Origin of the sequence: Chelativorans multitrophicus (genome assembly GCF_011317445.1) — a bacterium.
GTDB classification, from domain to species: Bacteria; Pseudomonadota; Alphaproteobacteria; order Rhizobiales; family Rhizobiaceae; genus Chelativorans; species Chelativorans multitrophicus.
The window spans coordinates 675926-731793 of sequence record NZ_JAAAPL010000003.1 but is presented as its reverse complement, the minus strand read 5'-3'; the positions used below and the strand labels follow the sequence as shown (position 1 = coordinate 731793).

Sequence of the window (55868 nt, the reverse complement as noted above, 5' to 3'; positions counted from 1 at the left end):
CTGCTTGAGATCACATGAAGTCGAAAAGTCGCATCTCGCACGGTTAGACGCCGGCGACACACTGCTTAAGCTATTCTCATAGCTAAATAAATGTGTTTTGCCGCGCGCGTTTCTCTCCTCCCGGCAACGGATTTGCCGAAAACCGGATCATGCCCAGCTTACCGGGCGATATCCGTCCAGTTCATTTTTCCCTCAACATCCACAAGACTTCGCACCATTGCCTCCCGCTACAGCGCCGTGCGTCCTTTAGGACGCACAAAGAACGCTGTAAATTATCGTCTACGCATCGGCATTCGGAGAACCGATTCCGATGTCACGCCGATGCGCTAGTCTTGGAACGGGTCCTTTACCAGGATCGCATCCTCCCGCTCCGGACTGGTCGACAAAATCGCGACCGGCGCGCCGATAAGCTCTTCGATATGGCGGACATACTTCACCGCCTGCGCAGGCAAATCATTCCATTTGCGGGCGCCGCGCGTCGTTTCCTTCCAGCCTTCCAGCGTCTCGTAGATCGGGTCGAGCCGCGCCTGCGCGCCTTGGCTCGCGGGAAGATAGTCGATCACCTGGCCGTCCAGCCTGTAGCCCGTGCAGACCTTTATCTCCTCCATCCCGTCGAGCACGTCGAGCTTGGTGAGGGCGATGCCGCTCATGCCGTTTGTCACCACGGACTGGCGCACCTGCACCGCATCGAACCAACCGCAGCGGCGTTTACGGCCGGTGACGGTCCCGAATTCATGTCCGCGGTTGCCCAGAAATTCACCGATCTCGTTGTCCTGCTCGGTCGGGAAGGGCCCTTCGCCCACGCGCGTCGTATAGGCTTTTGTAATGCCAAGCACATAGCCCACCGCACCGGGACCCAGACCGGACCCGGTGGCGGCCTGGCCAGCAACCGTGTTCGAGGAGGTCACGAACGGATAGGTGCCATGATCGATATCGAGCATCGTGCCTTGGGCACCCTCAAAGAGGATGCGGCTGCCGGCGCGGCGGGCATCCTCAAGTATTTTCCACACCCGGTCGACGAAGGGCAGGATCTTGTCGGCCACCGAGGTCAGCTCCTGCATGATGGCCTCGTGGGAGACTTCGGCGTGCCCCAGGCCGCGGCGAAGCGCATTGTGATGGGTCAGCAGCCGGTCCACCTTGAGCGATAGTGTCTCCGGGTCGGCAAGATCCATGACGCGGATGGCGCGCCGTCCTACCTTGTCTTCATAGGCCGGACCGATGCCGCGGCGGGTGGTCCCGATCTTGGTTCCCGAATTTGAGGCGGCATCCTCCCGGAACGCGTCGAGTTCCCTGTGCAGCGACAGTATGAGTGCCGTGTTTTCCGCGACCTTCAGGCTTTCCGGCGTCACAGAGATGCCCTGCCCTTTCAGCCTCTCTATTTCCGCCACGAAGGCATGGGGATCGAACACGACACCATTGCCGATGAGGGAGAGCTTGCCCGACCGCACCACTCCCGAGGGCAGCAGCGAAAGCTTGTAGCTCACCCCATCGATCACAAGCGTATGGCCAGCGTTGTGGCCACCCTGATAACGCACGACCACATCCGCGCGCTCGGAAAGCCAATCGACAATTTTTCCCTTGCCTTCGTCGCCCCACTGCGAGCCGACGACCACCACATTCGCCATAACGCTTCCTTCCTACGGGCCGGCAAACGCGCCAGCCTTACCAAGACCAGGGGTTCTATACCGCCATGCGGTCCTCGATGCGACCCCCTCTTTCACCACCCCTTAGACACGGTCGAATTTCATCTGCGGTGGTGCATCGGGCCGCGAGATGCTTTATCCCTGCGCGCAAGGAAAACAAGCCGGATCTGGAATGCTGAATTCAGCCTATCCTCTTCTATTGCTCACCACCCTTTTTTGGGGAGGAAACGCGGTCGCGGGAAAGCTGGCAATCGGCCATATCTCTCCCCTCGCACTCACGAGTTTGCGCTGGGTTGTCGCGCTTGCGATCCTTCTGCCCTTTGCCCTGAAACCGCTGCGCCGTGACTGGCCGGAAATCAAAAAGCATCTGCCCCTCCTCGGCATCCTCGGTGTTGTGGGGTTCACCTGCTTCAATGCCATCATGTACAGCGCACTCTTATGGACATCGGCGGTCAATGTCTCCATCGAGCAGGCAGCGATCCCGCTCGTAATTATCGTGGTGAACTTCCTTGTTTTCCGGGCGAAGACGACATGGCTGCAGCTTGCCGGCTTCCTGTTGTCCATCCTTGGAGTGGGGCTGACGGCGAGCCATGGAGACCTGGCGAGGCTTACCGCGCTCGATATCAATCTCGGCGACCTGCTGATGCTGATCGCGGTGCTCGCCTATGGGCTCTATACGGTCGCGTTGCGCTTCAAGCCCAAGATCCACTGGCTGAGCATGATCACGGTTCTGGTGGCGGCGGCGCTTGTCAGCTCTTTTCCGCTCCTGGCCTGGGAATATGCGTCTGACAATCTGGTGCTTCCGGACCTCACCGGGTGGGTGATCGTGATGTACGTGTCGCTGATGCCTTCAGTCCTGTCGCAGGTGTTCTATATCCGCGGCAATGAGCTCATCGGTGCGAACCGGGCCGGTCTGTTCGTCAATCTCGTGCCAATCTTCGGCACGCTTCTTTCGATTGTGATCCTGGGCGAGGAGTTCCACCTCTACCACGCCACCGCGCTAGCCCTCGTCATCTGCGGCATCTGGCTAGCCGAGTATAGCGGCCGCAAGAGCGAAGCGGCGCTCGCACGCGTGCGAGCGCCGGTGGATGGGTCTTGAGGGCTCAGTTGCCGACGTCGAACCGCAGCGGCTTGGCCGAAATAATAGAGCCGGTGGACTTGAGCTCTTCCAGTACGGGCTGCGGAAACGGGGCATCGAGATAAAGCAGCGCGATGGCATCGCCGCCGGGCCGATTCCGGCCGAGCTGGAAATTGGCGATGTTCACCCCGTGCTTGCCGCAGATTGTGCCGAGCTGGCCGATAATGCCAGGCGTGTCATTGTTCGTGGTGTAGAGCATGTGCTCGCCTACTTCCGCGTCAAGATTGATGCCCTTGATCTGGATGAACCTGGGCTTCCCGTCGGAAAACACCGTACCGGCGATGGAGCGCGTCCGCTCCGGTGTCTTTACCGTCAGCTTGATATAGCCGTCGAACACGCCCGACTTGTCGCGCTTCACCTCCGAGACGATGATGCCGCGCTCCTTTACCATGATGGGGGCGGAGACCATATTGACGTCATTCACCTGCGGGCGGATCAGGCCGGCAAGTGCGGCACTGATGAGGGCTCGGGTATTCATGGCGGCGGTTGAGCCGTCGAAAAGTATCTCCACGCCCGCGATCGGCTCGTCGGTCACTTGGCCCACGAACGCGCCCAGCACTTCGGCCAGCTTGATGAAAGGCTTAAGACGCGGCGCTTCCTCGGCGGTGATGGAAGGCATGTTGATCGCGTTGGTCACAGCGCCTTTGATGAGGTACTCCGACATCTGCTCGGCAATCTGCAGCGCCACATTTTCCTGCGCCTCGGTGGTAGAGGCGCCCAAATGCGGCGTGCAGACCACGTTGGGCAGGTTGAAGAGCGGGTTCTCGGTCGCCGGCTCGTTCTCGAAAACGTCGATGCCGGCGCCCGCCACCTTGCCGGATTTCAGCCCCTCGACCAGGTCGGCTTCGACAATGAGGCCGCCGCGCGCGCAATTGACGATGCGCACACCGTCTTTCATCTTGGCGATCGCAGCCGCATTGATGATGCCGCGCGTCTTTTCGGTCAGCGGAGTATGCAGGGTAATGAAATCGGCGCGGGCGAAGAGCTCGTTGAGCTCCACCTTCTCCACGCCCAGTTCCTCCGCTCTGTCTTCCGAAAGGAACGGATCGTAGGCAATCACATGCATCTTGAGGCCGATGGCGCGCATTGCGACCACCGAGCCGATATTGCCGCAGCCGATTACGCCCAGCGTTTTGCCGGTGATCTCCACCCCCATGAAGCGGTTTTTCTCCCACTTGCCCGCATGGGTGGAAGCATTGGCTTCGGGGATCTGCCGCGCCACGGCAAAGATCATGGCGACAGCGTGCTCAGCCGTGGTGATGGAATTGCCGAAAGGCGTGTTCATCACGATGATGCCTCGCCGCGACGCGGCGGGGATATCGACATTATCGACGCCGATACCCGCACGCCCGATCACCTTCAGATTTGTGGCGGCGGCGATCAGCTTTTCCGTCACCTTCGTGGCGGAACGAATGGCGAGGCCGTCATACTGGTCGATGACGGAAAGAAGCTTGTCCTTATCCTTGCCGAGGTCCGGCTGGTAATCCACCTCCACGCCGTGCTGACGGAAGATGTCGACCGCGGTCGGGGAAAGCTTGTCGGAAACGAGAACGCGAGGTGCCATATCCAGGCTCCTTGTTTGACGAATTGAGGAAAGGGGGGCCGCATGGCTGCGGCCGAAAGAACTCAGGCTGCCTGGAGCGCGGTTTTTTGCTCTTGAAAGGCCCAGTCGAGCCAAGGCATGAGCGCTTCGAGATCGGAAGTCTCCACCGTAGCGCCGGCCCAGATCCTGAGGCCCGAAGGCGCATCACGGTAATGGCCGATGTCGTAGGCGACGCCTTCGTTGTCGAGCCGGGAGACGATGCCCTTGGCGAATGCCGCCCGAGCCTCTTCGTCCAGCGCCGCAACCGCGGGGTCGACAATGCTGAGGCAGACCGATGTGTTGGATCGCGTGGCCGGATCTTCGCCGAGATGCGCAAGCCAGCCGCTCTCGTTCACGAAACGGTCGATGACGGCAAAATTGGCGTCGGCGCGGCCGATCAGTCCTTCAAGACCGCCCACCGACTTCGCCCATTCGAGCGCATCGAGATAGTCTTCCACGCAGAGCATGGAGGGCGTGTTGATGGTCTCGCCCTTGAAGATGCCCTCGATCAGCTTGCCGCCCTTGGTGAGGCGGAAAATCTTCGGCAGCGGCCAGGCCGGCACATAGGTTTCCAGCCGCTCCACCGCACGCGGGGATAGGATCAAAATGCCATGTGCGCCTTCACCGCCGAGCACTTTTTGCCAGGAGAAGGTGACGACGTCCAACTTGGAGAAATCGAGACGCTGGGCGAAGGCCGCCGAGGTGGCATCGCAGATGGTCAGCCCCTTGCGGTTGGCCGGGATAAAGTCCGCGTTTGGCACGCGCACGCCCGATGTCGTGCCGTTCCAGGTGAAGACCACGTCGCGATCGAAATCGACCTGGGAAAGATCGGGCAGCTTGCCGTAGTCGGCCTCGAGACGCCGCACGTCCTTGAGCTTGAGCTGCTTGACGACATCCGTCACCCAACCCGCCCCGAAGGATTCCCAGGCGAGCATATCGACACCGCGCTCGCCGAGCAGCGACCATAGCGCCATCTCGACGGCACCCGTGTCGGAGGCCGGAACGATGCCGATGCGGTAATCGGCGGGAACCTGCAGCACCTCACGGGTGAGTTCGATGGCGCGGGAGAGCTTTTCCTTGCCGATCTTGGCTCGATGAGAGCGGCCGAGGGCAGCGCCTTTCAGCGCCTCGGGCGTCCAGCCGGGGCGTTTTGCGCAGGGTCCTGAAGAAAAATTGGGATTTGCCGGACGCTGGTCCGGTTTCGCGAGCATGGTCATGTTGTTCCTATCCTTCCAGATAGCTCGCCCCTCGGTGGGGAGGGGTAGCCCGCTGCGGGCATTACCCGAAGCGGAGACAAAGCGCAAGCGGGGCATTCATGAAATCGCTCGTCTTGCCGCTACTTGCGATTCTGATCTGCGATCGCAATGTGCCGATGAAATGCACTGCCATGAATGGCGCAATTGAAAGCCCGGCCACGCGCCGGGCTTATTTTCTCTGTCTCCCGTTCATCGCAATGGAGCTTTGACAGGGCTACAAGACGACGCAAAGAGCCCATCGTGCCGAACGCCGCACCTTCCCTTTCGGAAGGGACGCTCGCTGCTACGTACCAGCGCGGACCGGCACGGCATGAGGATGCCTCAGAAGAATTTTTATTCTGCAATGCAGCTGAAATTGAAATCACATTCTTAAATCGACAGCTCTTGACTCACTATATGGGAAACAATTCCAGGCGCACTCCTGAGCTTCAGGGCGCCATCCGTTAAGTCGCTTGAAAGCAAGAGTTCCACCTCATGTCAACGCAGACTCAATCCTTCCCAAGACCGGCAAAACAAAAGCCGTTCTACCTGAATTTCGGCTTCCAGGTTTTGGCCGCAATGGTGCTCGGCATCGTGCTCGGCCTTATCGCACGGGAGCTCGGCAACAGCCCAGCCGGGGATCCAAACTGGCTCGCGCAGACGCTGCAGACGATCGGTTCGGTTTTCGTCCAGCTTCTTCGCGCGCTGGTTCCGCCGCTGATCTTCACCGCAATCGTGGCCTCCATCAGCAATCTGCGCCAGCTATCCAACGCCGCGGCGCTGGTGTGGCAGACCCTGCTTTGGTTCGCCATCACGGCCCTGATCGCGGTCGTGATCGGAATTGCCCTGGGTCTCGTTATCCAGCCCGGCGCGCGGGCGGTTATCGACCACGCGGCCGCGTCGGCGCCATCTACCACCGGTTCCTGGCTCGACTTTCTGAAGGGCCTGGTGCCCGCTAATATGTTCGGCCTGCAGGCATCGACAAAGATTGCGGAAGGCGCGGCCAGCACCTCACTCAGTTTCAATGTCCTCCAGCTCCTCGTTATTTCGATCGTGGTCGGGGTCGCGGCGTTGCGCGTGGGTCATGCGGCCGAGCCCTTCCTAGAGCTCAACCGCTCCCTGCTCGCAATCGTTCGCAAGGTCTTGTGGTGGGTGATTCGGCTGACTCCGATCGGCACGATTGGCCTGCTTGGCAATGCAGTCGCGCAGTATGGCTGGCAGACGTTGGGGCAGCTTGGCTGGTTCGCCGCCGCAATCTATATCGGCCTCGCCATCGTGCTGGTAGTGGTATACCCGATCCTGCTCTCCGCGAACGGGCTCAATCCGCTTCGTTACTTCGCGGGCGCCTGGCCGGCGATCCAGCTCGCCTTCGTCTCTCGCTCTTCGATTGGCACTCTTCCGGTAACGGAAGCTGTGACCGAACGCGAGCTCGGCGTCCCCCGCGAATATGCGGCTTTCGCCGTGCCGCTCGGCGCAACGACGAAGATGGACGGCTGCGCTGCCATCTACCCGGCCATCGCCGCGATCTTCATCGCGGAATTTTACCAGGTCCCGCTGGCGCTTCAGGATTATTTCCTCATCGCCTTCGTCTCCGTGATAGGCTCCGCGGCGACGGCAGGGCTCACGGGCGCGGTCGTCATGCTCACGCTGACCCTCTCCACGCTGGGCCTGCCGCTGCAGGGCGTCGGCCTGCTCCTCGCGATCGATCCGATCCTGGATATGGGCCGTACCGCAGTCAATGTCGCGGGCCAGGCGCTGGTGCCCACCATCGTTGCAAAGCGCGCCGGCATTCTTGACCAGACCCGCTACGACAATGCTGGGCGGATCGACATCCTGGGTGCGGAACCAACTCCGCGGCCTGCCTGAGCTTCGATCGAAATTAGCGAGAAAGAAGGGCCGGCATGCTTCCATGCCGGCCCTTTTCCATTTGGAACCGCGTGCCCGAACCGCTTACCAGAGATCGTATCTCAGGCCCATTTTCACCTGGTGGAAATCCACCCCCTCTTCCACGGTGCCACGGTCCACATCCACATATTTCGTGCCGGGCGAATTTAGATATTGGTAGCCGACATCGACCGACAGGTTATTCGTCATCTGGTAGCTCACGCCGGCATTGAGCGCGTAGGCAAACTCGTATTGACGGTCGATCGAGCTGAACGCGTCGGTGAAGAACGGATCGGAGCCTGAAATTTCGTGGCTCGTATAGAGGAGCCCGGCGCCGGCGCCCACATAGGGGGTCAGGCCCACAAAGGTGCCCAAGTCCAGATAGCCGTTGACCATGCCGCTCCAAACCCGGCGTTCCGCTGCGATGACGCCGTCGTCATAGTCGTCGCCCGCGATATAGGCGACATTGATGTCAGCCCGCAGGAGATCGGTGAAATGGTGCCCGACGCCGACGCTGCCGCCAATGCGGTTGTTATCGATATCATCGGCGAGAGTATCGACATCGTAGACGGACTTGTTGACGCTATAGCTGACATCGCCGCGCAGATACCAACCGGAGCCGACTTCGACCGGCACGAGCGGCGCCTCTTCGATGATCATAGGCGGGTCATAGTCGGCCGCGCGACCCGGCTCTGCCTGGGCGAACAGGATCGCAGCCGCGATCAAGGTAAGGCTGCAGGATTTCTGCATGGAATTTTCTCCGCAAATCGCGACGGAGTTTTAGATGCCCCCCGTCCTGCGGAGATTCTTAACCATCCGGGTTAAGCAGCAGTTAAGGATAACGGGAGGTTACCGATTTTCCTGTTGCAAAAATGAAACCGCCCGGTGCTAGACCGGGCGGCCAATTGTGCGAGGACGAAAAGCGGTTACTTATAGATCACCGGCTCTACCGGGGGCTCATAGGCCGGCTGATAGGCGATTGTCTGCGGCACCGCGCAATTCGCATTTGCGCCGCCGAAGGAGTAGCGCAGGCCGGCGCGTGCCTCATGGACGTTGAAGCCATCGTCGAAACCGGGGCCGACGCCCGAGCCGAACTCGAACATCCTGCCGCCCTGGATCCGGGTATAGCGGTAGCCGGCGTCGAGCTGCAGGTTCTGGGTCAGGCAGTATGAAGTGCCCGCCATAAGCGACCAGGCAAAGCGCCATTCCTTCCCGCCGTCATGGTAGAAATCATCATCGCCGATCGTATTGCGAAGCCTGTCCCACTTGATGCGGGCGCCGCCGATACCCGCACCCACATAGGGCGTGAAGCCGTAATAGGTGCCGAGATCGACATAGGCATTGGCCATCAGCAAAAGCGCGCTGTAGGACGACCGGTCCGTCGAGGTGCAGGGAACACCACCGCAGAACCCGGCCGTCGTGCCGCGGAAGTCCGAATCGAACCAGTAATCGGCGGTGAGATCGGTGCGGAAGTGGCGCGTGATCTGATAGCCGATACCACCGCCGAGCGACATGGCGCCATCGAGCTCGGTCGTTGTGAACTCGCTGGTTCCGGGAGGCGGACCGTAGGTGATGTATTCCGTTCCGCGCAGGTCCGACCAGCGATAGCCGATATCGCCGCGCAGATACCAGCCGCCGACCGAGACCGGCTGCTGCTCGATAACCGGCGGGGGCGGAAGCGGAGCCTCTGGCGGAACATAAAGGTCTGCACCGTTGGCGCTGGTTGCAAGCGCAAGGGCAACTGAGGCAAAAATCGGCCTGATCATTCTCGACATGTCACAAACACCCCCAAAAGCCGTCCCGTGCCCGGCTGGTTGAATCATGTCGAAAGCTGCAACAGAAAAGTTAAGCCTCGCTTAACCCTAATAAACTTTTGCCGCGCAATATGAGAAAGGGCGGCCGGCGGGACAAAGCCGCCGGCGGGGAATGTTTCTTTTGAAAGGCTTACGCCGCCGCCGTCCTGGCGTCGGCGATGGCATCGACGATGCTGTCCACCATCTTCCTGACCAGTTCCGGATCGTCACCCTCGGCCATGACGCGAATCAGCGGCTCGGTACCCGAGGGCCGAATCACGAGCCGTCCGGTATCGCCGAGTTGCGCCTGCGCATCCGCGATCGCGGCCTTGACGGAGGCGGCTTCAAGCGGCTTGCCGCCGCTGATGCGCACATTCTTCAAGACCTGCGGCACCGGCTCGAATTTCCGGCAGACCTCGCTCGCTGGCTTGTTCAGCCGCTTTATGTGGGCGAGCACCTGCAGAGCCGTGACAAGCCCGTCACCGGAGGTGGAAAAATCCGAGAGGACGACATGGCCCGACTGTTCGCCGCCGATATTGAGGCCATGCTCACGCATATGTTCAACCACATAACGGTCGCCGACCTTGGTGCGATGGAGCTCGAGCCCCCGGCCGCGAAGGAAGCGCTCAAGACCCAGGTTGGACATGACCGTGGCCACGATTCCACCGCCTATGAGCTTTTCGTTCTCGTGCCAGGATTCCGCGATGAGCGCCATGATCTGATCGCCATCGATGATCGTGCCATTTTCATCCACGATGACAACGCGGTCCGCATCGCCGTCAAGCGCAATGCCGATATCGGCGCGCACCTCGTGCACCTTCTTCGCAAGGCTCATCGGGTGGGTCGAACCGCATTCCTCGTTGACGTTGAAGCCATTGGGGTCGACGTAAATCGGCACCACCTCGGCTCCAAGCTCCCATAGGGCAGCCGGTGCCACTTTGTAGGCCGCACCATTGGCACAGTCGATAACCACACGCAGGCCCGAGAGCGACATGTCGCGCGGCAGCGTGCGCTTGGCAAATTCGATATAGCGGTCGTGAACCCCGTCGACGCGCTTGGCACGGCCAAGGCTTTCCGAATCCGCCAGCGCCAGTTCCACATCCCGGTCCAGCATCGCCTCGATGCGGTTCTCGATTTCATCCGAGAGCTTGTAGCCGTCCGGCCCGAAGAGCTTGATGCCGTTGTCGTGATAGGGGTTGTGCGAGGCGGAGATCATCACCCCGATATCGGCGCGCAGCGAGCGCACCAGCATGGCAACGGCGGGAGTGGGGATAGGACCAAGAAGGAACACGTCCATGCCCGCCGCGCAAAAACCCGCGACCATGGCATTTTCGATCATGTAGCCCGAAAGGCGCGTGTCCTTGCCCAGCACGACGCGGTGCCGGTGGCTGCCATTCTGAAAGGACAGCCCGGCAGCCATGCCAACGCGCATTGCCACCTCCGCGGTCATGGGAAAACGATTCGCCCGTCCCCGGATCCCATCCGTCCCGAAATACTGTTTCGACATATTGCTTTTCTTCATCCGTACCGATCTAGGATTTGCTCGCAAAGCAGCGCTCCTTCCCTCTCATGTCACGGCTTCGCGTGTACAAGCACTTTAAGTGGGAAAATATAACCAATCCATATGAACAGCCGCTTGTCCAGCTTGGTTAACGATTGGCTAATCCCAGTTCCCCGTATTCCGGCAAAGAGACACTTTCGTGGCGAGCAGGAGGGCAGAGCCCATTTCATCCTCGTCATGCGCGGCTCTCATCTGTCCGAACCTTGAAGCGGGGATATCGCCCTCGCTTGAAGAGGCGGCAAAAACCGTCCCCATAAAGGAAAAGCCGCGGAATTTCTTCCGCGGCGTCTCGATGTGCGATTTCTCGAATTAGCCTTGAGGCTGCGGCTCCAGGCCAGCGTCGGGTTCCTCGCCGCCCTTCTTGCCCTCTTTGCGCACACCGGCCTTGGGCACAGTGGAACCGCGTGAAGGAGGCGTGTCGTCGCCGAGGTCCCGCGCAGGCTTTTCGCCGCGGATGATCGCCTGGATCTCCTCGCCCGACAGCGTCTCGTATTCAAGCAGGCCTTCCGCAACGGCGATCCAGGCATCGCGCTTGGTCGTAAGGATCTCCCGCGCTTTCTCATGGGCCTCGTCGATCAGCCGGCGCACCTCGTCGTCGATCTTCTGCTGCGTCTCCTCCGACATGTTCTGCTGGCGCGTGACGGAATGGCCAAGGAAGACCTCTTCCTGGTTCTCGCCATAAGCCACCTGGCCAAGCTTGTCGGAGAAGCCCCAGCGCGTGACCATGGCGCGCGCCAGCTTGGTGGCCTGCTCGATATCGGAAGCGGCACCTGAAGTGATGTTCTCCTTGCCGAATTTCAGCTCCTCGGCGACACGCCCGCCCATCATGATCGCCAGGCGGGAGATCATGTATTTGTAGCTCATGGAATAGCGGTCGCCCTCGGGCAGCTGCATGACCATGCCGAGCGCGCGGCCACGCGGGATGATAGTGGCCTTGTGGACAGGGTCGGAAGCGGGCACGTTGAGCGCCACCACGGCATGGCCCGCCTCGTGAAAGGCGGTCAGCTCCTTCTCTTCCTGGGTCATTGCGTGCGAGCGGCGCTCCGCACCCATCATGACCTTGTCCTTGGCGTCCTCGAATTCAGCCATCGTGACGAGGCGCTTGTTGCGGCGCGCGGCCATCAGCGCGGCCTCGTTGACCAGATTGGCGAGGTCGGCGCCGGAGAAGCCGGGGGTGCCGCGCGCAATGGTCTTCAGATCGACATTGGGAGCCAGCGGCACATTCCGCACATGCACCTTGAGGATCTTTTCGCGGCCCACGATGTCCGGATTGGGCACGACCACCTGACGGTCGAAACGGCCCGGACGCAAGAGCGCGGGGTCAAGCACGTCCGGCCGGTTGGTGGCCGCGATCAGGATGATGCCTTCATTGGCTTCGAACCCGTCCATCTCCACCAGCAACTGGTTCAGCGTCTGCTCGCGCTCGTCATTGCCGCCGCCCAGGCCCGCGCCGCGGTGACGGCCGACCGCATCGATCTCATCGATGAAGATGATGCAGGGCGCGTTCTTCTTCGCCTGATCGAACATGTCGCGCACACGGCTTGCGCCCACGCCGACGAACATCTCGACGAAATCCGAACCGGAAATGGTAAAGAACGGCACATTCGCCTCGCCCGCGACGGATCGCGCGAGCAGCGTCTTGCCAGTGCCGGGAGGGCCGACGAGCAGCACGCCGCGCGGAATCTTGCCGCCGAGGCGCTGGAATTTCTGCGGATCGCGCAGGAACTCGACGATCTCCTCTAGATCCTGCTTGGCTTCATCCACACCGGCTACATCCTGGAAGGTGACGCGCCCATGCGCCTCGGTCAGAAGCTTGGCCTTGGACTTGCCGAAGCCCATTGCGCGGCCGGACCCCGACTGCATCTGCCGCATGAAGAAAATCCAGACCGCCAGGATCAGGATCATCGGCAGCCAGGAGATGAAATAGCCGAGGATGGAGTTGGAACCGTCAGACTCGGGGCGGGCCGTGATCGTCACATTGTGTTCTTCAAGCCGCTGGACGAGACTGGGATCGCCGGGAGAATAGGTCTGAAACGGCGTGCGGTTGTCCGTATAAGTGCCGGAGATCCGACTGCCGGTGATGGTGACGCTTTCAACGCGACCCTGTGAGACCTCTTCGAGAAATTGAGAGTAGGCAATGTCCCGAGTGGCCCCACGCTGCTGCGGCGCCTGAAACAGGTTGAACAGCGCAATGAGCAAGACCGCGATGATCGCCCATAGCGCGAAATTTCTATAATTTGGATTCATGTTCGTTCCGTGAGTGCGCCGAGGCCGGCATCGTCTTCCCTAACATAGGGAGCAAGCGCAGCGTTGCCAAGCATTCCGGCAATATGAAAGGCAAATCCGAGCAGCATGGTTTATCCCATCTGTTCTTTATGGCCATCGAATGGCAGGATCGGCGGCACAGAACCGTTCAAGAGTTCCAGAAGAGCGGACGCGGGAGCAAGGTCGAAAGAGGGCAGAAGCCTTGCCCAGGGTTGGGCCAGGCGCTGGAGCACAAGCCCCTCCATATCGCTTGCAAGCCCAAGGCAAAGATCACCCCGCCAGATGGCCGGCTCAGCCGCAAGTGCCGACCGTAGAAGGCCGGCTGGCGCTTCCGCTTCCGCAACATCGCGGGCAGCCGCGTTTGCCGGGCCGAAAGCAGCAACGCACGCGCCTTTCAATTGGCCTGCCGGAACCAGACGGTAGCGCCCGTCCCAGATCTGCTCGCCGGAAAGGGAAGTCTCCGGCAGGTTGCGCCTTTCGCGATGGAGATACAGCCAATCCCGCTTTCTCGTAACGACGGCGCGGGAAAGACTGACGCGGCACCGCTCATCCTCAAGGGCGCGGCGCAGGAGCGCCGCCGAGCGCGCTTCGTCGGCCAGATGAGGGCTGCCGCCGGCCACGGCAAGCACGATGCGAAGCGCATAGAGCCCGCCTTTTTCTTCCGAAGCGGCCGCGAGCGCGAAACGAAGGAGGCCGGGAGCGACACGCGTCGCGGCGCTCCCGATGAGATCTGCGGCGGCCCGCCCTTGCTCCTGCCGAAGGCGCTGCGCATTTTCCGCCTCCGCCAGAAGGGCCTGGGTACGGTCTTCGTCCAGGCAGGCGCGCACCCGAGCCCGCTCGAAACGCGGATCCCGGTTGCTCGGGTCCTCGAACCAGCTGATGCCGCGCTCACCGAGATATGTCCTGAGCGCCGCGCGACGCGTGTGAAGCAGCGGCCGCGTGAACCAGACGTCCCCTTCAAAGAGCGTGGCGGGCGCAATCCCCGCCGCGCCGCGCCCGCCGCCCCGCGAAAGCCGCATAGCCAGCGTTTCCGCCTGGTCGTCGGCGGTGTGTGCCGTGAAAACGAGATCCGTTCCCGCTTCGCGCGCAGCGCGCGCAAGCAGGGCCAATCGCGCCTCCCGCGCCGCGGCGGAAATGCCGGCTTTGGGCTTTGCTTCTTCCCATCTAAGCGTGCGGTGAGCGATGCCCCGCGCAGCGGCGAGTTCGCCGACAGCTCGCGCTTCCGTTGCCGAGTCGGGCCTGAGCCCATGATCGACGGTCACCGCCAGGAGCGATGGTCCCGAAGGCTGCCGTTCCAGAAAATCTTGAAGGAGAAAGAGAAGGGCGAGTGAATCGCCGCCGCCCGAAACCGCCGCAACAACCGTTTTGCGTCCGGCGAAGCGGATGTCAGAAAAGAGCGCGCCCGGTTCCGGCGAGGCCGTGTCGCTCAGCAACCCGCAAGCGCCTGTTCCTGCTTCACGCGCTCCTTGAGCGCGGAGGAGACGTCCGGGTAACGATGGCCGATCTCGGTATAGGTCGCGCATGCCACGTCGCGCTGTTGCATGGCCGCGAGCGAAACGCCCAGCTTCAGGAGCATCTCCGGCGACTTGCTGGCATTCGGGAACTGGCGGTTCGCGTTGAGGAACACCTCGGCCGCCTCGCGGTACCGGTCCTGGCCGAGCATTGCTTCCCCCAGCCAGAAATTCGCGTCCGCCGCGTGCTCGCCTTCGGGGAACATATCGAGATACTGCCGGAAGCCGGCTTCGGCCGTCTTGTAATCGCCCGAAAGGATGAACTGGTAGGAACTCTGATATATCTCTTCGGGATTATTGGAATGCGGCAGCGCTGCAACCACGGCGTTATCAGTGCCGCCCGTCGGCGTTCCCCGCAGGAGGTCGACCGGCTGGCCCGCCCCGCTGGTGATAACATTACCGTTCTGGTCGAAGGTGATGGTGCCAAGCGTGGAGGGAGGGGCGCCGCGCTCCGGCCCGCCCCCTCCTTGCTGGCCGGCAACCTGGGGGTTCTGGGAGGGAGCCTGTGCTTCCGCCGGCGGCAAGGACAGCGTGCCTGCGGCGGCAGTCTGCTGGCTTGCCTCGGCGGGCGGCGTCAAGCGCTCGCTCCTCTGCTCCGGGCGGCCGCCCTGGTTGGTGCCTGCGCCACCCTCCAGCTCCTGGAAGCGGAACTCGGTGTCTTCCTGCATGCGGCGCATCTGGTCTTGCATCTGCAGGATCTGGAAGTTGAGCTCTTCGACCATGCCGTTGAGCTTGCGGATCTCTTCCTCAAGCGTCATCAGCCTGGGGTCGGCGGCCTGGGCCTGGACGACTGGAGCGCCGCCGGCCGGGCGGGTGGGCTTTTGCACCCATGGCAATTGGAAAGCCGCGGCCGGCCCGGCGGACGTCGCGACAAAGAAGATGAGCGCGGCAAGGCCACGCAGACGGTTTCGGGACAGCATTCCTATCTCGCTTCTCGACCAAGAAAAGGACAGGGAGTTAACCCTGCGGCATCCCCTTATCAGGTCGCGAGACTTCGGCCAAATTTTGTTTCGCGGGCGAATAGCGAAAAGGGATCAGAAAGGCGGGCCTTTCTGCAACACGTCCCTATTCGCTATTCACTGCTATTGGCTTTTGATCAGCTGCCGGCGCCGTTCAGCACCGTCACTGCGCGCCGGTTCTGCGACCAGCAGGAGATGTCGTCGCAAACGGCGACCGGACGCTCCTTGCCATAGGAGATCGTTTGGATGCGGTTTGCGGCCACGCCGCGGGAGACCAGGAAGTCGCGCGCGGCGGCGGCGCGGCGGGCGCCGAGCGCCAGATTGTATTCGCGCGTGCCGCGTTCGTCGGCATGGCCCTCGACGGTGACCGAATAGGAGGGGTACTGGTTGAGCCATTGTGCCTGGCGGGCCAGCGTGGCCTGGGCGTCCGCGCGGATCACCGAGGAATCGGTGTCGAAGAAGATGCGATCGCCGATGGCAACCGTAAACTCCTGCTTCGAGCCGGGGGTGGCGGTTCCGGCCACGCCGCCGGCGCCGAGACCGAGATCGGCCGCCGAATTGGGGACCTGCTTGTTGGAGCGGCATCCGGCGACGGCAAGCGCGGCTACCAGGGCGATGGCGACAGGGTTTCTCGTCAGAGCTGCGATACGGCGCATGCCGTCACTCTCCTTGGCATTAGAAGGGATTTCTTGAACACCTAGTAACCATGGCTCAGTTAAAGGGCGCTCAAGAAACAGGGTTAATTTTTCCTTGCCGCTCGGCAGACTCACCAAGCATGTGACCTGACCGTACCGGCAAATACGGCTGAAAGGCGGCAGCGCTCTAGTTCAGTAGCGGAGACCACGCGGGATCGGAGGCGAAATTCGGCGTCGGGATGAGTTGCTCGTTACGGCCCGTAAGGTCGATCGAATAGAGCTTCGGCCCCGCCGCCCCGGCATCCTGCCGGAAGAACATGATGACCCGACCGTTCGGGGACCAGGTCGGCCCTTCGATCTGGAAACCGGTGGACAGAATGCGTTCCCCGGATCCATCCGTGCGCATGATGCCGATCTGGAACTGGCCGCCGGACTGTTTGGTGAACGCGATCAGATCGCCTCGCGGAGACCACACGGGTTCTGAATAGGTGCCGTCGCCGAAGGAGATGCGCTGCGGGTTGGAACCATCAGCATTCATCACATAGATTTGCGCCCGCCCGCCACGATCGGAGGTGAAGACCACCTTGTTGCCATCGGGCGAATAGGATGGGGAGGTGTCGATGGCATTGGTATCCGTGAGCCGCGCGGTGGTCCGCGTCTTCAGATCCATGGTATAGATGTTTGAATTGCCGTCCGTACGAAGCAGGCTCATGATGATCTTGTCGCCGACCGGATTGAAGCGCGACGCGAAGCTCATTGTCGGGAAATTGTTTCCCACAAGCTCGCGCTGGCCGGTTTCGATTTGCAGCAGATAGACCTGAGGCTGCCCCCCTTCGAAGGACACATAGGTGATTTCCTGCCGCTGAGGCGAGAAGCTCGGCTTCAGCACGATGGAGCGGCCATCGGTCAGCGCCCTGTAATTGGCCCCGTCCTGATCCATAATGGCCAACCGTTTCACGCGGTTTTCCTTCGACCCGGACTCGTCCACGAAAACGATGCGGCTGTCGAAATAGCCCTTCTCGCCGGTGAACTGCTCATAGATCGTATCGGCAATGATATGCGCGACGCGGCGCCAATCCGCCGGCTTGGCAAAGAACTGCTCGCCCACGAGCTGCTGTCCGGCGAAGGTGTCCCAAAGGCGGAACTCGGCCTTGAGCCTGCCGCCTGGCTCCTCGGTCACGCGGCCCGTGACGATCGCCTGCGCATTGATGACCTTCCAATCCTCGAAACGCGGAGCCACGTCCGGATTGGAAATCTTCTCGATGAAGGCGCCGCGGTCTATGGGCGCGAAAAGGCCGGAACGCTTAAGATCGGCGGCGATCACGGCGGATATCTCGGCGCCCCGCCCTCCAGCGGACAGGAAGTCCGTGATGGCGATCGGCACCGGCTCGACGACGCCGCGATTGACATCGATTTCCACAAGCGCGCGCGCCGGCACGACAGCCATTGCTACGAGCCCCATGACAAGGCTTGTAATCGCGACGGCCGTTTTGAAAAAGTTCCGCATCAGCTCATGCCTCTTGATGGAGAGATCCTGTGGATCAGAACATATCGGTTGGGTCGAAATGGACGATGACATCGGCCCAGGCGCTATATTTTTCGGATGGCAGGTTATAGGGCGCGCACTGCAGGACCGCGCGCCGCGCAGACTCGGCAGCCGCGCGGGCAACCCCTGAGCCACCGCCCTCGATGATTTCCGGGCGGCCTTCGACGGCGCCGCTCGGGTCCAGCTTGAACTTGACGGAGACGCGAAGATTCTCCGCATCGAGCGCACCGGCAGGCACGTTCCAGCAGCGCTCGATCTGCGCCCTAAGCGCATCCATTTCGCTTTGCGACAGCTTGTCGCCGCTGGTGGCCTGACTGGCGCCGAGAGCAGCCTGCTCGGTAGAGCGCTTTGCCCCGCCACCCGAGGCCTTTTCCTTGTTGAGAAGCGCGGCCACCTGGTCCAGAACCTGGTCGTCTTTCGTCGCGCGGCTCGCCTGCTTCTGTTCGGCAGCAGGCTTTTCAGCCTCCTTGCGTTCAGGCGCCTTTGCGATCTGCGGCTTGGGCGGCTGCGGCCGGGCCTGCGGCACAGGAGCGGCAGGCGGCAGCTTAACGCTTTCGCCTTCCGCGTTTTCCGCGACAAGCGGCTCAGGTGCAGGATTTGGCTTTACTTCCTGACGGGGCTGCGGTTCTGGCTCGCGCTCAGGCGTCGGCACAGGCACTTCCTCTGCCTTGGCTTCCTGCGGTGTTTCGACCGGCTTTTCCACCGGCTTTGGCTGCGGCTTCGGCGAGGGAGGCGGTTCGGAAGCCTGCTCCACGGGCCGCGGCTTTGCTTCCGGCGTAGGCGGCGGCTTCAGATCCGTATCGGCTTCGCCCACCTTCTGCGCATTTTCCACCGGATCCTGCCGCTGGGTAGGCTTCGGTGTGGGCCGCGTGGCAACCGGCGCCTCTTTCTCGCCCTGCTGGACCTGAGAGATGTCGCCAACGGGAACGATATCGACGGGGAAGGCCTCGACATCGGCAACCTCGAAGGCGCGCGGAGCCTGCAACGAGACAATCCCGAAGCCGATGAGCACCGCGTGCAAGGTGACCGATGTGGCAAGGCCAGCCCTCATAAGGTCAGTTATCCTGTTCCTGCAATGTGACCAGTCCGAGATTGCGGAAACCGGCGGCTGAAACGCGCGCCATCACGCGCATGACCGTGCCATAATCCGCGTTACGGTCGCCACGTACATAAATTCGCTCTTCATAGCCTGCCTGAGCGATAGCCTGCAGCTTCGGCACCACCTCTTCGAGCGGTATTTCCGTTTCCTGCAGATAGATCAGGCCTTCGCTGTTGACGGAGACGGTGATCGGCTGTGTTTCCGAGTTCAGCGCCCTTGCCTGGGTTTCGGGCAGATCGATCGGAACGCCTACGGTCAAGAGAGGCGCCGCCACCATGAAGATGATGAGCAGCACCAGCATCACGTCCACGAAAGGCGTGACATTGATCTCGGACATAGGCGCATGACGGCGGCCTTTGCGCCGGCGCCCATTTGCGCCCCTAGCCGAAGCGACCGACATCCCCATCAGGCATACTCCTCCACCGCCCGGGCTTTGGGGGCGACTTTCTCATCGATTTGTCGCGAGAGTATGGCCGAGAACTCGTCCGCGAAGCCTTCCATCCGCGAGGCGATGTTGCCGGCATCCGCCGTGAGCTTGTTGTATGCGATGACAGCCGGGATGGCCGCGAGAAGGCCGATGGCCGTGGCGAGAAGCGCCTCGGCGATACCGGGGGCCACGACAGCGAGATTGGTCGATTTCGAGCCAGCGATCGCCTGGAAAGACGTCATGATGCCCACCACAGTGCCGAACAGGCCGATGAAGGGAGCCGAGGCGCCGACCGAAGCAAGGAACCCCAGCTTGCTCTCCAGCCGTTCCATTTCGCGGGTGAGCGCCAGATCCATCGCCTTGTCGATACGGGTCTGGAGCCCGAGGGGCGAACGCGCGCCTTTCTCGAAGCTCTTTTTCCATTCGCGCATCGCGGCAACGAAAATCGAGCCCATGCCGCTGGTCTTGCGATCGGACAGTGAACGATAAAGTTCTTCGAGCGATTGGCCCGACCAGAAGACCTGCTCGAAACGGTTGAGTGCCACCCGCATCCGCGCGAAGCTCAACCACTTGTCGATGATGATGGCCCAACTCCAAATAGAGGCGCCAAGCAGGCCGATCATTACGAGCTTGACCACCCATCCGGCCTGCCAAAACAGTGCCCAGATGGAGAGATCCCCACCAGGCGCGGCGAGCTCAATACTTTCCATACCCTACCGTCCTCTAAAAATCGGGCAGCTTCGATGCGGGTCCATCCCGTTGCGAATGCGTGTCTTCGCACCGTTGCCGCAACGCCCCCCGAAAGGCTCTGATCGCGCCTTTTTTCGACAAATTTTGGTCAAAGGAAGGCGTTCGGGCCCAGGTGGCGCGTTTCATGATATGAAGATGTATGGTTAACGCAGTATTACCAATCCGCTTATAACTTTGCGATTAATGCCGTCGGCGTTCAGTCCGGCCGCCGCAGAAAGGCCGCGATCCATTCTTTTGGAAACCGCCGGGGTCTGCCGCCTTCGCCAATAACTGCCGCCTCCACCCGCGCCTCAACCAGAAGGACATCATCCCGCTTCAGACGCTGGCGCATATAAATGCGCGCGCCTGATATATCTTCAATATACGTTTCTATACTGATGATGTCGTCGATTCGCGCCGGCTGCCGGAAATCGATTTCCATGCGCCGCACAACCCATGACAGCCTTTCGCCATGCTTGCCATCGGCAAGCTCTGTGTGGTGCACACCGGAAAGGCGCAGAAAATCCGAGCGGCCCCGTTCCAGGAATTCAAGATACCGCGCGTGATATACCACACCGGTGAAGTCGGTATCCGCGAAATAGACACGCGCCATCAGGCGATGGCCGCTCTCGGTAAGCTCGCCGCTGATGCCGGAAGTGAGGGTGCTGTCGTTTTCGATCATAGCGTACAAGCGAATAGCGAACAGGGAGCAGTGAATGGAAAGATCTGCTGGTCTGATCGCCTTACCAGATCTCTACTCGCTGCTCCCTTTCGCGAAATTCACTCCTCCTCGAATAAATTGATCTGCGACTGCGCAAGCTCCTTCGGCGGGTTCAGCCCGAGATGCCTCCAGGCCTTGGCCGCAAGCACCCGGCCGCGCGGTGTGCGCTGAATGAAGCCCTGCTGGATGAGATAGGGCTCGATAATGTCTTCGATGGCGTCGCGCGGCTCGGAAAGCGCAGCCGCGATTGTCTCGATCCCCACAGGGCCGCCACCGAAATTCTCCACGATCATATGGAGATAGCGCCGGTCAAGCTGATCAAGGCCGAGCGCATCCACCTCAAGCCTTGAAAGCGCCGCGTCGGCGATCTGCCGCGTCACGTTTTCCGCGCCCGCCACATAGGCGAAATCGCGCACCCGGCGCAGAAGGCGGCCGGCGATTCGGGGCGTTCCTCGGGCGCGGCGTGCGATCTCCTCCGCGCCGTCTTCGGCAAGCGGCATGCCCATAATGCGTGCGCCTCGCGTGACGATCGCCTGCAATTCGTCGACCGTGTAGAATTCGAGCCTGATCGGGATGCCGAACCGGTCACGCAGCGGCGTGGTCAAGAGCCCAAGGCGGGTGGTCGCGGCAACGAGCGTGAATTTGGCAAGGTCGATCTTGACCGAGCGCGCCGCGGGGCCCTCGCCTATGATGAGATCGAGCTGGTAGTCCTCCATCGCGGGATAGAGGATTTCTTCCACGGCAGGATTGAGCCGGTGGATCTCGTCGATGAAGAGCACGTCGCGCTCCTCAAGATTGGTGAGAAGCGCCGCAAGGTCACCTGCCTTGGCGATAACCGGGCCGGAGGTGGACCGGAAATTGACGCCGAGCTCTCGCGCCATGATCTGGGCAAGCGTGGTCTTGCCGAGGCCCGGTGGGCCGACGAACAGCACGTGATCCAGCGCTTCGCCCCGCGAGCGCGCCGCCTCAATAAACACTTTGAGATTGGCGCGTGCCGTCTTCTGGCCGACAAATTCGTCCAGCGACTGCGGACGCATCGTCGTGTCGATATCCTCGCCGCGCTGGACAGCAGAAACGATGCGGTCCGGCTCGCTCATGACAAAAGCTCCATGCCGGGAATGCGGGAGGCGGCGCGGCACGTCAGCCGCGGCCTCCTCCGGCGCGCCCAGGGTCTCCCGATTTCCTTCACGAACTCGATCCTATCGCCTGGATTGTAGCGATCGCACACCTCCTTGAGGATCGTGACTTGCCCCTCGGACGTGATGGTTGCCCGGATACCCATGGCCTTACCTTTTTTGGTCTCCTTACCCGACTGACGTAAGGAGCACTCCACTTCGATTGCCGCGCCCTACCGCGCCAGTTCCTTCAAACCCAGGCGGATCAGCGTGCCCGTATCCGCGCCTTCGCCCGCGGATTTGAGCGCGGCGGCGACGGCATTCGCCGCGATATCGCGCGAATAGCCGAGATTGGCCAGTGCGGACACGGCGTCCGAGACGGGCGCCGGGGCGACACCCTCGCCGAGGTCCTGCTTGAGCCCGATTGCGCCCGCGGCCTCGCCCGCGAAAGCCGGCGCCTTGCTCTTCAGTTCCGTGACGATGCGCTCGGCCACCTTTCTGCCGACGCCCGGCGCACGCGCCACCGTGGCGATATCCCTAAGGGCGATGGCATTGGCCAGCTCGGACGGCGTGAGGGTAGACAGCACCGAAAGCGCGACCTTTGCGCCCACGCCCTGGACATTGTTCTGGAGCAGCCGGAACCATTCGCGCTCCAGCACCGTCCGGAAGCCATAAAGGCGGATCATGTCCTCGCGGACATAGGTCTCGATGAAGAGCGTTACCGGCGTTCCGACGCTGCCGAGGGTCGATAGGCTGCGTGCCGAGCAGTGGGCGACGTAACCGACGCCACCGACATCGACCACGCAATGATCCTCTCCGATCTCATCGAGAACACCCTTCAGCTTTCCGATCATGGCTGAGCCTCCAGAGCAAGTCGCCAAGCGGGCGACTGCCGGTGATGCGCATGGCAGATCGCGACCGCGATGGCATCTGCCGCATCGTCGCCATCGAAGAGAGCCTTGGGCATGAGCACCTTCACCATCATGTGGATCTGCCGCTTCTCGCCATGGCCGACGCCGATCACCGCCTTTTTCACTGCGTTGGGCGCATATTCTGCAACGCGCAGCCCCGCGCGCGCCGGCACGAGCATGGCGATGCCGCGCGCCTGGCCGAGCTTGAGCGTCGCCACGGCGTCCTTGTTGACGAATGTAGCTTCGACCGCCGCTTCCTGCGGCATGTGAAGGTGAAGAATTTCGGCCAGCCCGTCATGAAGCTGGCAGAGGCGGGAGGCGAGATCCGCCTTATCGTTTGAGCGCACCGTACCCGCACCGATGAAGCGGAGCGAATTGCCGACCGTTTCGATGACGGCCCAACCGGTGCGCCGGAGCCCCGGATCGATGCCAATGATGCGAATCGTACCTGTCATGCCGGCAGGATAGAAAAGCGCATAGGGAATAGCGAGTATCGAATAGGGTCAGCGCTTCTATTCGCTGCCGCTACGCGCGAAAAAGATCTTTAGCCTCTCGCGAACGCGGTCTGCAGAAGGTTGATCTGGTCCGAAACCGGATTTTCCGGAAAGCGGTCATTCCGGCCGCGGCTTTCGGGCGATCCGTAAATTTCCTCGTCCATGCGGCGGACCAGGGCTTCGAGCCTCAGCGAACGGTTGACGAGGTTGCGGAATGGCTCCGGCAGTTCGCTCCAGCCGGGCGCATCTTCGTGCAGCGAGGCTGTATCGAGCCGGACCTTCGCCTTCTCGGCGGCGACCTGTTCACGCGTCATCTCGCCGGAATTGGCGGCCCGCTGCAGGAGAAGCCAGGAGGCGAGCTGCATCAGGCGGGTGGTAAGGCGCATGGACTCGGCGGCGTAGAGGCTGGCGGCGGTCCGGGAAAGGTTCTTGGCGGAGGCGCGGCCTTCGCCGTCCAGATATTCCGCAGCTTCCTCCACCAGCCCCATGCCCTCATTATAGAGCGGCTTGAACGATTGGGAGAAAACTCGCCGTTCTGCCAACTTGATCATATCGGCGCCCCCCGTAAAAACGGTAGCCATTCCTACTCGCCTCACAAACCCCGTACCGGCCCGGTCGAGCCGGGCACTCCTGCATCGCAAATTGGCTGGGAAAATGCGACGGGTCACGCCCGGACGCAAGTCCTTAGCTTAATGGAAGGTTAACAGGGAAACCGGCACAAAAAAAGAGCCGCGGGACTGCGGCTCTCAGGAGTTAACAGGGAGGCGTCAAACAGAATGGCTCCAGCCACTCGGTCAGAATCCAGATCTCTGGATACACACAGTAAACGCCTGTAAAGCTTAATCCGGAGTTAACGAACTCCGGCGACTAAAGAAAAAAATTACGATAAAATCGAGCATGCCTATCGATATAGGCCTGGCAATCCCGCGGCGGCGGCCCCTGATCTTTCCTGTGGATGCTTTCATAATCGCGGTGAATACGCGCCCGCTCCCGCCTGCTCGGACCCTTGCCGTCAGTCTCACCAGGCCGCAAGTCCCGCGGCGCCGTCATAGATGAGCTTGAGTGAAACGACGAGCATCATGGAATACATCAGCGGGTAGAAGATCTCTGGCTTTATGCGATGGATGACCCAGGCGCCGGCGAGCGTGGCAAGCGGCGCGACGGGAACGAGGATAAGCGACGCCGTAAGATTGGTCGCGTCGAACTGGCCGAGCGCGAAATAGGGGATGAGCTTCACCGCATTCACGACGGCGAAGAAGATGACGCTCGTGCCGGTATAAAGCTTCGGATCATGCTTCAGCGGCAATGCATAGACCTGGTATGGCGGACCGCCGGCATGGGCGACAAAGCTGGTGAACCCGGAGACGGCGCCCCAAAAGAGGCCTTTGGCCCTGCTGTGATCGGCTATCCGTTCGCTTTTCCGGAGCTTGTCGGCTGCCCAACGAAGGAAGAACAGCAAAGTGGTGATGCCGACGATGAGGCGCACATGGTCCTCCGTCACAACCGCCGCCATCTGCCACCCGATGCCGATGCCCACCAGCGCCCCCGGCAGCATGATGGCGAGCAGCCGCCGGTCGTAATAGCCCCGCCATGCCCAGAGCGAGACGATGTCCATCACGATGAGAATGGGCAGCATGATTGCCGCGGCCTGAACCGGGGAGACGACCAGCGCCATCAGCGGGACGCCGATAAGGGCCATCGCGCCGCCGAGCCCGCCCTTGGAAAGGCCGACGAGGATAACCGCGGGAATAGCGGCCAGGTAGAAGATCGGATCGTTGAGGATCGGTGCCATGGCGGGAGTTTCGGTTGCCAGAGCGCATTAAACCCTCTGCCTTGCTTTTGCGAGGGGCATGGTATGATTTATTCTGCTTGTGGGCTGGCCTTTGCTTCGTCTATGCCCCAATCAAGCCAAAAATCACCATCAGGTCAGCCTGATTGAAAACCCAAGCAGGGCATTATGAGTGAAGCACCGATCCCCAGCCGCTGCCGCATTGTGCTGATCGCTCCGCCGCCGGATTCCGGCGACGCGGAACGGATCGAGGCTGCACTTTCGGGCGGCGACGTCGCTTCCCTGCTCATTCCCGGTTACGGCGCCGACGAGAATGAATTGCAGGCAAGGGCTGAACGGCTCACCCCGCTTGCCCAAGCGCGCGGGGTCGCCGTCATCATTGCCGGCGAGCCGCGTATCGCCGCCCGCGTGCAGGCGGACGGCGTACATGTCGACGGCTCCAAGGCGGAGCTGGGAGATATCATCCAGAAACACCAGAAGCGGATGATGGTCGGCTGCGGCGGGGCGAAGAGCCGCGATGACGCGCTTGAATTGGGCGAAACACAGCCGGACTATATCTTTTTCGGGCGCTTCGGCTACGACAACAAACCGGAGCCGCATCCGCGCAACCTGTCGCTCGGCCGGTGGTGGGCGCAAATGATCCAGATCCCATGCATTGTGCTCGCAGGTTCGGAGATCTCCTCGATCGTGGACGTGGCAAGGACGGGCGCCGAGTTCGTCGCCCTCGGCAGCGCGGTCTTTGCGGAGGGGCGCGATCCCGCTGCAATGGTAGCCGAGGCCAACGCCCTTCTCGACGCGCACGCTCCCGCGCTTGGGGAAAATGCATGAGACGTCTCCTGGCCGTTCTCTGCGCGCTGGTGATTTGGTCAGGTCCCGCGCCGGCCTGGGCGCAAACGACACCCGGTGCACCCGCGGCCAGTCCCGCCGAGCAAAAGGGAGCCCGGCCTTCAGCGCCAGGCAATAGCGAAGGAAGCAGGGAGCAACCTTCCGCTCCCGCGCTCGACCCATCCCGCTTCGGCAAGGTTCTCGACGAGGCGTTCGGCGCGTATCAGCGCGGGCACTATCTCACGGCACTGGAGCTTGCCCGACCGCGCGCCGAAGCAGGCAATGCGGCGGCGCAGACCCTCATTGCCGAAATCCATGCGCGGGGGCTCGGCGTGCCGCGCAATGGGAAGGAAGCGGCCAAGTGGTACGGCAGGGCCGCCGAGCAGGGCAATCCCGAGGCCCAGCTTCAGTTCGGATTGATGCTGCTCGATGGTGAATTCATCGAGCGCGACTTCGACAAGGCCTACGAGCTCATGCGCAGGGCTGCGGAGGCGGGCAAGCCTCTCGCCCAATTCAACCTTGCGCAGATGCTGATCGAGAGCGGCGCGAAAGAGGCGGATGCGGTGATCTGGTACGAGCGGGCCGCCGAGGCGGGCCTGCCGGACGCGCAATACGCGATGGCGCAGATCCTCGCCAACGGTTTTGCGGGAAAACAGGAAGACGAGGAAAAGGCCCGCCAGTGGCTGGAGAAGGCTGCGCGGCAAAATTTCGAGACCGCCCAGCTTGATCTCGGCGCATGGCTGATTGAGGGGCGGGGCGGCACAAGAAACATGGAGGAAGGTTTCCGTTGGCTAAAGAGAGCGGCTGAAAGCGGCAATGCGGCAGCCCAGAACCGTCTTGCGAAGGCTTATATGGCCGGCCTGGGAACAGAGCCGGACTCTATCCTCGCCGCATCCTGGTACATGACGGCGCGCAGGGCGGGCCTCACGGACCTGGATATGGAAGATTTCCTGGCCGGCCTGACGGACGAGCAGATCAAAAAGGCCACGGAGCGCTCGCAAGAGTTGAGGTAGTTTGGACCTCTATTTATCGCCGGCGCGTGTGGAGCGTTCAGGCTTGGATTCTCGGTCGACGATCGAAACCGAGAGCATGTGCCGCATTTCATTCCAGTGCCGTCTTGCCCTATTCCCCTCCTCCTCCACCTTGCCTCCACGGCGGTTTTGTGGTCTTGAAGCGCCGGCCCGGCTCAGTGGCGCGGCTCCAGATCAGGACAGTGAGAATGAAGATCAACGGCAACGAAATCCGGCCCGGAAACGTCATCGAGCATAATGGCGGCCTTTGGGTCGCGGTGAAGACGAACGCAGTGAAGCCCGGCAAGGGCGGCGCCTACAATCAGGTGGAGCTGAAAAACCTGATCGACGGCACGAAGCTCAACGAGCGCTTTCGCTCCGCCGAGACGGTGGAGAAGGTTCGCTTGGAACAGAAGGACTTCACGTTTCTTTATGAGCAGGGCGACGCGCTTGTCTTCATGGACTCCGAAACCTATGAGCAGCTTGAGCTTCAGAAGGATTTCGTGGGCGACCGCGCGGCCTTCCTGCAGGATGGCATGACGGTGACGGTGGAGCTTTACCAGGAGAAGCCCATCGGCATTTCGCTGCCCCCGCAGGTGACGCTTCAGGTGGCTGAAGCCGACCCGGTGGTGAAGGGCCAGACAGCGGCCTCTTCCTACAAGCCCGCGGTGCTTGAAAACGGCGTTCGCATCCTCGTGCCGCCCTTCGTTTCGGCCGGCGAGAGGATCGTGGTCGACACCGACGAGATTACTTACCTGCGCCGCGCTGACTGACGCGGCTTGCGATAGGATTTTTCATGCCCCGTTCGGCCATCATCAACGTCATGGTTCAAGCCGCGATGAAGGCCGGGCGTTCGCTCGCGCGCGATTTCGGCGAAGTGCAGAACCTGCAGGTCTCGCTCAAAGGTCCCGGCGACTATGTGAGCCAGGCGGACCGCCGGGCAGAGGAGATCATCCACACCGAGCTTTCGCGCGCTCGGCCCGGCTATTCCTTCCTGATGGAGGAACGCGGGGCGGTCGAAGGAGATGACCCCCAGCACCGGTGGCTGGTGGACCCGCTGGACGGCACCACCAATTTCCTGCACGGCATCCCGATCTTTTCGGTATCGATTGCGCTGGAGCGGCAAGGCACGCTCGTGGCCGGCGTGATCTACAATCCGGCAATGGACGAGCTCTACACGGCCGAACGCGGCGGCGGTGCCTTTTTGAACGACCGGCGCATGCGGGTGGCGGCACGCCGGGATCTGTCGGATTGCGTGATCGGCACGGGCATTCCCCATTTGGGGCGCGGCCATCACGGACGCGCACTGCTCGACCTGCGCAATGTAATGGGCGAAAGCGCCGGCATCCGGCGGCTGGGTTCGGCCGCGCTGGACCTCGCCTATGTGGCGGCAGGCCGCATGGACGGATTTTGGGAAGAAGCCCTCAGCTCCTGGGACATGGCCGCGGGTATCCTGATGGTGCGTGAGGCAGGCGGCTTTGCGACCGACAGAAACGGCGGCCAGGACATGTTCGGGACCGGCTCCGTGGTGGCGGGCAACGAGCTCATCCACCGCAGCCTGCTGAAGGCGCTGCAGAAACCGGTTTCCTGAGGCTGCAGCGCTTCTTGCATTGCATCCCTGTTTATCAGGCTGCGTTGCCTCCAAAAGCGTAAAGCCTGCCTGAAAGCCTGATCGCCTCCTCCGCATGGTCCGGCGGACTCCAGGCAAAGACGCGCATGAAGGATGACGGATCGAGCGTCAGATCCTCTAAAAGCGCGGTCTTGAGCTTCTGCTTGCCTGCAAGATCGGCCACCGCGCCCAACATGCCTGCAGGCACAGGAAGAAGCCTTATCGGGCGGCCCATGCCCTCCCTCAGCCAGGCAAGAATGTCGGCAAGCGAGACCACTTCGCGATCCGCAATCTCATAGACGCCATTGCCGGTACCGTTCAGCCCGGCTTCGACCGCAGCGGCTATGGCGCTGCACAGATTGCCGACCGAACAGATCGAGCGCCGGTTCCGCACGGCGCCGAAAGGCAGCGGAAAACCGCTTGCCGCGAGGCGCTGCAGCTTTCGCCAATTCCCCGGCGCATCATGGCCATAGACCAGCGGCGGACGCAGCACGATGCTAACGCCGCCTCCCTCGGCGAAAGACCGCGCATGCGCTTCCGAGGCGAGCTTGGAGCGGCCATAGGCATTGGCCTTTTGCGGGTTCTGCTCAGCTTCCCGGGCGGCGATGCTGCTCAAGGCCACCAGCACCTTTGCGCCGGCTGCTTGAGCGGCTTCGGCAAGCCTTCGCGTCCCCGCGTCGTTGACGGAGAAGAACATGGCCTCATCCGCGTCTTCCCTATGGGCGAGCCCTGCCAGATGAATGACGGCGTCAACGCCTCCCAGCGCCGGCGACCAATCTGTCGTCGGGCCGATATCGCCCACGGCGACGAAGCGCCCTGCGGATTCGTACGTGCGCCGGCCTACCTCGACCACTTCATGGCCGCGCTTCAGAAGCACCGGCACGAGATGACGGCCGATAAATCCCGTGGCGCCGGTCACGAGTATTCGCGCCATCAACTCCCTCCGGCTTAGGTTTCGCTAGATATCGCCTGAACCACCTCTGCGGATGATAGGCAGTGGTCGAATGGATATATATTTCAATTTCGTCACATTTCCGTTTAGAGTCTCCGCCAAGGATCTTCAGGCAGAAGCGGAGTCGAGGGGAGAGATGGCCTTGTTGAAATCGCTCGGGGCGGAGCGGCTTGTCGCAGACGATGAATATGATCCGCGCCGTCTCTCGAGCCCGCAGGTTTTTCTCTATTCGATGCTGATCTTCCTGGTGATCGTGGGCTTCGTAGCGGCCATACTCTATCGCCAGATCTCGTCAGCCTTCCAGAGCAATCCGGGCCTCAACGGCCTTATTCTGGGCGTGCTGGCCGTGGGCGTCCTTCTGGCGCTTGGCCAGGTGGTGCGGCTCTTCCGGGAGGTGCGCTGGGTCAACTCTTTCCTGGCCGGAACCGACTCCTCCGAGCCCGTACTGCTGGCGCCGATGAAAGCCTTGCTCAGCCGTTCCTCGAGCATGGCGCTTTCGACGAGTTCCATGCGCTCGATCCTGGACTCGATCGCCACCCGCCTGGACGAAAGCCGCGATATTTCGCGATATCTGATCGGCCTTCTCGTGTTTCTCGGCCTGCTCGGCACCTTCTGGGGGCTCCTGCAGACGATCGGTTCGATCAGCGAGACGATCCAGTCGCTCGATCCAGGCTCGGGCGATGCCAATGATGTCCTGAATTCCCTGAAGGAAGGGCTTTCGGCACCGCTCGGCGGCATGGGAACGGCCTTCTCCTCGTCTCTGTTCGGCCTATCCGGGTCCCTCATTCTCGGGTTTCTGGACCTGCAGGCCGGGCGCGCGCAGAACCGCTTTTATACGGAGCTGGAAAACTGGCTTTCCACGGTGACGGATCTAAGCTCGGATCTCGACGGCGCAAGGAACGGATCGTCCGAGGAGTTGCGCGAGCTCGCCGAAAGGCTGCGCGCGACACAGGAGGCAGGAACCGGCAACCCGCGCACCGCCGCCGCGATGGCCTCCCTCGCCGAAGGCATTTCGGGTCTCGTCAAGAATATGCGCCAGGAGCAGCAGCTAATGCGTGACTGGGTGGAAGCCCAAGCCACCGATCAAAAGGCGCTGCGCGAGACGCTTGAAAGCATCGCCGCATCCCTCAAGAAGCGGGAAGGCAGCTGATGCCGCTTGCCCGTTCCCGCCGCAGGGAAAGAACGGTCGACTACTGGCCAGGTTTCGTCGATGCGCTTGCGACGCTGCTTCTGGCCATCATGTTTCTGCTGTCCGTTTTTGTGGTCGCCCAATATTTCCTAAGCCGGGAGATCAGCGGCAGGGACGAGGCGCTCGATCGCCTCAACGCGCAGATCAACGAGCTGACGCAACTGCTGGCGCTCGAAAAAGCGAATTTCCAAGATGCAGAGGATCAGATCGCAACCTTGCGCGCCTCGCTGGCGGATGCGGAGGCGGAGCAAAGCCGGCTGCAACAGATCCTGTCGAGCGGCGCGGGGAGCGAAGCTGCCGCGAACGAGCGTATTGGCGAGCTTACCGGCGAGTTGGATCAGGAACGCCAGATCAGCCAGCGCGCTCTTTCACAAGTGGAGCTTCTTAACCAGCAGATTTCGGCCCTAAGGCAGCAGATCGCTGCGCTTGAGGACGCGCTGGAGGCATCGGAACGGCGGGACCGGGAATCGAACACCAAGATCGCCGACCTCGGACGGCGGCTCAACGTTGCTCTGGCCCAGCGCGTGCAGGAGCTGAACCGCTATCGTTCCGACTTCTTCGGGAGGTTACGCGAAATCCTGTCCGATCGGGAGGATATCCGCATCGTGGGCGATCGCTTCGTCTTCCAATCGGAGGTGCTATTCGCGTCCGGCGCAACGGAGATCAACCCCAACGGGCAGGAAGAAATGAGAAAGCTCGCGGGCGCGATCCTGGAACTGCAAAGGGAGATCCCGCCTGAGATCAACTGGGTTTTGCGTGTCGACGGGCATACTGACAACATTCCGCTGTCGGGCACTGGCCGGTTCCGCGACAACTGGGAGCTTTCGACCGCGCGCGCGGTTGCCGTGGTGAAATTCCTCATCGAGAGCGGCGTGCCGGCCGAACGCCTCGTAGCCGCGGGCTTCGGCGAGTTTCAGCCGCTCGATCCGGAGAATACGACCGAGGCCCGATCCCGCAACCGCCGCATCGAGCTGAAGCTGACGGAAAGGTGAGCAATGGTGAACGGTAGCGAAAGCGGCTTCATTTAAAGCGCTATGGCCACCTCTTTCACCCACTTCATTCCGCCGCTCCCTTGAAAACATCCGCGCCGGCCTCGAATTGCAGGCTGGCAAGCCGCGCATAGATCCCTCCGCGCGAGACAAGCTCGGCATGGCAGCCTTCTTCAACGATGCGTCCGTCATCAAGCACCAGAATGCGGTCGGCCTTTAAAATAGTGGCGAGGCGGTGCGCGATGACAATGGTGGTGCGCCCGCGCATCAGGTGCTCCAGCGCCTCCTGCACCAATGTCTCGCTCTCGGCATCAAGCGCCGAGGTAGCTTCGTCGAGAAGCAGGATCGGCGCGTCACGCAGGATAGCGCGGGCAATGGCGAGCCTCTGGCGCTGCCCGCCGGAAAGCATCACGCCGCGCTCGCCGACTTGAGTGTCGTAGCCTTTTTCCAGAGCCATGATGAAGTCATGCGCGAGTGCGGCGCGGGCGGCGGCCTCCACCTGCTCGCGCGTTGCCCCCGGCCGGCCGAAGGCAATGTTCTCTTCCGCCGTCGCGGCGAAGACGGTCACGTCTTGTGGCACGATGGCGATGCGCTCGCGCACGGCCTGCGGATCCGCCTTGCGTATATCGACGCCGTCAACCAGCACCGCGCCCCGGTCCGGATCGTAATAGCGCAGGAGCAGTGAGAAAATCGTGCTTTTGCCGGCGCCTGACGGCCCGACGATCGCGACCGTCTCGCCGGGCGCCACGTCGAAAGACAGTTCGTGCAGGGCCGATCGGCCGGGACGAGCTGGATAAGCGAAGCTGATGTCCCTGAAGGAAACGGCACCGCGCGCCGGCACCGGCAGGGCGATAGGGTCCGCGGGAGCGGCAATGGCAGGCTCTTCAGCCAGCAGCTCCGACATGCGTTCGGCTGCGCCGGCTGCCTGGGCGAGTTCGCCGCCTACTTCCGAAAGGGCGCTGAGCGCCCCCGCCGCCAGCACGGCATAGAGGACGAACTGGACAAGCGTTCCCGCGGTCATCGTGCCGGCGAGCACGTCGCGGGAACCCACCCAGAGCACGGCCACGACCGAGGTCGAAGCGCCAAGGATGACGAAGAAGGTGAGGACCGCACGCGCGAAAATGGAGCTTCGGGCAGCCTCGAATGCCGCATCGACCGCCCCGCCAAACCGCCTCGCCGCGCCCTCCTCATTGTTGAAGGCCTGGAGAACGCGGACAGCACCAATCCGCTCGCTGGCAAAGGCGGTCGCCTCGGCAAGCGTATCCTGCGCGGAGCGGGAACGCCGGCGGACGGAGCGGCCGAAAGCGACCAGCGGCAGCACGATGATGGGTATGGCGCCAACTGCAAAGGCGGAAAGCCGCGGGCTTGTCACCACCATCATGGCCACTGCGCCAAGGCCCATGAGGGTGTTGCGGGCGGCCTGGGATGCGGAGGCGCCCACACCGGATTTGATCTGCGTCGCATCCGCCGTCAGCCGCGAGATGATCTCGCCCGACTGCGCCCTGTCGAAGAAGGCCGGAGAGAGCCGCGTGACATGGGCAAAGACGTCTCGCCTCAGATCCGCCACCACGCGCTCGCCCAGCGCGACGACGAAATAGTAGCGGCAGGCCGAAGCGACGGCGAGGATCGCCGCCACCAGCAACAGCCCGGAAAAATAAATGGTGATGAAGGCCGCATCGGCATCGGAGAAGCCGTGATCTATAACGCGGCGCACAGCTTGGGGCAGGAGCAGCGTCGCCAATGCCGCAAGAACCAGAAAGAAGCCCGCGCCGAGCGCCAGGCCGCGATAGCGTCTCACATAAGGAAGCAGATTGCGCAGCGGTCTGAGCGAGCGCCTTGATTTCCGCTCCTCTGTGCCGGATGTCAATGCCATGGCCTCTTTCCCCTCGCGAGCCTGCCCCAAGATTCCGCCCTCACCGGCCTTGTATCGATCTGGCGCCTGATGTATAGGCACGCGAACCTTTTCGAAGCCGTAGCCGTCCTTGGCCGCGGCTTCAAGTTTTCAGCATGGGCGAGATTGCCGCAGTGAAAGCTGCGCAAGCCCATATGTCAGACAGATTCAGGACAGAGCGATGAAAGCCGACATCCATCCCGACTATCACATGATCAAGGTCGTCATGACGGACGGCACCGAATACGAGACGCGCTCGACCTGGGGCAAGGAAGGCGACACGCTCAACCTCGACATCGACCCCAATTCGCATCCGGCATGGACCGGCGGCCAGCAGACGCTCGTTGACCGCGGCGGCCGGTTGTCGAAGTTCAAGAAGCGTTACGAAGGCTTGGGCATCTAAGGCCTGCCATAGAGTTCAAGGAAAAGCCCGCCGTTTCGGCGGGCTTTTTGTTTGTCCGGATGGAATTTCCCCTCGCTTCAGGTTTAGTTGAAGCGCCGGTGGCGGGGAGATGGTCAGGCATGGATCCTCGGGTCACGCCCGAAGATGACGAGGAGGAGAGGCCTCTGCAAACCTCAAGTGAAGGCGATTAGCGGATGCGCCCCAAGCATTCGTCATTCTCGGGCTTGACCCGAGGATCCATGCCTGAACCGCGCCGACGGCAGAGCAAACGAAAACTGAGTGTTACTCCGTGTGCTTCCGCTCCACATGGCCCAGATTGCGCTCCGGGGCGATGAGGTCGCGCACGCGCCGCTTGAGCTCGGCTGCATCGGGAAAGCCGCCGTCGCGCTTTCGCTCCCAGATAAGCTCGCCGTCGCAATGGATCTCGAAAATGCCGCCTGTGCCGGGTTTGAGCGTCACCTCGCCAAGCTCTTCCTGGAAGGTGGAAAGAAGCTCCTGCGCCATCCACCCCGCCCGAAGCAGCCAGTGGCATTGCGTGCAATAGGCAATCGTCACCCGGTGGGACATCAGGTCGTTCCTCAGGCCGCGCTCAGCTTCGCCATAGTGGCATCGTCCACCTCGAAATTGGCATAGACGTTCTGCACGTCGTCGTCGTCCTCCAGCACGGCGATGAGCTTCAGGATCGACTGGGCGCGCTCCTCGTCAACGGGAGTGGAGGTCTGCGGCCGCCATACGGTCTTGACCGATTCCGCCTCGCCAAGCGCTTCTTCCAACGCCGACGTTACCTCGCCGATATCTTCGAAGGCACAGATGATGACGTGGCCGTTCTCATCCGACTGGACGTCTTCCGCGCCAGCTTCGATGGCCGCTTCCATCACCTTGTCCGCGTCGCCTGCCGAAGCAGGGTAGACGATCTCGCCCACGCGATCGAACATGAAGGACACCGAGCCCGTCTCGCCCAACGCACCGCCCGCTTTCGTGAAGGCTGCGCGCACATTGGAGGCGGTGCGATTGCGGTTGTCCGTCAGGGCCTCGACAATGACGGCGACACCGCCAGGGGCATAGCCCTCGTAACGGATTTCCTCATAGGTCTCCGCGTCATTGCCCTGCGCTTTCTTGATGGCGCGCTCGATATTGTCCTTGGGCATGGACTGGGCGCGGGCATTCTGCACCGCAAGCCTGAGGCGCGGATTCATCGCCGGGTCGGGCAGGCCCGCTTTGGCTGCAACGGTGATCTCGCGCGCCAGCTTGGAGAACATCTTCGACTTGACCGCGTCCTGGCGGCCCTTGCGATGCATGATGTTCTTGAATTGGGAATGGCCGGCCATGGGGCTCCTTCTCGGAATTCTGAAAATCTGTTGGATTTGCAGGCTTATATTGAAAAGGGCCCGCAACGTCCAGAACCGCTATTTGCGACGGTTATGCCTCCCTCACGCAATGGTGAGGCCGCCTCCGTAGCACAAGCGCCAGACCTGGGTTAGCATTCGCGCCGCAAATCCGGGGAGATGTCAATGTCCGCCTTCCGTCTGATTGCCTCTCTTTTCTTTTTTCTTCTGATGCCGTCTGTAACGGTTCACGCCCAGATGCAAAGGCCAAGCACCTGCATGGCCGTCGCAAACAGCCTGCCCGACGTGAAATTCGTCAGTTTTCAACAAACCGCGGCAGCGCAAGGCGAGGTATCGATAACCTATGCCGGCCATTCCACCTATCTCATAGAGACACCGGCCGGGGTGACGATCGCCACCGATTTTTCGGGCACTTACGGCAGCGCGCCCACTCCCCGCGTCGCGACCATGAACCGGGCGCATTCCACCCATTACACGATGTATCCAGACCCCGCGATTGAACATGTGCTGACCGGCTGGAATCCCGACGGAGACGGCCCGATCAAGCATTCGCTGGTGGTGGACGACGTCTATATCCGCAACGTGACAACCGATATTCGCGGCTTTTCGGAAGCCTCGAAAGACGGCAATTCCATCTTCATCTTCGAGGTGGCCGGGCTCTGCATCGGCCATCTGGGCCACCTGCACCACGAATTGGACGATTCCCATTATGCCGCGATCGGACGTCTCGACGTGGTGATGGTGCCGATCGACGGGGGCCTTACCCTTTCAATTGACAGCATGAGCGAGATCGCGCGCAGGCTTTCCTCGTCCATCATCCTGCCGATGCATCGCTTTTCCACGCCCATCGGCGTGTTCGCTGAACGAATGGGCGAAGGATTCGATGTCGAGTTTCATGAGGAGAGGACGCTGCGCGTCTCGATCGGCAGCCTCCCCAGGCAACCTACCATTATCGTGCTGGAGGGCGTCTGACACCCTCCAGCAATGGGGCTCAGTGCGTATGGTCTCCCGACGCGCTTTCGCGCGCGCGCTTGCGCCGCGCCATCATGTTGAGCCCTTCGACCAGCGCCGAGAAACCCATCGCCGCGTAGATATAGCCCTTCGGCACATGGAAACCGAAGCCGTCGGCGATCAGTGTCATGCCGATCATGAGCAGGAAGCCGAGCGCCAGCATCACCACGGTGGGATTGGCGGCGATAAAACGCGACAGAGGCTCTGCCGCAAGCAGCATCACCGTGACCGCTGAGATGACGGCAATGAACATGATGGTAATGTGATCGGTCATGCCGACCGCCGTGATGATGGAATCGATCGAGAAGACCAGGTCGAGCAGCAGGATCTGCGTGATGGCCGCGCCCATGGTGAGCGTAGCCGCCTTGCCGACCATGTTTTCCTTCGGATCCACCGGATCGACTGAATGATGGATCTCCTTGGTGGCCTTCCAGACGAGGAAAAGGCCGCCCGCGATGAGGATGAGGTCGCGCCACGAAAAGCCGTGGCCGAATAGCGTAAAAAGCGGCGCGGTCAGCTGGACAATGATGGAAATGGTGCCGAGCAGCGCAAGGCGAAGCACAAGCGCTGCCCCGATGCCGAGCCGTCGCGCGCGCGCCTGCATCTCCTGCGGCAGCTTGTTGGTGAGAATCGAAATGAAGATGAGATTGTCGATACCGAGCACGATCTCGAGCGTAACAAGCGTTACGAGCGCGACCCAGGCTTCCGGGCTGGAGACGAAGTCAAATTGCGAAAGCAACCATTCCATCGGGGATTCCTGCGTGGGGTTGAAGTCTGAGGCTTCGCAGAGTTAGGGGGGCATTTGTTCCCCGTCAACGCCAGAAGGCGGGAAAGGTCTCCTCAAGCCGCGGTCCCAGTCTCAGCGGCGCGATCTTTTCCGCAAGGCCGGTGCGCTCCGATACCTCCAATCCGACACCGCAGATGGTGGCAGGACCCGTGGCCGCCTCGAAGCGGTTTTTGGGTACCTTGCTGACAAAGCGGTTGAGAGGCTCTTCCTTATCCATCCCCAGCGAGGAATCGTAATCACCGCACATCCCGGCATCGCTAATATAGGCGGTGCCCCCGGTGAGGATCTGGTGGTCCGCCGTGGGCTGATGCGTATGCGTGCCGATAACAGCGCTCACGCGCCCGTCCACGAAATGGCCGAAACAGATCTTCTCGGACGTGGCTTCGGCATGAAAGTCGATGATCGCCGCATCCGCCTGCTCGCCGAGATGGCACGCGGCAAGCTCGTTTTCGGCGGTGCGGAACGGATCGTCCAGCTCGGGATGCATGAACACCCGGCCCATGATATTGGCCACGAGCACACGCGCGCCGTTCTTGGCGATATAGAGGCCGGAGCCGCGCCCTGGCGTGCCCTTCGGAAAGTTGGCGGGGCGGAGAAACCGCTCCTCGCGCGGCGCGAAACTCAACGCCTCCCGCTGGTCCCACACATGGTTCCCCGTCGTCACCACATCCGCGCCAGCCTGCAGCGTAGTGCGGAAAATCTCCTCGGTGATGCCGAAACCGCCCGCGGCGTTTTCGCCGTTCACCACCACGAAATCGAGCCTAAAGTCCGAGATGAGGCCAGGAAGGCGCTCCCAGACGGCGGTGCGGCCCGTACGGCCGACCATGTCACCAAGAAATAAGATACGCATCGCCTGCTCTTACAGGGGCGGGGGGAACCGGCGCAAGCCGCTTTCGGTGAGGATTTCGGGAAGCGCTATGTCATGTGCCTCGTCGGGAACTTCCGGGACTTCCTGGCAATCAAAAGCGATGCCGATCAGGCGCGGCGCGCGGCCTAGCCGCTGCAGCCTCTCTATGGCTCTATCGTAATAGCCTGCCCCATAACCGATGCGGTGCCCGCGCGAATCGAAGGCGGCGAGCGGGACGAGCATCATGCCGGGTTCAAGTTCAGCCGCCTCTTTGCCCGGCCCCCAGGTACCGAAGCCCATATCGGCAAGCAGCGCCCCGCGCACAAACTCCCGAAACACGATCGTGGTCTTATCGAGGATGGCGGGCAAGCTGAGCCGCGCGCCACGATCGCGCAGCGCGGCCATCAACGGGCGCACGTCGACTTCCGAGCGCATGGGCCAGAAGCCGGAAACGACCGTGCCCGGCAGCGGCGCGATCCGGTCCGCCCATTCCGCAAAGCCCAGCGAAGCCTCTATACGCCAGCGCGGGTCAAGCGCATCGCGGCGGGCGAGCGCCTCCTGGCGCAGCCTTCTTTTTATCTCGCGGGGAATGGCCGTCATCGCTGCCCTTCATCGGATGGAGACACTGCGAGGAAGAAACCCGCAGGGCGGAACCGGCAGGATGGCAAAAAGGAAGACGGGAGGGAAGAGCAGCGATCCACGACAACCGATGGAATGACCGATCCCGGGAACCTACAAAGTAGGTGGGCGCCGTGTGGCCAAGCCCACGGGCAAGGCCAGGGACAGCTCCCTAGAGGATCGATAAGGCCCCGGGGAATTGAATTCCTGTCGCGAGGCGCAGACCGCTAATCAGCAATATAGGCCACGGCGGCTATGCGTACCAGTGTCCTGCGGGCCACGGCAGTGCAATTTGCATCGAAAAAATTATGCGATGCCCCGACGGCCGACCTTCGCACGGCCGAGCGGTTTTTGCGCCCTCGCTTCCGCGCCAGCCGCAACCTCCACATCGGTGCCACCTCCGAAGACCATATCGAGGAACTCGACCAACCATTGCTTCAGATGCATGTCCCAGATGAGACGGCCGCCGAGATGATCCCGTCCCGGCTGAGCACCGGGCAGCACGAAGCGATGCGCGCCGCGAACGACCCAGCGCTGCATCATGGCGCGCGTGAGCTCGGCATGGAACTGGATACCCCAGGCGTTCTTGCCGTAGCGGAATGCCTGGTTGGGATAGTGATCCGAAGTGGCAAGCAGGGTCGCGCCGGAAGGCAGCGAAAAGCCTTCGCGGTGGAACTGATAGACCATCTCCGGCCAATGGAGGAGACGGCGGCCCTCTTCGGTGGCGCGAATCGGATACCAGCCGACCTCCACCAGCCCGTCATCATGGCTTTTCACCCGCCCGCCCAGATGATTCACCAGCATCTGCGCGCCCAGGCAGATGCCGAGAAAAGGCTTTTCCTCCTTGAGAGGGACGGAGAGCCATTCGGTCTCCCGGAGGATGAAATCGTCCCGATCATTGGCGCTCATCGGCCCGCCGAAGATGATGGCGCCGTGATGATCCTCTAACGTCTCGGGAAGCGGATCGCCCAGAGGCGGCCGCCGGATATCGAGCGTGAAGCCCGTCATCTCAAGGAGCTGGCCGACGCGGCCCGGACTGGACATCTCCTGGTGCAAGACAACCAGGATCTTCTTACCCGCCCCTCGTGCCATATCCTGCAGCTATTCGCCCTCTTTATCCCGGATTTCGGCCTGCACGCTCTGCCGCATGTTTACGCGCGTGCGCGTATCGATGCCGATCAGCTCGGCCACGCGCCAGACGAGATTGTCCTCCAATTCATGCATTTCGCCATCCGAAAGCACCATTTCCCACATGAGGCGGATGAATTCGGCGCGAGCGTTCTCGTCATAGTGCCGCTTGAGCACACTCGTGAAGGCGTAGAGGTCGACGGCATCGGCCTCCGCTTCCTCCGCGGCCCTCAAAAGCGCCTTGAGTTCCGCCCCGCTGACATTGAAGGTGCTCGAAAGGGTACTCTTGAGCCGGGCACGCTCGTCCTCGCCGCACATTCCGTCGGCCGCCATCACGTGGATAAGGAGCGCCGCCGCCGCCACGCGCGGATCATCCTCCTGCACGCGTGACGCCTTGGCGCCGGAAGGCAGGTCCTTGAGGAAGGCGAGGATGCGATCAAACATAACAGATCCTTCGGAATCACTTGTGTATGTTAAAACTCGCGCGAAGGCCTACAATGCCTTTTTTTGCAATTGCGAAGATCCTTCAAGAAAAAATGAAAGCGGGAGGGATCCGTTCCTCGCGCGCGAGCCCTGCGGTCAGAAAAGGCGGAACCTGCTGGTTTCGTCCGCACCGCCTTCCTTGCGCGGCTCTACGCCTGGATCATCAGGAAGAGGCGGGCGGATGTCTTCTTCCGTCGGCTCCGCATCGGCAGCAGGTTCTTTCGCGCCGTTGTCACCTGGCAGGGCCGTCTCCGCTTTTTCGGACTCGCTTTGCGCTGCCACCTCGACGACAGGCTCGGCTTCGGCCGGTAAGAGGACATCATCTGCTTCTTCCTCTTCGGAAGCCTTCACCCCGGTTTCCAGGGGCGGCAGGGCACGCAGCGCCTCTTCACCTTCGATAATCTGGCCGAGCCGCTCCATCGGCGCGCGCCATTCGAACGCATCGAGCCGCCCCGTGACCGGTGAAGCTGGCGCCCAGCGCTCCGCGACATAACCATCTGCGACCCAGGCCGGATCGCGCGGCGCGCGCACCGCCTTTGCCAGCCAGTACCGAACGCGGCCCTGGTCGCCCCGCTCCGCCTCCTCGATATCCGCCAGAAGCAGGAAAGCCCCTTCGCGCGGATCGAGCCGCACTGCCGCTTCCGCGGCCTCGCGTGCCTCGCCATACTCGCCCGCATCCAGAGCCGCACGGGCGACCGCAAGCACGGATTCGGCGTTGTTGGGCTTCAGCCGGCGCAGCTTCTTAGCCCGTGTAAGCCGGTCATGCGTGGAATCCCCTGGCCGCGCGTGGACATAGATATCGGCCACCTCCGGGTGCGGCGACTTCGCCCACACCGCTTCCAGCACCTTGGCGCCGCGTCGCAGATCGTCTTGGCGGAAGAGCGCGCGGGCCGCCGTCACGGCGGCAGGAACGAAATCGGGCTGCAGGCGGTGCGCCTCCAAAGCGGCGGTTTTGGCCGCGGCCGGATTCATGTTCAGCTGCGCCATCGCCTGCGCGGTGAGGAGCACCGCACGCTTTCTGGCAAGGGCCGCACGCTCCTCCTTGCTCGAGGGCTTTTGCTTGTCGAGCAAGGCAAGCGCCCCCTGCCAATCGCCTTCGTCTGCCTTGGCTTCCAGAGTGGCATCGGCGGCCCAGCCGAGCTGCGGCGCGATTTTTGTCGCCTCGTCGGCGTAATGCCGTGCCGCCTCCCGCTCGCCATGGCGCTCGGCCTCCAGATAAAGACCGCGCAAACCGAGCAGGCGGGTCTCCGGATCGTCCGCCATGGCCTGGAATTTGGCACGGGCGGCTTCGTGATTTCCTTCGAGCATCGCTGCCTGGGCATCGAGAAGATGGATGAGCGGCTCCTGATCGGAGGAGATGAGCTTCGCCGCCTGCTGGCCCATGCGCCGGGCAAGACCGGCATCGCCGGCCCCCGCTGCGATCAGCCCTGTCGAAAGCGCCTGATATCCCCGGTCGCGCCGGCGCGCGCGAAAATACCGCCGTACGGTGTAGGGGCTTGTCCAAATGCCGCGGACAATCCACCACAGGATCATCACCGCCGCGATCGCCGCCACCAGAAGCACGGCGGCCATCATCAGCGTCACCTGGTATTGATACCCGCCAAAGGTCACGGCAAGCTCGCCTGGCCTGTCGGCAAGCCAGGCAAAACCCAGCCCGAGAAGCATGACAATGACGAGGAAGAGGAGGATGCGGAACATGGCGCCGTCCTTACGCGGGCTTTAGCGCGTTCGAAAGCGCCTTTTCGAGGACCTGATCGGCCGCTCGCCGCGCACGCAGCTTCTCCGCGAATTCCGCGGCCACGTCCTTGGCGCTGGGCGGCAGCGAGTCGTATTCGCTCAATGCCTGGGCGTAATCCCCCCGCTTGACGGCCGCTTCCATGCGGGCGGCGATCGCCTCCGGCGTATCCCCCGGCACCTCGCCGACCGGCCGGACCGTTACAGCAGAGCGCGCGCTCGCCATCAGGCGATCGAAAACGCCGGCATCGGGTGGCAGATCGGATGAGGATGCGGCAATCCGCGATGCGATCTGCGGCGCCTCGCTGACAAGGGCGGCTTCGGTGGGAATGCCCGTCTGTGCATAGGGCCTGAGCGGGTCGAGTTCGGGCGCATTGGGCGCGATGGCGGAATAGGTATCCAGCTCGCTTCCAAAAGGCGCACCACGCTCCACCGCGGAACGCAGGGCGGACGCGGCCACGATGAGCGCGAGTCTCGGCCCTTCATCCTCCTTGGCCACTTGCTCGCTGAGCTGCGTGACTTGGCGCGCCAGCTCATTCACCTGCTGCGCCGTCGCCGCACCCCTTTCCTGTGCGGTGTTGGCGGCTTCCATGGCCCCGGCGACGCGCATTTCAAGTTCGCTCACCTGCTGCGAAAGCTGGGAAGTATCGCCGGTGCCGGCCGTCTGCGCGACCGAAGCCACCCGGTTCTCAAGCTCAGCAAGCTGCTGCCCCAGCCGCTGCAGTTCCGCGCCATTTTCAGCCGGCGGAGCGGATTGCAGGGCTGCGACCGTGTCGCGCAATTCGCTGATCTGCTGCCGCGGCTCGGCAAGTGCCTGTTGCAACGCTTCAGCGGAAGGTCCCGCTGCGGCATTCTCGCGCAATTGGGAAATCTCATTTTGCAGAGCGGCAACCTGCTGCTCCAGATTGCTCATGGCGGGATCGGCTTGCTGCTGCCGCGTTCCGGGAAGAACTCCCGTCCAGAGCAATGCTCCCCCGATCAGGAGCATGATCAGCGCGCCCAGAAGGCCACCGACAAACGCGTTTGCGAAGCCGCCGCGGCTCCGAACCGGCGCTCGGGTCTGCTCTTCGGAGGCCGGCTCCTCAGCCGGTGCCTCCATATCGGCACGTGCTTCATCCGGCTGAAGGGGCTCATCTTCCTGGGGCTGCGACTGTGACACGGAGTCTGAACCGGCTTCCATCGCAGGCTGGGCTTCCTCACGGGCAGACTCATCCGCACCTATACCCGTCATGTTCGAAGATGCCTGATCAACCGGATCCTGGCCGGAAAACTCCTCGGAGCTGGCCGATTCTCCGCCCGACGACACCTCTTCCATAGGAGTCGGCTCACGATGGACAGGCTCGGCCTCCAGGTCGATCGTCACGGGCTCGCGGCTCGACTTGGAGTGGCGCGTCCTCGGTGTCTTGGCCATGTGGCAGCTCCGTTTCTCAAAATCGCGCTGTGTGCCGATATTCCTACTATAGGCCCCAAGCCTGAAAAACCATTGACGCCCGTCACACCTTGGGCAGCAGGGAAAGCATCGCGTCTTCCGTTGGTTCCCGCGCGATGTGTATGCGGTTCCCCAATCCAGCGGGCAGGTTTTGCGCCACGCGATCCGAAATGGCAATGAATGCCGCGGTCAAAAAAGATGAAACGAAGGGCGAAAGGATCGTGGCGGCAACGGCGGAGTAGACAAGCACCGCATCGATGGAGCGATCCCCGATCTCGGTAGAAAGCTCATCCCCGGAAAGCGAAACGGGAACGGTGTCATAGGTTTCGATTGCACGCACCGGGAGCCCGGCTGCGGCCAGTCGGCTTTCCAGCGTGCCGCGGCGGATGCGCCCGCAAAGAAGAAGAATTTTTGAGCCTGGTTGGACGGAAGCGACGATTCGTTCCGCCAGGCGGTCCGCGTCACCCGCTCCGGCATCCTTAACCGAAACGCCTGCTTCCGCCGCCACCTGAGCCGTTCTTTCGCCGACCGCGAATGCCGGCAATCCGGCGAGATCCCTCAGAAGAGGCGGAGGTGTATGGCGTACCGCATTCGCGCTGGTGATCGCCAGGGCAGCAATGTTTTCCGCTCCTGACCAGGTTTCGACCGGAAGGGGAACGATCTTCGTTAGAGGGAGGAGCACGGGTTCGAAACCGAGCGCGGCAAGCCTGCCAGCGGTTCGCGACGCGCCGGGCTCTGGACGCGTGACAAGGACGCGCCGCACGGGCGTTAACTCCAGCTTTCGAAAAAACCGGCCCCCGCCTTCTGCCGGATGCGCCGGCCGGCATCCCTCCCGATTTCGGCCGCGTCCTGCGCCGCGCCGTCGCCGCCAATCTCGTGGACCTCTCGTCCATCGGGGGTGAGAATCATGCCGGAGAAGGCGATCCGGTCGCCATCGACCGTCGCAAGACCGGCCATGGGTGTGCGGCAGGAGCCATCGAGGGCAGCGAGAAAAGCCCGTTCGCAGGAGAGCGCGAAACCGGTGGCCGGGTGATGAATGGCTTCGACCAGCTTAGCGATCCGCGTATCTCCGGTCCGGCTTTCAATGCAGATCGCGCCCTGCCCGAGCGCCGGCGGGAAGATGACGGGGTCCATGAGTTCGGTCGCCACGTGCTCCAGCTTGAGGCGTTTCAGGCCGGCGAGCGCGAGCAGCGTGCCGTCGGCCGCGCCGTCTTCGAGCTTTCTCAATCGCGTCTGCACATTGCCACGGAAGACACCCACCTTGAGATCGGGCCGCAGCCTCAGCGCCAGCGCCTGCCGGCGCAGCGACGAGGTGCCGAGATTGGCCCCATGCGGAAGGTCCTCCAGCCGCTTGGCCGCGCGCCCGATGAACACGTCGCGCACGTCTTCACGCTCAAGAAAGGCCGAAAGCTCCAGCCCATCAGGCAGGAAGGTGGGCATGTCCTTCGAAGAATGTACCGCAAGATCGATGCGGCCTTCGAGCAGCGCTTCCTCGATTTCTTTGGTAAAGAGCCCCTTGCCGCCCGCCTCGGAGAGGGGGCGGTCCTGGATGCGGTCGCCGGACGTGCGGATGACGACGATTTCAAACGCATCTTCCGGCAGGCCATGCGCAACCATGAGCCGCGCCCGCGTCTCGGCAGCCTGTGCCAAGGCCAAGGCGCTGCCGCGCGTTCCGATTTTTATCACATCAGTTTGCATGCCGTCATGTCCGTGCTAACCGGCATTCCTACCTATCGGGGATTGACCTCCTCGGCAACCGAAGTGGGCTGGACCGAATGACGCGCGTGCTGGGCATCGAGACGAGCTGCGACGAGACTGCGGCGGCGGTCGTCACGCGCGGCGCGGACGAAGCGCCGGCGATCCTCTCCAATGTGGTGCTGAGCCAGATCGAGGAACATGCGGCTTTCGGCGGCGTGGTGCCCGAGATCGCCGCGCGTGCGCATGTGGAGGCACTGGACGGCGTTATCGAGGCTGCCCTGGCCGAAGCCGCCTTGAGCCTTGACGAGGTGGACGCCATCGCGGCGACCGCAGGCCCTGGCCTGATCGGTGGCCTGATCGTCGGGCTTACGACAGCCAAGGCGATCGCCGCCGCGCTCGGCAAGCCGCTTCTGCCCGTCAATCATCTGGAAGGCCATGCGCTGACAGCCCGGCTGACGGACCGTCTGGAATTTCCCTATCTGCTGCTGCTCGTCTCCGGCGGGCACACACAGATCGTGCATGTGGCGGGCGTCGGCCGTTACGAGCGCTGGGCGAGCACCATAGACGATGCGCTGGGGGAGGCTTTCGATAAGACCGCGAAACTGCTCGGCCTGCCCTATCCCGGCGGCCCCAACGTGGAAAAGGCGGCGGCAGAAGGCGATCCCGCGCGCTTCGCCTTCCCCACGCCGCTCAAGGGCGAGGCGCGGCCCGATTTCTCCTTCTCCGGGCTGAAAACCGCCGTGCGCCGCGCGGCAGGCGAGCTTGCGCCGCTTTCCGAACAGGATGTCGCCGATCTCTGCGCCTCCTTCCAGTTCGCTGTCACCCAAACGCTGGCCGATCGCGTTGCGCGCAGCCTGGAGCGGTTCGGCAAGGAACATCCCAAGCTGCAGCAGCCAGCGCTTGTCGTGGCTGGCGGCGTGGCGGCGAATGCGGCTGTGCGCGGGACTCTCGAGGATCTCTGCCGGAAAAAGGGCTTCCGTCTTGTCGCGCCACCCCTGAATCTTTGCGGCGACAATGCCGCCATGATCGCCTGGGCGGGGCTGGAACGGCTGGAATCGGGGCTTAAGCAGGAAGGAGCGCTCGCCTTTGCACCGCGCCCTCGCTGGCCGCTGGACGAAAGCGCCGCTCCGCTCTTCGGCGCGGGAAAAAGGGGGGCAAAGGCATGAGCCGCCACTGGACAATCGCCGTGCTCGGCGCTGGCGCATGGGGAACGGCACTGGCTCTCACAATGCAGCGCGCGGGCCACGGTGCGAGGCTGTGGGCACGCGATCAAAACCTTGTGCGCGAGATCAATAATGCCCGCAGCAACAGCCGGTACCTGCCCGGCGTAAAGATTGATCCGGCGGTTTTGGCCACCGATGACATGGCCGCTGCACTTGAGGGGGCCGACTGCGTGCTTGCCGCTATTCCCGCACAAAGCCTTCGCTCCGTGCTTGCCGTGGCCGGCACAGCCCTAAAGGCTCATATCCCCGTTGTGCTCTGCGCCAAGGGCATCGAGCGGGAAACGGGACAGCTGATGTCGGAGGCTGCGCGTCAGGCGCTGCCCGAGAATCCGCTTGCAGCGCTGTCGGGCCCGAGCTTCGCCGCCGATCTGGCGCGCGGACTTCCGACTGCAGTCACGGTCGCAGCGCAGGACGGGGCGCTGGCGGCTGATCTCGCCAAGAAGCTCTCGGCGCCCAATCTGCGCTGTTATTCGAGCGATGATCTGATGGGGGTCGAGCTTGGCGGAGCGCTGAAGAACGTTTTGGCCATTGCGGCCGGCGCCACCAGCGGCGCCGGGCTCGGCGCAAGCGCGGTGGCCGCCATCACGACACGTGGCTTCGTCGAGCTGCGGCGCATCGGCGCAGCCTTCGGCGCACGCGCGGAAACGCTGATGGGTCTTTCCGGTCTTGGCGACCTGATCCTCACCTGCAATTCCCCGCAATCGCGCAACTTCGCCTATGGCGCGGCGCTGGGCCGTGGCGAACGCCTCGATAACCTGCCGCTTGCCGAAGGTGTTTTCACAGCGAGCATTGCCGCGCGCATGGTGAGCGAGCGGGGGCTGGAGGCGCCGATCATAGAAACCGTGAACGGAATGCTGAATGGCGGGCTTACCGTGCATGCAGCCATGCAGGCGCTGCTCGCGCGGCCGTTGAAGAGTGAGTAGTGAGGAGAGGTTTGCACCTCGTCCTTCCCTACTCCCTATTCGCTTATATTTAGGAGAGGAACCAATGATCTTCATCATTCTTTGCAAGGATAAGCCCGGTCATCTGCAAGTCCGCATGGACACGAGGCCGGACCACGTCGCCTATCTCGATACGCTTAATGCGGAAGGCAAGCTGAAATTCGCTGGCCCGTTCCTCGACGGGGAGAATAAGCCCTGCGGCAGCATGGTCGGCATCGAGGCTGCGAGCCTCGCCGATGCCGAGGCGCTCGCACGCTCCGACCCCTATGCACTTGCCGGCCTGTTCGAATCCGTCGAGATTCGCCCGTGGAACTGGGTGTTCAACAAGCCGGAGAGTGCGTGATGGCCTATTGGCTGTTCAAGTCGGAACCCACGTCCTGGTCCTGGGAGATGCAGAAGAAGAAGGGTGCACAGGGCCAGGAATGGGATGGCGTGCGCAATTACCAGGCGCGCAACAATATGCGGGCGATGAAGGTGGGCGATCTCGGCTTCTTCTATCATTCGGTGAAGGAGACGAGCGTGGTCGGCATCGTCGAGGTCATTGCGCCCGCGCATCCAGATTCCACCACCGACGACCCGCGCTGGGAATGCGTCGATATCCGCGCGGTGCTGGACGTGCCGAAGCCGGTCTCGCTGGAAGAGATCAAGACCAATCCGAAGCTCAAGGACATGGTGCTGGTCAACAATTCACGCCTTTCCGTCCAGCCGGTCAGCAACGCGGAATGGAGGGAGATCTGCCACATGGGCGGGCTCGACAAGGCGCCTTGAGGGGATAAGTTCAGGAAGGCGCAGAGGCCACGATGGAGGCGGACATGACCAAGGAAGCGCTTATCGTCATCGACGTCCAGAACGATTTCTGCCCCGGCGGCGCGCTGGCGGTGGAGCGCGGAGATGAGGTCGTGCCTGTAGTCAATGGCCTCATCCAGCGCTTCGACCATGTGATCCTGACTCAGGACTGGCACCCCGCCGGTCACTCGAGCTTTGCGTCTTCCCAGCCCGGCAAGGCTCCGTTCGAGACGGTTCTGATGCCCTATGGCGAGCAGACGCTCTGGCCCGACCATTGCGTGCAGGGGACGAGCGGGGCCGATTTCCATCCCGGACTGGAATGGACCAAGGCGGAACTCGTCATCCGCAAGGGCTTCCGCAGTGCGATCGACAGCTACTCTGCCTTCTTCGAGAACGATCACGAGACGCCGACGGGACTTTCCGGCTATCTGCGTGAACGCGGTATCGGAAAAGTGACGCTGGCCGGGCTCGCCACGGATTTCTGCGTCGCCTATTCGGCACTCGATGCGCGGCGACAGGGATTCGAAGCGACGGTCATCCTGGAAGCTTGCCGCGCGATTGATCTTGGCGGCTCGCTTGCGGTCATGACGGAGCGAATGAAAGCAGCCGGGGTGGAACTGGTTTGAGGCGCTTGGGGTTGATCGCTGGCGCGTGGGAGCCTGAACCACAGCGAAGCGCAGCGGCGATAACCACGACACAGCCGCCTGGCCGCTTGATTCAACCCGCGGAATAAGCCCGGCTGCCGAAGATCGCCGAGCCCACGCGAATGCTGGTCGCCCCGAAGGCGATAGCGGTCTCAAAGTCCCCGGACATGCCCATCGAGAGTTTCTCCACGCCGGCCTCGCGCGCCAGCTTCTCGAGCAGAGCGAAATGAGGACCGGGGTTTTCGTCCAGGGGCGGGATGCACATCAGCCCCTCGATCTCAAGCCCATGGACTTCGCGGCAACGCGCCACAAAGGCTGCGGTCTCGCGCGGGTCGATGCCCGCTTTCTGTGGTTCGAGACCCGTATTGACCTGGACATAGAGCCGAAGGCGGCGGCCCTGCTTTTCCATCTCGGCAGCGAGCGCGGCGGCGATCTTTTCCCGGTCCACTGTCTCGATCACGTCGAAAAGCGCCACTGCCTCCTTCGCCTTGTTGGACTGGAGCGGCCCGATCAGATGAAGTTCTATATCGGGAAAGGCTTCCTTGAGCCCCGGCCATTTGCCCTGCGCTTCCTGCACGCGGTTTTCGCCGAAGACCCGCTGGCCCGCCTCGATCACGGGAAGGATTTCGTCGGCCGCAAAGGTTTTCGAGACGGCGACGAGAGCGACGTCTTTGGACGCACGGCCCGCCTCGCGGACGGCTTGGACCATCCGGTCCCTGACCTTAGATAAGTTTTGAGCGGCCTCATTCATGAGCTGGGCGAAATCCTCTGAACGCTTTCCATGCCGGCGTAAATCGCAGGTCACGGAGTTGACGCTCGTCACAAACCGTGGTGAAGGTCCGCCGGAAATTTCTTGTTCTTTTATGTGAAAAACTGGGCATGGCAACCGAACGTTACAATCCACGCACATCCGAGCCCCGCTGGCAGAAGGCGTGGGAGGAAGCGCGCCTTTTCGAAACGAAGAATGACGACGGGCGGCCTACCTACTACGTGCTCGAGATGTTCCCCTATCCGTCGGGACGCATCCATATCGGCCATACCCGCAACTACACGATGGGCGATGTGGTTGCCCGCTACAAGCGCGCCAAGGGCTATAACGTACTTCACCCCATGGGGTGGGATGCCTTCGGCATGCCGGCCGAGAATGCAGCCATCCAGAACAAGATCCATCCCAAGGAATGGACCTACGATAATATCGCCACCATGCGCTCGCAGCTCAAGATGATGGGCCTGTCGCTTGACTGGGCGCGCGAGTTCGCCACCTGCGATGTGGATTATTACCACCGCCAGCAAATGCTCTTCATCGACTTCTATAAGAAGGGGCTGGTGAGGCGGAAGACCTCCAAGGTGAACTGGGATCCGGTGGAACAGACCGTGCTTGCCAACGAGCAAGTGATCGACGGCCGCGGCTGGCGCTCCGGCGCGCTGGTGGAACAGCGCGAGCTGGCGCAATGGTTCTTCAAGATCACCGATTACGCCGAGGACTTGCTTTCCGCCATCGATGGGTTGGACGACTGGCCGGAAAAGGTGCGCCTTATGCAGCGCAACTGGATCGGCCGCTCCGAGGGCCTGTCGATCCGCTGGGCGCTGGCGGAGGACACCGCACCTGCGGGCGTGGGGGAGCTTGAGGTCTACACAACCCGGCCGGACACCATCTTTGGCGCCTCCTTCTTGGCAGTCGCGCCGGATCACCCGCTCGCCAGGAAGGCAGCGGAAGGCAATCCCGCGCTTGCCACCTTCATTGAAGAATGCCGGCACATGGGAACCTCGGTTGCCGCCCTGGAGACGGCTGAGAAGAAGGGCTTCGACACGGGTATCCGCGTGAAGCATCCTTTCGATGCCGAGTGGACGCTGCCGGTCTATGTGGCCAATTTCGTGCTGATGGAATACGGCACGGGCGCCATTTTCGGCTGTCCCTCAGGCGACCAGCGCGACTTTGATTTCGCAAACAAATACGGCCTGCCGGTGATCCCGGTCGTGATGCCCGAAGGAGCGGACGCGGCCACATTCGAAATCACGGCGGAGCCCTATGTGGACGACGGCGTGATGCTCAACTCGCGCTTCCTGGACGGCATGAGCAACAAGGAAGCCTTCGAGGAGGTGGCGAGCAGGCTGGAGAAGGAGACGCTGGACGGCAAGCCCGTGGCGAAACGCAAGGTGAATTTCCGCCTGCGCGACTGGGGCGTTTCGCGCCAGCGCTATTGGGGCTGCCCCATTCCCATGATCCATTGCGACACCTGTGGCGTTGTGCCGGTGCCGAAGGAAGAACTGCCGGTGAAGCTACCGGACGACGTGGATTTCGACCGGCCGGGCAATCCGCTCGACCGCCATCCCACCTGGCGGCACGTGAAATGCCCGCAATGCGGGGCCGACGCGCGGCGCGAGACGGACACGATGGACACCTTCGTCGATTCGTCCTGGTATTTCGCGCGCTTCACATCGCCGCATGCGGATTCTCCGGTAGAAAAGGACGTGGTGAACCGCTGGCTTCCGGTGGACCAATATATAGGCGGCATTGAGCATGCGATTCTGCACCTGCTCTATTCGCGTTTCTTCACACGCGCCATGCGCGACACCGGGCATCTGGATCTCGCGGAGCCGTTCAAGGGCCTGTTCACGCAAGGCATGGTGGTGCACGAGACCTATCGCGCCGAAGACGGGCGCTGGCTGACGCCTGCCGAGGTGAGAATCGAAGGGTCTGCCGGTGAGCGCAGGGCCTTCGAGATCGCGACCGGCAAAGAGGTTGCGATCGGCCCGCTCGAAAAGATGTCGAAGTCGAAGAAGAATACGGTGAGCCCCGAGGATATCACCGAATCCTTCGGCGCCGACACGGCGCGTTGGTTCATGCTGTCCGATTCGCCGCCCGAGCGCGATGTCGAGTGGACGGACGACGGGGCCGCCGGCGCGCACCGCTTCGTGCAACGCGCCTGGCGGCTGATAACGGAGGCGGCGCCCGCTATCGGCGATATCACGCCCAAAGCTGCCCGCGACGGTGACGCGGCAGCCATTTCCAAGCCGGCGCATAAGGCGCTTAAGGCAGTGGGCGAGGACATCGAGCGGCTGGCATTCAACCGCGCCATTGCCCGTATCCACGAATTGGTCAACGACCTGCAAGGGCCATTCGCCGGCCTGGACAAGGCCGATGAAGAGACGCGTGCGGCCGCCCGTGAGGCCACGGAAATCCTGATACACCTGATCGCGCCCTTTATGCCGCATCTGGCAGAAGAATGCTGGGCGGCGATTGGCGGCAAGGACCTTGTCGCAGCGAGCCGCTGGCCGGATTTCGATCCGGAACTGGTGCTGGACAACCTGATCGTGCTGCCCGTCCAGATCAACGGCAAGAAGCGGGGGGATTTGACAATCGCCCGTGAGGCGGATCAAGCTGCGGTTGAAAAGGCGGTTCTGGAACTGGATTTTGTGCAGAAGGCGCTTAACGGCGCCCCTCCGCGCAAGGTAATTGTGGTTTCCCAGCGAATCGTCAATGTTGTTGCCTGAGCGGAGGCCAGGTTTGTGAGATTGACGATACGCGCTTTTCCAGTGGCGGCTGCCGCCCTGATGCTTTTGATGGCTGGGGGCTGTACCGTTCAGCCGCTGCTTTCCACGCAGCAGGATGTGTCAGGCCAGCAGACCCTTGCCGATCTTTCCGCTGTTTCAGTCGATCCCGTAGACACCCGCCAAGCGCTGGAGGTCCGCAATCATCTGCTCTTCCTGTTGCATGGAAGCGCGCGGCCCACGGCTGAAAGATACAAGCTCAATTTTTCAGTGTCGAGTGCGGTTACATCCGCCGCGACTGTCCAAATAGCCAATCAAAACGAGCCGACGGCCGGCACGGTAAGCCTCAGTGCAACCTATCGCCTGAGCGATGCCGGCACCGGCAAGACGCTCGCCCAGGGCACCCGCCAGGTCATGTCGGCCTTCGACCGGTCGCGCCAGGAATTTGCGGTGCTGCGCGCCGTGCGTGATGCTGAAGACCGGGCAGCCCGCGAGTTGGCGGAGCTTCTCCGCATGGCGATTGCTCAGGATATGGTACGTCTCAATCTGCGCTGAGGGGTTGTGATATGATGCCGTTGCAAGACGTCAAGCGCCCGGGGAGGAACAAAGTTCAGCGTCGCATCTTGTGTAAGCCTGTCATTGCGGCGTCATAGATTTCGGTGAAACAACCCCAACGGAGTGCTTCGCCCATGGCCTTTCATACGACGCTGATGTCGGTTGCCGGAGTGGTCGGAAGTCGCATTCTGAAGCGACCGGTATCGTCGGCGGAAGCGTCCCCGCATATCGTGGATCAGCTGATCGACGAGCGGACGACTCACCTTTCGAAGCATCCGTTATGGCCGCTCGCGCGGCCTTTGATCTATCGCTATTTCCACTACCAGCAGGCCGTCGCCCTGGCGGACGAAATCGCCGAGCTATCCGGCTGGGAGGCAATGGCATATCTCAGTGCCCTGCTCTCGCTTAACGTGACTGCCAGGGGCGCGGAGCGCATTCCGGCCAAGGGGGCTTTCATCCTGGCGCCGACGCATCCGACGGGGATTGCCGACGGCATCGCGATCTTCGACCTGTTGAAGAAGATGCGCCCGGACATGGCCGTGTTCGCAAACCGCGACGCGTTGCGGGTCAATCCGCGCTTCCGCGATTTGATCATTCCAGTTGAGTGGCGCCCCAACGAGAAGTCGCACGCGAAAAGCCGAGACACGCTGGAAATGACGGCAAAAGCCTTTGCGGAAGACAGAGCGATTATACTCTTCCCCTCGGGCCGAATTGCCTACTGGCACGAGGACAGGCTGACCGAGCGGCCCTGGCAGCCTTCGGTCGTGGCGCTCGCAAGACGTTATGAAGCTCCGATTATCCCGGTCAACATGACGGCCCGGAACTCGGGCCTCTTTTATCTTTTGTCGAAATACTCAACCGAACTGCGCGACATGACCCTGTTCCACGAGCTTCTGAACAAGAAGGGTCGCAGTTTCGAAATGATCGTCGGGAAACCGATCCCGCCCGCCATGCTGAATGGCGGGGAGCCGACCGAGGTCGCCTCGAAGCTTCAGCACCACACGGTAACAATGCTGGCCGAGAACCCCGACGCGGAATTTGGTGGCTAGAGCCGTTCATCTTCAAATGGAATCATTTACAGATGAACGGCTCTAGTTCACCCTCACTTGTGGGGAGGGTGAATCGCCTCATCTTCAGCCGATTTTCTGGCCGGTCTTGGCCCAATCCGCCAGGAACGCTTCGAGTCCCTTGTCGGTGAGCGGGTGCTTCACGAGCGATTTCAGCACCGCTGGCGGAACGGTAGCGACATCGGCGCCGATGATAGCCGCCTGCTTGACATGATTGACCGAGCGAATCGATGCGGCGAGAATTTCCGTATCGAAATCGTAATTGTCGTAAATTGTGCGGATCTCCGCGATCAGTTCCATGCCGTCGATGCCCATGTCGTCGATCCGGCCGATAAAGGGCGAGATGAACGTAGCGCCGGCCTTGGCCGCAAGCAGCGCCTGATTGGCGGAGAAGCAGAGGGTGACATTCACCATCCGGCCGCTGGAGGTGAGCGCCTTGCAGGCCTTGAGCCCGTCCATCGTCAGCGGCACTTTGATGGCAATGTTATCGGCAATCTTTGAAAGAATGTCTGCTTCGCGCATCATTTCCTTGAAATCGACCGCGGTGACCTCCGCCGACACCGGTCCGTCGACGATCTCGCAGATTTCCCTCGTGACCTCGAGAATAGGCCGGCCCGACTTCATGATGAGCGAGGGGTTCGTCGTCACCCCGTCCAGAAGCCCTGTTTCGCTCAGTTCGCGGATTTCGTTCACATCGGCGGTGTCGACGAAAAACTTCATGGTTCTCTCCTTCGCGGGCGCCTGTCGGCCATTTTCCGCTCCAATTTAAGCTCGGCCTTGCTCTAATCCAAGAAAAGGGCAAGGTCACGCTCAATGAGAGAAGATTCGAACACGAGGCGCGTGATTCCCGTCATGGTCCCCATGCCGGCGAATCGGCCTTACTCCTATGCGGTGCCGGACGGTATGCGCGTTGAGCCCGGCTCGATCCTTCGCGTGCCGCTGGGCCCGCGCGAAGTGGCGGGCGTTGCTTGGGACGGCGATGGCGAGCCGGTGGAATCGAGGAAGCTGAGGGAAATCGCGCAGGTATTCGAATGCCCGCCCCTGCAGGCGCAGATGCGCCGTTTTATCGAATGGGTGGCTGCCTACACGCTCTCCCCGCCCGGCCTCGTGGCGCGGATGGCCCTGCGGGCGCCTGCCGCCTTTGATCCGGAACCTCTTGTGGAAGGGCTGCGGCTTACAGCCATTCGGCCTGACCGGATGACGGCAGCGCGCGAACGCGTTCTTCATTACGCCGCCGATGGCCAGGCCTGGACGCGCTCCGGCCTTGCCCATGCGGCCGGCGTGTCGAGCACTGTGGTCGACGGGCTGCTTGCACAGGGCGTTTTCGAGCGCGTCGAGCTTCCCCCTCAGCCGCTCGTTCCCCTGCCCGACACGGAGTTCAGCCGGCCGGAATTCATGCCGGACCAGAAGCTCGCCGCCGAGCGCCTGCGCGAGAAGGCCGGTGCAAATGCGTTCAGCGTCACTCTGCTGGACGGAGTGACCGGCTCCGGCAAGACGGAGGTCTATTTCGAGGCAGTCGCCGCCGCGCTTGATCGCGGCAAGCAGGTGCTCATCCTGTTGCCGGAAATCGCGCTCACCCAAGCTTTTCTCGACCGCTTCCACGACCGCTTCGGCGCCAAGCCGGCAGAGTGGCATTCGGATCTGGCGCCCAGGAAGCGCGAGCGGGTCTGGCGCCAGGTGGCGGAGGGGCAGGTACGCGTTGTGGCCGGCGCGCGCTCGGCGCTCTTTCTGCCGTTCCGCGATCTCGGCCTGATCGTGGTCGATGAGGAGCATGATCCGGCCTACAAGCAGGAAGACCGTGTTTTCTACAACGCCCGCGATATGAGCGTGGTGCGCGGGCGATTGGGGAACTTTCCCGTCGTGCTCGCCTCCGCCACGCCATCGCTCGAGAGCCGCGTCAATGCGGACCAGGGACGTTACGAGCGCATCGTACTTTCCGCCCGTTTCGCCGATGCGGCGATGCCCGAGCTGCGCGCGATCGACATGCGCCGCTCTCCGCCCGAGCGCGGCGGCTTTCTTTCGCCGGTTCTGATCGAGGCGATCGGCCGCACAATCGAGCGCAGGGAGCAGGCCCTCCTCTTCCTTAACCGCCGGGGCTATGCCCCACTTACGCTTTGCCGCGTTTGCGGCCACAGGTTCCAGTGCCCCAACTGCTCAAGCTGGCTGGTCGAGCA

55 protein-coding genes and 1 other RNA gene (1 of these 56 cut by a window edge) are annotated in these 55868 nt (G+C 62.3%); 19 read left to right on the top strand and 37 right to left on the bottom strand.

The window, feature by feature from the left end:
* Window positions 1-326 precede the first annotated feature (326 nt).
* Window positions 327-1625: an adenylosuccinate synthase gene (locus GNP00_RS17985; protein WP_011582472.1), complete on the bottom strand. Its 1299-nt coding sequence runs from the start codon at window positions 1623-1625 to the stop codon at window positions 327-329.
* A 190-nt stretch (window positions 1626-1815) separates the two neighbouring features.
* Here GNP00_RS17985 and GNP00_RS17980 point away from each other — a divergent pair, with 190 nt between their 5' ends.
* A complete protein-coding gene (locus GNP00_RS17980) occupies window positions 1816-2742 on the top strand; it encodes a DMT family transporter (protein ID WP_041544839.1) in 927 nt (308 codons plus the stop codon).
* Between the two features lie 4 nt (window positions 2743-2746).
* Here GNP00_RS17980 and serA read toward each other — a convergent pair whose 3' ends face one another.
* The gene (serA, locus tag GNP00_RS17975; RefSeq protein ID WP_011582474.1) at window positions 2747-4345 is read right to left on the bottom strand and encodes a phosphoglycerate dehydrogenase; all 1599 of its coding nucleotides are present in this window, start codon (window positions 4343-4345) and stop codon (window positions 2747-2749) included.
* Between the two features lie 62 nt (window positions 4346-4407).
* On the bottom strand, window positions 4408-5580 hold the full coding sequence (locus tag GNP00_RS17970; protein ID WP_011582475.1) for a phosphoserine transaminase: 1173 nt from the start codon (window positions 5578-5580) through the stop codon (window positions 4408-4410).
* 513 nt (window positions 5581-6093) lie between these two features.
* Between GNP00_RS17970 and GNP00_RS17965 the strand changes: the two genes are divergently transcribed.
* The gene (locus GNP00_RS17965; RefSeq protein ID WP_011582476.1) at window positions 6094-7464 is read left to right on the top strand and encodes a dicarboxylate/amino acid:cation symporter; all 1371 of its coding nucleotides are present in this window, start codon (window positions 6094-6096) and stop codon (window positions 7462-7464) included.
* A gap of 84 nt (window positions 7465-7548) precedes the next feature.
* Here GNP00_RS17965 and GNP00_RS17960 read toward each other — a convergent pair whose 3' ends face one another.
* The 18 genes from GNP00_RS17960 to GNP00_RS17875 all read right to left on the bottom strand — a co-directional run bounded on the left by GNP00_RS17960 (window position 7549) and on the right by GNP00_RS17875 (window position 25040).
* Window positions 7549-8232 carry an outer membrane protein gene (locus tag GNP00_RS17960; RefSeq protein WP_011582477.1) on the bottom strand — a complete coding sequence of 228 codons (684 nt, stop codon included), beginning with the start codon at window positions 8230-8232 and terminating at the stop codon, window positions 7549-7551.
* Window positions 8233-8408: 176 nt separating this feature from the next.
* Window positions 8409-9257 carry an outer membrane protein gene (locus GNP00_RS17955; RefSeq protein ID WP_011582478.1) on the bottom strand — a complete coding sequence of 283 codons (849 nt, stop codon included), beginning with the start codon at window positions 9255-9257 and terminating at the stop codon, window positions 8409-8411.
* A 169-nt stretch (window positions 9258-9426) separates the two neighbouring features.
* Entirely contained in the window at window positions 9427-10782 is a 1356-nt protein-coding gene (gene glmM / locus GNP00_RS17950; protein ID WP_041545618.1) for a phosphoglucosamine mutase, read from the bottom strand.
* Window positions 10783-11145: 363 nt separating this feature from the next.
* Complete coding sequence (ftsH, locus tag GNP00_RS17945; RefSeq protein WP_011582480.1) at window positions 11146-13083, bottom strand: ATP-dependent zinc metalloprotease FtsH; 1938 nt, start codon at window positions 13081-13083, stop codon at window positions 11146-11148.
* A gap of 110 nt (window positions 13084-13193) precedes the next feature.
* Window positions 13194-14534: a tRNA lysidine(34) synthetase TilS gene (tilS, locus tag GNP00_RS17940; protein WP_011582481.1), complete on the bottom strand. Its 1341-nt coding sequence runs from the start codon at window positions 14532-14534 to the stop codon at window positions 13194-13196.
* Entirely contained in the window at window positions 14528-15532 is a 1005-nt protein-coding gene (gene ybgF / locus GNP00_RS17935) for a tol-pal system protein YbgF (RefSeq protein WP_011582482.1), read from the bottom strand. Before ybgF ends, tilS begins: the two co-directional genes overlap by 7 nt.
* A gap of 176 nt (window positions 15533-15708) precedes the next feature.
* Window positions 15709-16227 carry a peptidoglycan-associated lipoprotein Pal gene (pal, locus tag GNP00_RS17930; protein ID WP_011582483.1) on the bottom strand — a complete coding sequence of 173 codons (519 nt, stop codon included), beginning with the start codon at window positions 16225-16227 and terminating at the stop codon, window positions 15709-15711.
* 166 nt (window positions 16228-16393) lie between these two features.
* Window positions 16394-17668 (bottom strand): Tol-Pal system beta propeller repeat protein TolB, encoded by a 1275-nt coding sequence (gene tolB, locus GNP00_RS17925; RefSeq protein WP_049764954.1) that lies wholly within the window; start codon window positions 17666-17668, stop codon window positions 16394-16396.
* A gap of 79 nt (window positions 17669-17747) precedes the next feature.
* On the bottom strand, window positions 17748-18803 hold the full coding sequence (locus GNP00_RS17920; protein WP_011582485.1) for a hypothetical protein: 1056 nt from the start codon (window positions 18801-18803) through the stop codon (window positions 17748-17750).
* A gap of 4 nt (window positions 18804-18807) precedes the next feature.
* On the bottom strand, window positions 18808-19257 hold the full coding sequence (tolR, locus tag GNP00_RS17915) for a protein TolR (protein ID WP_011582486.1): 450 nt from the start codon (window positions 19255-19257) through the stop codon (window positions 18808-18810).
* Window positions 19257-19988 carry a protein TolQ gene (gene tolQ, locus GNP00_RS17910; protein WP_011582487.1) on the bottom strand — a complete coding sequence of 244 codons (732 nt, stop codon included), beginning with the start codon at window positions 19986-19988 and terminating at the stop codon, window positions 19257-19259. Before tolQ ends, tolR begins: the two co-directional genes overlap by 1 nt.
* A gap of 236 nt (window positions 19989-20224) precedes the next feature.
* A complete protein-coding gene (gene ybgC / locus GNP00_RS17905; protein ID WP_011582488.1) occupies window positions 20225-20689 on the bottom strand; it encodes a tol-pal system-associated acyl-CoA thioesterase in 465 nt (154 codons plus the stop codon).
* Window positions 20690-20787: 98 nt separating this feature from the next.
* Window positions 20788-21825, bottom strand: a complete 1038-nt coding sequence (gene ruvB, locus GNP00_RS17900; RefSeq protein ID WP_011582489.1) for a Holliday junction branch migration DNA helicase RuvB — start codon at window positions 21823-21825, stop codon at window positions 20788-20790.
* Window positions 21822-22010, bottom strand: a complete 189-nt coding sequence (locus GNP00_RS17895; RefSeq protein WP_041544840.1) for a hypothetical protein — start codon at window positions 22008-22010, stop codon at window positions 21822-21824. The genes ruvB and GNP00_RS17895 overlap by 4 nt, the downstream gene beginning before the upstream one ends.
* A gap of 66 nt (window positions 22011-22076) precedes the next feature.
* Window positions 22077-22697, bottom strand: coding sequence for a Holliday junction branch migration protein RuvA (gene ruvA / locus GNP00_RS17890; protein WP_011582491.1), 621 nt, complete (start codon window positions 22695-22697; stop codon window positions 22077-22079).
* The gene (gene ruvC / locus GNP00_RS17885; RefSeq protein ID WP_011582492.1) at window positions 22694-23209 is read right to left on the bottom strand and encodes a crossover junction endodeoxyribonuclease RuvC; all 516 of its coding nucleotides are present in this window, start codon (window positions 23207-23209) and stop codon (window positions 22694-22696) included. The genes ruvA and ruvC overlap by 4 nt, the downstream gene beginning before the upstream one ends.
* A gap of 89 nt (window positions 23210-23298) precedes the next feature.
* Window positions 23299-23829, bottom strand: coding sequence for a protease adaptor protein RcdA (gene rcdA / locus GNP00_RS17880; RefSeq protein WP_011582493.1), 531 nt, complete (start codon window positions 23827-23829; stop codon window positions 23299-23301).
* Between the two features lie 437 nt (window positions 23830-24266).
* Window positions 24267-25040: a sulfite exporter TauE/SafE family protein gene (locus GNP00_RS17875; RefSeq protein ID WP_011582494.1), complete on the bottom strand. Its 774-nt coding sequence runs from the start codon at window positions 25038-25040 to the stop codon at window positions 24267-24269.
* Between the two features lie 165 nt (window positions 25041-25205).
* On the opposite strand from GNP00_RS17875, the gene GNP00_RS17870 reads away from it, so the two are divergent.
* From GNP00_RS17870 to GNP00_RS17855, 4 genes are all read left to right on the top strand, one after another.
* Complete coding sequence (locus GNP00_RS17870) at window positions 25206-25865, top strand: thiamine phosphate synthase (protein ID WP_011582495.1); 660 nt, start codon at window positions 25206-25208, stop codon at window positions 25863-25865.
* Entirely contained in the window at window positions 25862-26875 is a 1014-nt protein-coding gene (locus tag GNP00_RS17865) for a tetratricopeptide repeat protein (protein WP_011582496.1), read from the top strand. Before GNP00_RS17870 ends, GNP00_RS17865 begins: the two co-directional genes overlap by 4 nt.
* Window positions 26876-27081: 206 nt before the next feature.
* Window positions 27082-27645, top strand: a complete 564-nt coding sequence (gene efp / locus GNP00_RS17860; RefSeq protein ID WP_011582497.1) for an elongation factor P — start codon at window positions 27082-27084, stop codon at window positions 27643-27645.
* A 23-nt stretch (window positions 27646-27668) separates the two neighbouring features.
* Window positions 27669-28463 carry an inositol monophosphatase family protein gene (locus GNP00_RS17855; protein WP_011582498.1) on the top strand — a complete coding sequence of 265 codons (795 nt, stop codon included), beginning with the start codon at window positions 27669-27671 and terminating at the stop codon, window positions 28461-28463.
* A gap of 34 nt (window positions 28464-28497) precedes the next feature.
* Here the strand turns inward: GNP00_RS17855 and GNP00_RS17850 are convergent, their stop codons facing one another.
* Window positions 28498-29415: an NAD-dependent epimerase/dehydratase family protein gene (locus tag GNP00_RS17850; protein WP_011582499.1), complete on the bottom strand. Its 918-nt coding sequence runs from the start codon at window positions 29413-29415 to the stop codon at window positions 28498-28500.
* A gap of 154 nt (window positions 29416-29569) precedes the next feature.
* Here GNP00_RS17850 and GNP00_RS17845 point away from each other — a divergent pair, with 154 nt between their 5' ends.
* Window positions 29570-30583 (top strand): MotA/TolQ/ExbB proton channel family protein, encoded by a 1014-nt coding sequence (locus tag GNP00_RS17845; RefSeq protein WP_011582500.1) that lies wholly within the window; start codon window positions 29570-29572, stop codon window positions 30581-30583.
* A complete protein-coding gene (locus GNP00_RS17840; RefSeq protein ID WP_011582501.1) occupies window positions 30583-31614 on the top strand; it encodes a peptidoglycan -binding protein in 1032 nt (343 codons plus the stop codon). The genes GNP00_RS17845 and GNP00_RS17840 overlap by 1 nt, the downstream gene beginning before the upstream one ends.
* 64 nt (window positions 31615-31678) lie before the next feature.
* Here the strand turns inward: GNP00_RS17840 and GNP00_RS17835 are convergent, their stop codons facing one another.
* Entirely contained in the window at window positions 31679-33484 is a 1806-nt protein-coding gene (locus GNP00_RS17835) for an ABC transporter transmembrane domain-containing protein (protein ID WP_011582502.1), read from the bottom strand.
* Window positions 33485-33683: 199 nt separating this feature from the next.
* Here GNP00_RS17835 and rpmE point away from each other — a divergent pair, with 199 nt between their 5' ends.
* Window positions 33684-33905, top strand: a complete 222-nt coding sequence (gene rpmE, locus GNP00_RS17830; protein ID WP_011582503.1) for a 50S ribosomal protein L31 — start codon at window positions 33684-33686, stop codon at window positions 33903-33905.
* 282 nt (window positions 33906-34187) lie between these two features.
* On the opposite strand, the gene GNP00_RS17825 is transcribed toward rpmE, so the two are convergent.
* Both GNP00_RS17825 and GNP00_RS17820 read right to left on the bottom strand, forming a co-directional pair.
* Complete coding sequence (locus GNP00_RS17825; RefSeq protein WP_011582504.1) at window positions 34188-34472, bottom strand: Rdx family protein; 285 nt, start codon at window positions 34470-34472, stop codon at window positions 34188-34190.
* 11 nt (window positions 34473-34483) lie between these two features.
* Complete coding sequence (locus tag GNP00_RS17820) at window positions 34484-35233, bottom strand: YebC/PmpR family DNA-binding transcriptional regulator (RefSeq protein ID WP_011582505.1); 750 nt, start codon at window positions 35231-35233, stop codon at window positions 34484-34486.
* Window positions 35234-35416: 183 nt separating this feature from the next.
* On the opposite strand from GNP00_RS17820, the gene GNP00_RS17815 reads away from it, so the two are divergent.
* Window positions 35417-36223 carry an MBL fold metallo-hydrolase gene (locus GNP00_RS17815; protein WP_011582506.1) on the top strand — a complete coding sequence of 269 codons (807 nt, stop codon included), beginning with the start codon at window positions 35417-35419 and terminating at the stop codon, window positions 36221-36223.
* 19 nt (window positions 36224-36242) lie between these two features.
* On the opposite strand, the gene GNP00_RS17810 is transcribed toward GNP00_RS17815, so the two are convergent.
* The 10 genes from GNP00_RS17810 to hemC all read right to left on the bottom strand — a co-directional run bounded on the left by GNP00_RS17810 (window position 36243) and on the right by hemC (window position 44986).
* Window positions 36243-37010, bottom strand: a complete 768-nt coding sequence (locus GNP00_RS17810) for a TerC family protein (protein ID WP_011582507.1) — start codon at window positions 37008-37010, stop codon at window positions 36243-36245.
* A 64-nt stretch (window positions 37011-37074) separates the two neighbouring features.
* Window positions 37075-37899, bottom strand: a complete 825-nt coding sequence (locus GNP00_RS17805) for a TIGR00282 family metallophosphoesterase (RefSeq protein WP_011582508.1) — start codon at window positions 37897-37899, stop codon at window positions 37075-37077.
* 9 nt (window positions 37900-37908) lie between these two features.
* Window positions 37909-38496: a 5-formyltetrahydrofolate cyclo-ligase gene (locus GNP00_RS17800; RefSeq protein WP_011582509.1), complete on the bottom strand. Its 588-nt coding sequence runs from the start codon at window positions 38494-38496 to the stop codon at window positions 37909-37911.
* 90 nt (window positions 38497-38586) lie between these two features.
* A non-coding RNA gene (gene ssrS / locus GNP00_RS17795) (6S RNA) lies at window positions 38587-38743 on the bottom strand.
* A gap of 77 nt (window positions 38744-38820) precedes the next feature.
* Window positions 38821-39606 carry a glutamine amidotransferase gene (locus GNP00_RS17790; protein ID WP_011582510.1) on the bottom strand — a complete coding sequence of 262 codons (786 nt, stop codon included), beginning with the start codon at window positions 39604-39606 and terminating at the stop codon, window positions 38821-38823.
* 9 nt (window positions 39607-39615) lie between these two features.
* Window positions 39616-40086 carry a tellurite resistance TerB family protein gene (locus GNP00_RS17785; RefSeq protein WP_011582511.1) on the bottom strand — a complete coding sequence of 157 codons (471 nt, stop codon included), beginning with the start codon at window positions 40084-40086 and terminating at the stop codon, window positions 39616-39618.
* 135 nt (window positions 40087-40221) lie between these two features.
* Entirely contained in the window at window positions 40222-41823 is a 1602-nt protein-coding gene (locus GNP00_RS17780; RefSeq protein WP_011582512.1) for a heme biosynthesis protein HemY, read from the bottom strand.
* 10 nt (window positions 41824-41833) lie between these two features.
* A complete protein-coding gene (locus tag GNP00_RS17775) occupies window positions 41834-43270 on the bottom strand; it encodes a phage tail protein (protein WP_011582513.1) in 1437 nt (478 codons plus the stop codon).
* 82 nt (window positions 43271-43352) lie between these two features.
* A complete protein-coding gene (locus GNP00_RS17770) occupies window positions 43353-44051 on the bottom strand; it encodes a uroporphyrinogen-III synthase (RefSeq protein WP_011582514.1) in 699 nt (232 codons plus the stop codon).
* A 5-nt stretch (window positions 44052-44056) separates the two neighbouring features.
* On the bottom strand, window positions 44057-44986 hold the full coding sequence (gene hemC / locus GNP00_RS17765) for a hydroxymethylbilane synthase (RefSeq protein ID WP_011582515.1): 930 nt from the start codon (window positions 44984-44986) through the stop codon (window positions 44057-44059).
* A 77-nt stretch (window positions 44987-45063) separates the two neighbouring features.
* Here hemC and tsaD point away from each other — a divergent pair, with 77 nt between their 5' ends.
* The 5 genes from tsaD to pncA all read left to right on the top strand — a co-directional run bounded on the left by tsaD (window position 45064) and on the right by pncA (window position 48562).
* Window positions 45064-46152, top strand: a complete 1089-nt coding sequence (tsaD, locus tag GNP00_RS17760) for a tRNA (adenosine(37)-N6)-threonylcarbamoyltransferase complex transferase subunit TsaD (protein ID WP_011582516.1) — start codon at window positions 45064-45066, stop codon at window positions 46150-46152.
* Window positions 46149-47132, top strand: a complete 984-nt coding sequence (locus GNP00_RS17755; RefSeq protein ID WP_011582517.1) for an NAD(P)H-dependent glycerol-3-phosphate dehydrogenase — start codon at window positions 46149-46151, stop codon at window positions 47130-47132. Before tsaD ends, GNP00_RS17755 begins: the two co-directional genes overlap by 4 nt.
* Window positions 47133-47196: 64 nt before the next feature.
* Entirely contained in the window at window positions 47197-47493 is a 297-nt protein-coding gene (locus GNP00_RS17750) for a YciI-like protein (protein ID WP_011582518.1), read from the top strand.
* Window positions 47493-47918: an EVE domain-containing protein gene (locus tag GNP00_RS17745; protein WP_011582519.1), complete on the top strand. Its 426-nt coding sequence runs from the start codon at window positions 47493-47495 to the stop codon at window positions 47916-47918. The genes GNP00_RS17750 and GNP00_RS17745 overlap by 1 nt, the downstream gene beginning before the upstream one ends.
* A 44-nt stretch (window positions 47919-47962) precedes the next feature.
* On the top strand, window positions 47963-48562 hold the full coding sequence (gene pncA / locus GNP00_RS17740) for a bifunctional nicotinamidase/pyrazinamidase (protein ID WP_041545621.1): 600 nt from the start codon (window positions 47963-47965) through the stop codon (window positions 48560-48562).
* Between the two features lie 91 nt (window positions 48563-48653).
* Here the strand turns inward: pncA and GNP00_RS17735 are convergent, their stop codons facing one another.
* Window positions 48654-49331 (bottom strand): YggS family pyridoxal phosphate-dependent enzyme, encoded by a 678-nt coding sequence (locus GNP00_RS17735; protein WP_011582521.1) that lies wholly within the window; start codon window positions 49329-49331, stop codon window positions 48654-48656.
* 128 nt (window positions 49332-49459) lie between these two features.
* Between GNP00_RS17735 and leuS the strand changes: the two genes are divergently transcribed.
* The 3 genes from leuS (at window position 49460) to GNP00_RS17720 (ending at window position 53676) form a co-directional block, all read left to right on the top strand.
* The gene (leuS, locus tag GNP00_RS17730; protein ID WP_011582522.1) at window positions 49460-52075 is read left to right on the top strand and encodes a leucine--tRNA ligase; all 2616 of its coding nucleotides are present in this window, start codon (window positions 49460-49462) and stop codon (window positions 52073-52075) included.
* Between the two features lie 15 nt (window positions 52076-52090).
* Window positions 52091-52627 (top strand): LPS assembly lipoprotein LptE, encoded by a 537-nt coding sequence (locus GNP00_RS17725; protein ID WP_011582523.1) that lies wholly within the window; start codon window positions 52091-52093, stop codon window positions 52625-52627.
* 134 nt (window positions 52628-52761) lie between these two features.
* On the top strand, window positions 52762-53676 hold the full coding sequence (locus GNP00_RS17720) for a GNAT family N-acetyltransferase (protein ID WP_011582524.1): 915 nt from the start codon (window positions 52762-52764) through the stop codon (window positions 53674-53676).
* 84 nt (window positions 53677-53760) lie between these two features.
* Here GNP00_RS17720 and fsa read toward each other — a convergent pair whose 3' ends face one another.
* A complete protein-coding gene (gene fsa, locus GNP00_RS17715; RefSeq protein ID WP_011582525.1) occupies window positions 53761-54414 on the bottom strand; it encodes a fructose-6-phosphate aldolase in 654 nt (217 codons plus the stop codon).
* Between the two features lie 93 nt (window positions 54415-54507).
* Between fsa and GNP00_RS17710 the strand changes: the two genes are divergently transcribed.
* Window positions 54508-55868 carry the 5' portion of a primosomal protein N' gene (locus tag GNP00_RS17710; RefSeq protein WP_011582526.1) on the top strand. It continues 820 nt past the right edge of the window, so the window shows 1361 of its 2181 coding nt (coding positions 1-1361); its start codon is at window positions 54508-54510; the stop codon falls past the right edge of the window.

Excerpts from the sequence above, each read along its gene's own strand:
- GNP00_RS17965 (WP_011582476.1), top strand. The coding sequence starts at position 6,094 with ATGTCAACGCAGACTCAATCCTTCCCAAGACCGGCAAAACAAAAGCCG.
- serA (WP_011582474.1), bottom strand. The coding sequence starts at position 4,345 with ATGGCACCTCGCGTTCTCGTTTCCGACAAGCTTTCCCCGACCGCGGTC.
- rpmE (WP_011582503.1), top strand. The coding sequence starts at position 33,684 with ATGAAAGCCGACATCCATCCCGACTATCACATGATCAAGGTCGTCATG.
- GNP00_RS17810 (WP_011582507.1), bottom strand. The coding sequence starts at position 37,010 with ATGGAATGGTTGCTTTCGCAATTTGACTTCGTCTCCAGCCCGGAAGCC.
- GNP00_RS17825 (WP_011582504.1), bottom strand. The coding sequence starts at position 34,472 with ATGTCCCACCGGGTGACGATTGCCTATTGCACGCAATGCCACTGGCTG.
- GNP00_RS17815 (WP_011582506.1), top strand. The coding sequence starts at position 35,417 with ATGTCCGCCTTCCGTCTGATTGCCTCTCTTTTCTTTTTTCTTCTGATG.
- tsaD (WP_011582516.1), top strand. The coding sequence starts at position 45,064 with ATGACGCGCGTGCTGGGCATCGAGACGAGCTGCGACGAGACTGCGGCG.
- ruvC (WP_011582492.1), bottom strand. The coding sequence starts at position 23,209 with ATGACAGGTACGATTCGCATCATTGGCATCGATCCGGGGCTCCGGCGC.
- efp (WP_011582497.1), top strand. The coding sequence starts at position 27,082 with ATGAAGATCAACGGCAACGAAATCCGGCCCGGAAACGTCATCGAGCAT.
- tolB (WP_049764954.1), bottom strand. The coding sequence starts at position 17,668 with ATGGGGCTCGTAGCAATGGCTGTCGTGCCGGCGCGCGCGCTTGTGGAA.
- ftsH (WP_011582480.1), bottom strand. The coding sequence starts at position 13,083 with ATGAATCCAAATTATAGAAATTTCGCGCTATGGGCGATCATCGCGGTC.
- GNP00_RS17840 (WP_011582501.1), top strand. The coding sequence starts at position 30,583 with ATGCCGCTTGCCCGTTCCCGCCGCAGGGAAAGAACGGTCGACTACTGG.
- GNP00_RS17955 (WP_011582478.1), bottom strand. The coding sequence starts at position 9,257 with ATGTCGAGAATGATCAGGCCGATTTTTGCCTCAGTTGCCCTTGCGCTT.
- GNP00_RS17850 (WP_011582499.1), bottom strand. The coding sequence starts at position 29,415 with ATGGCGCGAATACTCGTGACCGGCGCCACGGGATTTATCGGCCGTCAT.
- ruvA (WP_011582491.1), bottom strand. The coding sequence starts at position 22,697 with ATGATCGGAAAGCTGAAGGGTGTTCTCGATGAGATCGGAGAGGATCAT.
- GNP00_RS17800 (WP_011582509.1), bottom strand. The coding sequence starts at position 38,496 with ATGACGGCCATTCCCCGCGAGATAAAAAGAAGGCTGCGCCAGGAGGCG.
- pncA (WP_041545621.1), top strand. The coding sequence starts at position 47,963 with ATGACCAAGGAAGCGCTTATCGTCATCGACGTCCAGAACGATTTCTGC.
- fsa (WP_011582525.1), bottom strand. The coding sequence starts at position 54,414 with ATGAAGTTTTTCGTCGACACCGCCGATGTGAACGAAATCCGCGAACTG.
- ruvB (WP_011582489.1), bottom strand. The coding sequence starts at position 21,825 with ATGAGCGAGCCGGACCGCATCGTTTCTGCTGTCCAGCGCGGCGAGGAT.
- GNP00_RS17845 (WP_011582500.1), top strand. The coding sequence starts at position 29,570 with ATGGCCTTGTTGAAATCGCTCGGGGCGGAGCGGCTTGTCGCAGACGAT.
- GNP00_RS17960 (WP_011582477.1), bottom strand. The coding sequence starts at position 8,232 with ATGCAGAAATCCTGCAGCCTTACCTTGATCGCGGCTGCGATCCTGTTC.
- rcdA (WP_011582493.1), bottom strand. The coding sequence starts at position 23,829 with ATGGCTACCGTTTTTACGGGGGGCGCCGATATGATCAAGTTGGCAGAA.
- GNP00_RS17745 (WP_011582519.1), top strand. The coding sequence starts at position 47,493 with ATGGCCTATTGGCTGTTCAAGTCGGAACCCACGTCCTGGTCCTGGGAG.
- GNP00_RS17775 (WP_011582513.1), bottom strand. The coding sequence starts at position 43,270 with ATGGCCAAGACACCGAGGACGCGCCACTCCAAGTCGAGCCGCGAGCCC.
- GNP00_RS17865 (WP_011582496.1), top strand. The coding sequence starts at position 25,862 with ATGAGACGTCTCCTGGCCGTTCTCTGCGCGCTGGTGATTTGGTCAGGT.
- GNP00_RS17870 (WP_011582495.1), top strand. The coding sequence starts at position 25,206 with ATGAGTGAAGCACCGATCCCCAGCCGCTGCCGCATTGTGCTGATCGCT.
- GNP00_RS17985 (WP_011582472.1), bottom strand. The coding sequence starts at position 1,625 with ATGGCGAATGTGGTGGTCGTCGGCTCGCAGTGGGGCGACGAAGGCAAG.
- GNP00_RS17805 (WP_011582508.1), bottom strand. The coding sequence starts at position 37,899 with ATGCGTATCTTATTTCTTGGTGACATGGTCGGCCGTACGGGCCGCACC.
- GNP00_RS17785 (WP_011582511.1), bottom strand. The coding sequence starts at position 40,086 with ATGTTTGATCGCATCCTCGCCTTCCTCAAGGACCTGCCTTCCGGCGCC.
- GNP00_RS17895 (WP_041544840.1), bottom strand. The coding sequence starts at position 22,010 with ATGGGTATCCGGGCAACCATCACGTCCGAGGGGCAAGTCACGATCCTC.
- leuS (WP_011582522.1), top strand. The coding sequence starts at position 49,460 with ATGGCAACCGAACGTTACAATCCACGCACATCCGAGCCCCGCTGGCAG.
- ybgF (WP_011582482.1), bottom strand. The coding sequence starts at position 15,532 with ATGCTGTCCCGAAACCGTCTGCGTGGCCTTGCCGCGCTCATCTTCTTT.
- GNP00_RS17835 (WP_011582502.1), bottom strand. The coding sequence starts at position 33,484 with ATGGCATTGACATCCGGCACAGAGGAGCGGAAATCAAGGCGCTCGCTC.
- glmM (WP_041545618.1), bottom strand. The coding sequence starts at position 10,782 with ATGTCGAAACAGTATTTCGGGACGGATGGGATCCGGGGACGGGCGAAT.
- GNP00_RS17750 (WP_011582518.1), top strand. The coding sequence starts at position 47,197 with ATGATCTTCATCATTCTTTGCAAGGATAAGCCCGGTCATCTGCAAGTC.
- tolQ (WP_011582487.1), bottom strand. The coding sequence starts at position 19,988 with ATGGAAAGTATTGAGCTCGCCGCGCCTGGTGGGGATCTCTCCATCTGG.
- pal (WP_011582483.1), bottom strand. The coding sequence starts at position 16,227 with ATGCGCCGTATCGCAGCTCTGACGAGAAACCCTGTCGCCATCGCCCTG.
- GNP00_RS17790 (WP_011582510.1), bottom strand. The coding sequence starts at position 39,606 with ATGGCACGAGGGGCGGGTAAGAAGATCCTGGTTGTCTTGCACCAGGAG.
- GNP00_RS17970 (WP_011582475.1), bottom strand. The coding sequence starts at position 5,580 with ATGACCATGCTCGCGAAACCGGACCAGCGTCCGGCAAATCCCAATTTT.
- GNP00_RS17720 (WP_011582524.1), top strand. The coding sequence starts at position 52,762 with ATGGCCTTTCATACGACGCTGATGTCGGTTGCCGGAGTGGTCGGAAGT.
- GNP00_RS17735 (WP_011582521.1), bottom strand. The coding sequence starts at position 49,331 with ATGAATGAGGCCGCTCAAAACTTATCTAAGGTCAGGGACCGGATGGTC.
- GNP00_RS17755 (WP_011582517.1), top strand. The coding sequence starts at position 46,149 with ATGAGCCGCCACTGGACAATCGCCGTGCTCGGCGCTGGCGCATGGGGA.
- GNP00_RS17820 (WP_011582505.1), bottom strand. The coding sequence starts at position 35,233 with ATGGCCGGCCATTCCCAATTCAAGAACATCATGCATCGCAAGGGCCGC.
- tolR (WP_011582486.1), bottom strand. The coding sequence starts at position 19,257 with ATGGGGATGTCGGTCGCTTCGGCTAGGGGCGCAAATGGGCGCCGGCGC.
- GNP00_RS17920 (WP_011582485.1), bottom strand. The coding sequence starts at position 18,803 with ATGAGGGCTGGCCTTGCCACATCGGTCACCTTGCACGCGGTGCTCATC.
- GNP00_RS17875 (WP_011582494.1), bottom strand. The coding sequence starts at position 25,040 with ATGGCACCGATCCTCAACGATCCGATCTTCTACCTGGCCGCTATTCCC.
- GNP00_RS17780 (WP_011582512.1), bottom strand. The coding sequence starts at position 41,823 with ATGTTCCGCATCCTCCTCTTCCTCGTCATTGTCATGCTTCTCGGGCTG.
- ybgC (WP_011582488.1), bottom strand. The coding sequence starts at position 20,689 with ATGATCGAAAACGACAGCACCCTCACTTCCGGCATCAGCGGCGAGCTT.
- hemC (WP_011582515.1), bottom strand. The coding sequence starts at position 44,986 with ATGCAAACTGATGTGATAAAAATCGGAACGCGCGGCAGCGCCTTGGCC.
- GNP00_RS17980 (WP_041544839.1), top strand. The coding sequence starts at position 1,816 with ATGCTGAATTCAGCCTATCCTCTTCTATTGCTCACCACCCTTTTTTGG.
- GNP00_RS17855 (WP_011582498.1), top strand. The coding sequence starts at position 27,669 with ATGCCCCGTTCGGCCATCATCAACGTCATGGTTCAAGCCGCGATGAAG.